Source organism: Rhodococcus sp. 15-649-2-2 (assembly GCF_002258645.1).
Classification (GTDB): domain Bacteria; phylum Actinomycetota; class Actinomycetes; order Mycobacteriales; family Mycobacteriaceae; genus Rhodococcoides.
Genome location: NZ_NPFM01000011.1, coordinates 57,672 through 114,681, shown reverse-complemented (window position 1 = coordinate 114,681; position 57,010 = coordinate 57,672). Strand labels below are relative to the sequence as shown.

Annotated in this window: 56 protein-coding genes and 1 pseudogene (2 of these 57 only partly in view); 25 read left to right on the top strand and 32 right to left on the bottom strand. The window is 61.8% G+C overall.

Annotated features, from left to right (window positions below; all coding sequences use genetic code 11):
- The 4 genes from CH305_RS05600 to CH305_RS05585 form a co-directional block, all read right to left on the bottom strand.
- Positions 1-646, bottom strand: partial view of a TetR family transcriptional regulator gene (locus CH305_RS05600; RefSeq protein ID WP_094703073.1) — the 5' portion only. Its footprint begins 71 nt before the window's first position; 646 of the gene's 717 nt are visible here — the first part of the coding sequence; its start codon is at positions 644-646; its stop codon lies off the left edge, out of view.
- 57 nt (positions 647-703) lie between these two features.
- Positions 704-1,489: an SDR family oxidoreductase gene (locus tag CH305_RS05595; RefSeq protein ID WP_094703072.1), complete on the bottom strand. Its 786-nt coding sequence runs from the start codon at positions 1,487-1,489 to the stop codon at positions 704-706.
- The gene (locus CH305_RS05590; RefSeq protein ID WP_094703071.1) at positions 1,486-2,466 is read right to left on the bottom strand and encodes an NmrA family NAD(P)-binding protein; all 981 of its coding nucleotides are present in this window, start codon (positions 2,464-2,466) and stop codon (positions 1,486-1,488) included. The genes CH305_RS05595 and CH305_RS05590 overlap by 4 nt, the downstream gene beginning before the upstream one ends.
- A gap of 206 nt (positions 2,467-2,672) precedes the next feature.
- Complete coding sequence (locus tag CH305_RS05585; RefSeq protein ID WP_094703070.1) at positions 2,673-3,650, bottom strand: bile acid:sodium symporter family protein; 978 nt, start codon at positions 3,648-3,650, stop codon at positions 2,673-2,675.
- Between the two features lie 147 nt (positions 3,651-3,797).
- Between CH305_RS05585 and CH305_RS05580 the strand changes: the two genes are divergently transcribed.
- Entirely contained in the window at positions 3,798-4,178 is a 381-nt protein-coding gene (locus tag CH305_RS05580) for a VOC family protein (protein ID WP_094703069.1), read from the top strand.
- Positions 4,179-4,394: 216 nt separating this feature from the next.
- Entirely contained in the window at positions 4,395-4,712 is a 318-nt protein-coding gene (locus CH305_RS05575; RefSeq protein WP_094703068.1) for an alpha-isopropylmalate synthase regulatory domain-containing protein, read from the top strand.
- On the opposite strand, the gene CH305_RS05570 is transcribed toward CH305_RS05575, so the two are convergent.
- Entirely contained in the window at positions 4,709-5,152 is a 444-nt protein-coding gene (locus tag CH305_RS05570; RefSeq protein WP_094703067.1) for a VOC family protein, read from the bottom strand. The genes CH305_RS05575 and CH305_RS05570 overlap by 4 nt on opposite strands.
- Positions 5,153-5,276: 124 nt before the next feature.
- Here CH305_RS05570 and CH305_RS05565 point away from each other — a divergent pair, with 124 nt between their 5' ends.
- Complete coding sequence (locus CH305_RS05565; RefSeq protein WP_094703066.1) at positions 5,277-5,684, top strand: hypothetical protein; 408 nt, start codon at positions 5,277-5,279, stop codon at positions 5,682-5,684.
- 2 nt (positions 5,685-5,686) lie between these two features.
- Here CH305_RS05565 and CH305_RS05560 read toward each other — a convergent pair whose 3' ends face one another.
- A complete protein-coding gene (locus CH305_RS05560; RefSeq protein WP_094703065.1) occupies positions 5,687-6,472 on the bottom strand; it encodes a hypothetical protein in 786 nt (261 codons plus the stop codon).
- 89 nt (positions 6,473-6,561) lie between these two features.
- The gene (locus tag CH305_RS05555; RefSeq protein WP_094703064.1) at positions 6,562-6,846 is read right to left on the bottom strand and encodes a hypothetical protein; all 285 of its coding nucleotides are present in this window, start codon (positions 6,844-6,846) and stop codon (positions 6,562-6,564) included.
- A 79-nt stretch (positions 6,847-6,925) separates the two neighbouring features.
- Here CH305_RS05555 and CH305_RS05550 point away from each other — a divergent pair, with 79 nt between their 5' ends.
- On the top strand, positions 6,926-7,294 hold the full coding sequence (locus CH305_RS05550) for a hypothetical protein (RefSeq protein ID WP_094703191.1): 369 nt from the start codon (positions 6,926-6,928) through the stop codon (positions 7,292-7,294).
- A gap of 48 nt (positions 7,295-7,342) precedes the next feature.
- On the opposite strand, the gene CH305_RS05545 is transcribed toward CH305_RS05550, so the two are convergent.
- Entirely contained in the window at positions 7,343-8,176 is an 834-nt protein-coding gene (locus CH305_RS05545) for a hydrolase (protein WP_170944617.1), read from the bottom strand.
- A gap of 138 nt (positions 8,177-8,314) precedes the next feature.
- A complete protein-coding gene (locus tag CH305_RS05540) occupies positions 8,315-9,058 on the bottom strand; it encodes an SDR family NAD(P)-dependent oxidoreductase (protein WP_094703063.1) in 744 nt (247 codons plus the stop codon).
- 137 nt (positions 9,059-9,195) lie between these two features.
- Here CH305_RS05540 and CH305_RS05535 point away from each other — a divergent pair, with 137 nt between their 5' ends.
- The 4 genes from CH305_RS05535 to CH305_RS05520 all read left to right on the top strand — a co-directional run bounded on the left by CH305_RS05535 (position 9,196) and on the right by CH305_RS05520 (position 12,145).
- Entirely contained in the window at positions 9,196-9,570 is a 375-nt protein-coding gene (locus CH305_RS05535) for a nuclear transport factor 2 family protein (protein WP_218828571.1), read from the top strand.
- Between the two features lie 43 nt (positions 9,571-9,613).
- Complete coding sequence (locus CH305_RS05530) at positions 9,614-10,435, top strand: helix-turn-helix transcriptional regulator (RefSeq protein ID WP_094703062.1); 822 nt, start codon at positions 9,614-9,616, stop codon at positions 10,433-10,435.
- Positions 10,436-10,529: 94 nt separating this feature from the next.
- Positions 10,530-11,546: a redoxin family protein gene (locus CH305_RS05525; RefSeq protein ID WP_094703061.1), complete on the top strand. Its 1,017-nt coding sequence runs from the start codon at positions 10,530-10,532 to the stop codon at positions 11,544-11,546.
- A complete protein-coding gene (locus tag CH305_RS05520) occupies positions 11,543-12,145 on the top strand; it encodes a LysE family translocator (RefSeq protein WP_094703060.1) in 603 nt (200 codons plus the stop codon). The genes CH305_RS05525 and CH305_RS05520 overlap by 4 nt, the downstream gene beginning before the upstream one ends.
- On the opposite strand, the gene CH305_RS28965 is transcribed toward CH305_RS05520, so the two are convergent.
- Positions 12,129-12,602 carry a hypothetical protein gene (locus CH305_RS28965; protein WP_179278203.1) on the bottom strand — a complete coding sequence of 158 codons (474 nt, stop codon included), beginning with the start codon at positions 12,600-12,602 and terminating at the stop codon, positions 12,129-12,131. The two genes, CH305_RS05520 and CH305_RS28965, sit on opposite strands and share 17 nt — an antisense overlap.
- 66 nt (positions 12,603-12,668) lie before the next feature.
- On the opposite strand from CH305_RS28965, the gene CH305_RS05510 reads away from it, so the two are divergent.
- A complete protein-coding gene (locus CH305_RS05510) occupies positions 12,669-13,238 on the top strand; it encodes a CGNR zinc finger domain-containing protein (protein WP_094703059.1) in 570 nt (189 codons plus the stop codon).
- Here the strand turns inward: CH305_RS05510 and CH305_RS05505 are convergent, their stop codons facing one another.
- From CH305_RS05505 to CH305_RS05495, 3 genes are all read right to left on the bottom strand, one after another.
- Complete coding sequence (locus CH305_RS05505) at positions 13,239-14,372, bottom strand: NAD(P)/FAD-dependent oxidoreductase (protein WP_094703058.1); 1,134 nt, start codon at positions 14,370-14,372, stop codon at positions 13,239-13,241.
- A 100-nt stretch (positions 14,373-14,472) separates the two neighbouring features.
- Positions 14,473-15,135 carry a TetR/AcrR family transcriptional regulator gene (locus CH305_RS05500; protein WP_094703057.1) on the bottom strand — a complete coding sequence of 221 codons (663 nt, stop codon included), beginning with the start codon at positions 15,133-15,135 and terminating at the stop codon, positions 14,473-14,475.
- Between the two features lie 37 nt (positions 15,136-15,172).
- Positions 15,173-15,793, bottom strand: a complete 621-nt coding sequence (locus CH305_RS05495) for a TetR/AcrR family transcriptional regulator (RefSeq protein WP_094703056.1) — start codon at positions 15,791-15,793, stop codon at positions 15,173-15,175.
- 72 nt (positions 15,794-15,865) lie between these two features.
- On the opposite strand from CH305_RS05495, the gene CH305_RS05490 reads away from it, so the two are divergent.
- Positions 15,866-16,810 (top strand): zinc-binding dehydrogenase, encoded by a 945-nt coding sequence (locus tag CH305_RS05490; RefSeq protein ID WP_094703055.1) that lies wholly within the window; start codon positions 15,866-15,868, stop codon positions 16,808-16,810.
- A gap of 22 nt (positions 16,811-16,832) precedes the next feature.
- Here CH305_RS05490 and CH305_RS05485 read toward each other — a convergent pair whose 3' ends face one another.
- The 13 genes and pseudogenes from CH305_RS05485 to CH305_RS05425 form a co-directional block, all read right to left on the bottom strand.
- Complete coding sequence (locus tag CH305_RS05485; RefSeq protein WP_094703054.1) at positions 16,833-19,925, bottom strand: MMPL family transporter; 3,093 nt, start codon at positions 19,923-19,925, stop codon at positions 16,833-16,835.
- Positions 19,926-20,047: 122 nt separating this feature from the next.
- On the bottom strand, positions 20,048-20,710 hold the full coding sequence (locus tag CH305_RS05480; RefSeq protein WP_143545254.1) for a TetR/AcrR family transcriptional regulator: 663 nt from the start codon (positions 20,708-20,710) through the stop codon (positions 20,048-20,050).
- Between the two features lie 109 nt (positions 20,711-20,819).
- A pseudogene (locus CH305_RS29735) lies at positions 20,820-20,921 on the bottom strand (hypothetical protein); the annotation flags it as partial.
- Positions 20,922-21,267: 346 nt separating this feature from the next.
- Complete coding sequence (locus tag CH305_RS05470; RefSeq protein WP_094703188.1) at positions 21,268-22,296, bottom strand: hypothetical protein; 1,029 nt, start codon at positions 22,294-22,296, stop codon at positions 21,268-21,270.
- A 5-nt stretch (positions 22,297-22,301) separates the two neighbouring features.
- Positions 22,302-23,417, bottom strand: coding sequence for a glycosyltransferase (locus CH305_RS05465; RefSeq protein ID WP_094703052.1), 1,116 nt, complete (start codon positions 23,415-23,417; stop codon positions 22,302-22,304).
- Entirely contained in the window at positions 23,414-24,559 is a 1,146-nt protein-coding gene (locus CH305_RS05460) for a lipopolysaccharide biosynthesis protein (protein WP_094703051.1), read from the bottom strand. Before CH305_RS05460 ends, CH305_RS05465 begins: the two co-directional genes overlap by 4 nt.
- Positions 24,556-25,623 (bottom strand): glycosyltransferase, encoded by a 1,068-nt coding sequence (locus CH305_RS05455; protein WP_230592657.1) that lies wholly within the window; start codon positions 25,621-25,623, stop codon positions 24,556-24,558. The genes CH305_RS05460 and CH305_RS05455 overlap by 4 nt, the downstream gene beginning before the upstream one ends.
- Complete coding sequence (locus tag CH305_RS05450; RefSeq protein ID WP_094703050.1) at positions 25,623-26,240, bottom strand: DapH/DapD/GlmU-related protein; 618 nt, start codon at positions 26,238-26,240, stop codon at positions 25,623-25,625. The genes CH305_RS05455 and CH305_RS05450 overlap by 1 nt, the downstream gene beginning before the upstream one ends.
- The gene (locus CH305_RS05445) at positions 26,237-27,211 is read right to left on the bottom strand and encodes a GDP-mannose 4,6-dehydratase (protein ID WP_094703049.1); all 975 of its coding nucleotides are present in this window, start codon (positions 27,209-27,211) and stop codon (positions 26,237-26,239) included. Before CH305_RS05445 ends, CH305_RS05450 begins: the two co-directional genes overlap by 4 nt.
- Positions 27,208-28,203, bottom strand: a complete 996-nt coding sequence (locus CH305_RS05440) for a GDP-mannose 4,6-dehydratase (RefSeq protein WP_094608628.1) — start codon at positions 28,201-28,203, stop codon at positions 27,208-27,210. Before CH305_RS05440 ends, CH305_RS05445 begins: the two co-directional genes overlap by 4 nt.
- Complete coding sequence (locus tag CH305_RS05435) at positions 28,203-29,339, bottom strand: glycosyltransferase (protein WP_037147148.1); 1,137 nt, start codon at positions 29,337-29,339, stop codon at positions 28,203-28,205. Before CH305_RS05435 ends, CH305_RS05440 begins: the two co-directional genes overlap by 1 nt.
- A 426-nt stretch (positions 29,340-29,765) precedes the next feature.
- Positions 29,766-31,202 (bottom strand): cellulase family glycosylhydrolase, encoded by a 1,437-nt coding sequence (locus CH305_RS05430; protein ID WP_256983555.1) that lies wholly within the window; start codon positions 31,200-31,202, stop codon positions 29,766-29,768.
- A gap of 160 nt (positions 31,203-31,362) precedes the next feature.
- On the bottom strand, positions 31,363-32,784 hold the full coding sequence (locus tag CH305_RS05425; protein ID WP_037147145.1) for a hypothetical protein: 1,422 nt from the start codon (positions 32,782-32,784) through the stop codon (positions 31,363-31,365).
- Between the two features lie 110 nt (positions 32,785-32,894).
- Here CH305_RS05425 and CH305_RS05420 point away from each other — a divergent pair, with 110 nt between their 5' ends.
- The 15 genes from CH305_RS05420 (at position 32,895) to CH305_RS05350 (ending at position 50,869) form a co-directional block, all read left to right on the top strand.
- Positions 32,895-34,355 (top strand): polysaccharide biosynthesis tyrosine autokinase, encoded by a 1,461-nt coding sequence (locus CH305_RS05420; protein WP_094703048.1) that lies wholly within the window; start codon positions 32,895-32,897, stop codon positions 34,353-34,355.
- Between the two features lie 5 nt (positions 34,356-34,360).
- A complete protein-coding gene (locus CH305_RS05415; RefSeq protein ID WP_094703047.1) occupies positions 34,361-35,605 on the top strand; it encodes a S9 family peptidase in 1,245 nt (414 codons plus the stop codon).
- The gene (locus CH305_RS05410; RefSeq protein ID WP_094703046.1) at positions 35,602-36,279 is read left to right on the top strand and encodes a YveK family protein; all 678 of its coding nucleotides are present in this window, start codon (positions 35,602-35,604) and stop codon (positions 36,277-36,279) included. The genes CH305_RS05415 and CH305_RS05410 overlap by 4 nt, the downstream gene beginning before the upstream one ends.
- Positions 36,276-37,514, top strand: a complete 1,239-nt coding sequence (locus CH305_RS05405; RefSeq protein ID WP_256983554.1) for a lipase family protein — start codon at positions 36,276-36,278, stop codon at positions 37,512-37,514. The genes CH305_RS05410 and CH305_RS05405 overlap by 4 nt, the downstream gene beginning before the upstream one ends.
- 17 nt (positions 37,515-37,531) lie before the next feature.
- A complete protein-coding gene (locus CH305_RS05400) occupies positions 37,532-38,803 on the top strand; it encodes an acyltransferase (protein ID WP_094703045.1) in 1,272 nt (423 codons plus the stop codon).
- Positions 38,804-38,807: 4 nt separating this feature from the next.
- Positions 38,808-40,028: a lipase family protein gene (locus CH305_RS05395; RefSeq protein WP_094703044.1), complete on the top strand. Its 1,221-nt coding sequence runs from the start codon at positions 38,808-38,810 to the stop codon at positions 40,026-40,028.
- Positions 40,025-40,891 carry a sialate O-acetylesterase gene (locus CH305_RS05390; protein WP_256983553.1) on the top strand — a complete coding sequence of 289 codons (867 nt, stop codon included), beginning with the start codon at positions 40,025-40,027 and terminating at the stop codon, positions 40,889-40,891. The genes CH305_RS05395 and CH305_RS05390 overlap by 4 nt, the downstream gene beginning before the upstream one ends.
- Positions 40,892-41,205: 314 nt before the next feature.
- Positions 41,206-42,651, top strand: a complete 1,446-nt coding sequence (locus CH305_RS05385; protein ID WP_094703186.1) for a sugar transferase — start codon at positions 41,206-41,208, stop codon at positions 42,649-42,651.
- A gap of 63 nt (positions 42,652-42,714) precedes the next feature.
- Positions 42,715-43,014 (top strand): hypothetical protein, encoded by a 300-nt coding sequence (locus tag CH305_RS05380; protein ID WP_143545253.1) that lies wholly within the window; start codon positions 42,715-42,717, stop codon positions 43,012-43,014.
- 199 nt (positions 43,015-43,213) lie between these two features.
- Entirely contained in the window at positions 43,214-44,533 is a 1,320-nt protein-coding gene (locus CH305_RS05375) for a UDP-glucose/GDP-mannose dehydrogenase family protein (RefSeq protein ID WP_094703185.1), read from the top strand.
- A 570-nt stretch (positions 44,534-45,103) separates the two neighbouring features.
- On the top strand, positions 45,104-46,546 hold the full coding sequence (locus tag CH305_RS05370; RefSeq protein ID WP_373454539.1) for a sugar transferase: 1,443 nt from the start codon (positions 45,104-45,106) through the stop codon (positions 46,544-46,546).
- Positions 46,547-46,605: 59 nt separating this feature from the next.
- Complete coding sequence (locus CH305_RS28715; RefSeq protein WP_143545252.1) at positions 46,606-47,715, top strand: polysaccharide pyruvyl transferase family protein; 1,110 nt, start codon at positions 46,606-46,608, stop codon at positions 47,713-47,715.
- Between the two features lie 193 nt (positions 47,716-47,908).
- A complete protein-coding gene (locus CH305_RS05360; protein WP_179278201.1) occupies positions 47,909-48,577 on the top strand; it encodes a WecB/TagA/CpsF family glycosyltransferase in 669 nt (222 codons plus the stop codon).
- Between the two features lie 20 nt (positions 48,578-48,597).
- Positions 48,598-49,494, top strand: coding sequence for a glycosyltransferase family A protein (locus CH305_RS05355; RefSeq protein ID WP_179278200.1), 897 nt, complete (start codon positions 48,598-48,600; stop codon positions 49,492-49,494).
- 112 nt (positions 49,495-49,606) lie between these two features.
- The gene (locus CH305_RS05350) at positions 49,607-50,869 is read left to right on the top strand and encodes a lipopolysaccharide biosynthesis protein (protein ID WP_094703039.1); all 1,263 of its coding nucleotides are present in this window, start codon (positions 49,607-49,609) and stop codon (positions 50,867-50,869) included.
- A gap of 285 nt (positions 50,870-51,154) precedes the next feature.
- On the opposite strand, the gene CH305_RS05345 is transcribed toward CH305_RS05350, so the two are convergent.
- From CH305_RS05345 to CH305_RS05330, 6 genes are all read right to left on the bottom strand, one after another.
- Positions 51,155-52,480, bottom strand: coding sequence for an O-antigen ligase (locus CH305_RS05345; protein ID WP_094703038.1), 1,326 nt, complete (start codon positions 52,478-52,480; stop codon positions 51,155-51,157).
- 636 nt (positions 52,481-53,116) lie between these two features.
- Positions 53,117-53,812 carry an SGNH/GDSL hydrolase family protein gene (locus CH305_RS28960; protein ID WP_179278199.1) on the bottom strand — a complete coding sequence of 232 codons (696 nt, stop codon included), beginning with the start codon at positions 53,810-53,812 and terminating at the stop codon, positions 53,117-53,119.
- A complete protein-coding gene (locus CH305_RS28955; protein WP_179278198.1) occupies positions 53,809-54,450 on the bottom strand; it encodes a hypothetical protein in 642 nt (213 codons plus the stop codon). Before CH305_RS28955 ends, CH305_RS28960 begins: the two co-directional genes overlap by 4 nt.
- A gap of 137 nt (positions 54,451-54,587) precedes the next feature.
- Positions 54,588-55,682, bottom strand: coding sequence for a glycosyltransferase family 1 protein (locus CH305_RS28950; RefSeq protein ID WP_179278197.1), 1,095 nt, complete (start codon positions 55,680-55,682; stop codon positions 54,588-54,590).
- The gene (locus tag CH305_RS28945) at positions 55,679-56,911 is read right to left on the bottom strand and encodes a hypothetical protein (RefSeq protein ID WP_179278196.1); all 1,233 of its coding nucleotides are present in this window, start codon (positions 56,909-56,911) and stop codon (positions 55,679-55,681) included. Before CH305_RS28945 ends, CH305_RS28950 begins: the two co-directional genes overlap by 4 nt.
- On the bottom strand, positions 56,911-57,010 hold the end of the coding sequence (locus CH305_RS05330; RefSeq protein ID WP_143545251.1) for a glycosyltransferase family 4 protein. 1,148 nt of this gene lie beyond the right edge of the window; only the last 100 of its 1,248 coding nucleotides appear in the window; its start codon lies beyond the right edge, outside the window — the gene reads right to left on this strand; its stop codon occupies positions 56,911-56,913. The genes CH305_RS28945 and CH305_RS05330 overlap by 1 nt, the downstream gene beginning before the upstream one ends.

Below are 57,010 nucleotides of genomic sequence, written 5' to 3'. Positions count from 1 at the left end.
ATACTGCTCTGTGTATCCCTCGCATCGCACCGGTGATCAGGTGGGCGGCAGCGACGATGTCTGTGTCGCGATCGATTTGACCGGCCTCTGCGGCGGCACTCAGTAGCTGGGCGATCGCGTCGACGAAACTGTCGTGCCAGCGTTCTGCCGAGCCCTCGGATCTCGGTACTCCGAGATTGCGGAACAGCACATGGGTACGCGGGGTGTCGTAGATGCTCGCGGCCGCGATGCGAAGAAATGTCTGCAATTGCTCGAGTGGGGTGTCCGGCCACGTGGTCGCAACCGACCTGTCGTGAATACGGTCTATCAGCACGCTAGCGGCGTCGTCGACTGCGGCTTGGAAGAGCTCTCGTTTGGTGGGGAAGTGGTGATATGCGGTTCTCGGTGCGAGACCGCAGCGAGCAGCGACTGTTTCGATCGTGATGTCTGCGTAGTCGTCGTGACGCAGCAGTTCCTGGGTGGCCTCGACCAGTCTGGCCGGTGCGGGCCCTGGATCGTCGGTGGGCGACGACCCGGCCCAGCGATAGAGCGTGGTGGTGTGGATGCCCAGCGACGTCGCTACGGCCGCTGGGGTTTCGGCACCACCGAAGGCGCGCGCTACCGCTGCCTGCCGATCGGCGAGTGTGAATCTGGAGACCCTGGCCATGTTCGTGACACTACATTTCGGTGGGAAAGTCGGGAAAATGTCGCGTTCGGAGTCGAACTAGCGAAGCATGCGATCGAGGGCGGGCAAGAGAATCCGCGCGGGGACGAGACCCGCCGCGATGGCTTGAACGGTGTTTCGCCGGCCCGAGATCACCTGCGGTCGAGATCTTTTCGCATCGAGTGCGCGCATTGCAGTGGCCACGACCTCGTTCGGTGTTTGGTAGGTACCGGTCGCTGCGGCGGAGTCTCCGATGACATCGAAGAATTCGGTGCGGGTCGGGCCAGGGTTGAGTGCGAACACTCTGACTCCATTCGGTGCCGATTCGTACCACAGGGACTGACTGAAGCTCAGGACGAAGGCTTTGGCGGCCGCGTACACAGCGAGCGACGGGACGGGCTGGAAAGCAGTCGTGCTGGCCACGTTGACGATGGTCCCGTCCCTGCGGTCGATCATGTCCGGGAGGAACGCCGAGCAGATGTCCACGACAGCGCGGATGCCGACGGCGACAAGACGTTCGAAGTCATCGGCATTGCCGTCTGCGAAGGGTCCCTGTACGGCGAACCCCGCATTGTTGACGACGAGATCGATCTGCTCGGGCACCAATTCACGCAAGAGGCGGCCACTCGATTTTTCCGACAGGTCCCAGGCCACTGTGCGGCAACGGATTCCGTATGCCTGCTCGAGCTCCTTTGCCAGAGCGGTCAGTCGGTCTTCTCGCCGTGCGACGAGTACGAGATCGGACCCTCGTGCGGCCAGCGACCGGGCGAACTCGGCACCGATTCCGGAACTCGCGCCGGTGACCAACGACCGGCCGGGACGGTAGTGAGGGCCTCGGCGGATCATCGATCCGACCGCCCGAGCTCAGCGGCCGAGCGTCGTGCGAACCGTTCGTACGACGTGGGCGCGTGGCCGAGCAGCGTCGGGAGAACTTTCAGGTCTCCTGCCGGTAGGCCGTGGCCGTCGTAGTGGGTCATCATCGTGCGGTATGCCGTGCGTGCGTCGGCGGGCCAGTTCTTCATGTCACGCGGATTGGACGCAGCCTGGGTACCACGAACGAGGTGGCCGACAGACTTCAGTTTCGTCGAGAGCAACGCGTGTCCGACGACCGAGGCGAGCGCAGGCAGCACCGTCAGTGAGTTCGTCAGCGACGACGGCGGGATCCGAATGGCAGTTACCTTGTGGCCGAGCACATCGGACCAGATCTCTGCCATTTCGTGACGCGTGAGCTCGACGGTGGACAGGTCGTAGACGCGACCCGTGTGCGGCGATGGGTCGATCAGGATGTTCGCTGCCGCTTCGGCGACGTCGGCTACATCGACAACGCCCATGACGCTGTCCGGTGACACCGGGTAGGGCATCACTCCGGCCTGCAGAAATTCCCATACTTCCAAGTAGTTCTGCATGTAGTGCGACGGCCTGAGCACCGTAGTGGGAATTCCACTGTCTCGCAGCATCCCTTCGGCGATGTCCTTCTGGTGATGGTGCGTCAGTTGATGCAGGTTCGGGTGGATTACGGAATGGAAAACTATGTGCTTCAACCCGCTTGCCGGTCCCACTGCAATCAGGTGATCGACGATCGGCTTTTCGTCGATGATCTGCGTCGGTGCAGCGTGGTAAAGGACGTCGGTCCCCGCCAGGGCGGTATGGAGCGTGTCCTGAGACCGGAGGTCACCGACGACGACCTCGGTCGCTCCGTCCTTGCGGGTGGTCTCCGCTTGCGCTGTGTTCTTGACTACCGCCCGAACCGGCACTTTCTGCGTGGCGAGCTGTCGAACGAGCAAGCGGCCGACACCACCCGCGGCACTGGTCACTGTGATCATGGGGCCTCCTCGACGTTGAGCTCGGCGGACGCTGAGCGTGACGCAAATATTGCATAGCGAGTGCATATAACGCAAGGAATCTACGCCGAGGGCACTGAACCTGCGTAAGGGAATTCCGCGGAGCAGAACTGAAAAATCCGGTGCAGCTCACCGCGCTCAGCGCGGTCAGCTACACCGGATTCTGTGTGTAATCCAGCGTGCAGGCCCTACTCGGTCGTCGTGTGTGTCGACTCCGGTGCGCGCTCGGCCGGCCGCGGTTCGATCGATCGCCGGGACCAGTAGCTGGCGAGAAGTGATCCGGACACGTTGTGCCACACCGAGAAGATGGCTGCAGGCAGAGCTGCTGCGGGACTGAAATGCACCGATGCCAATGCCGCCGCCAACCCTGAATTCTGCATTCCCACTTCGATACTGATGGCACGCCGGCTGGCGACATCGAGTCCGCACGCCTTGCCGATGCCGTAGCCGACGGCGAGTCCGAGCGAATTGTGCAGCACGACGGCCACGACGATGAGGGCACCGATCGAGAGCAGCGTCGGCGCGCTGGCTGCCACGACGAGGACGACGACGGCCGTGATTCCGGCGACCGAGATCAGGGGCAAGGCATCGAGCATACGGTCGATGATCTTCGGAAACAGCAGGCGCAGAACAACTCCGAGTACGACGGGTATCAGCACTATCTGTAGGATCGATACGAACAGTCCACCTGCGTCGACCGGCAGATACTCACCGGCGAGCCACAGCACCAGCAGAGGCGTGAGTATCGGTGCGAGCAGGGTCGACACCGAGGTCATCGCCACCGAGAGCGCGGTGTCACCTTTGGCCAGGTAGACCATCACATTGGACGCGGTACCGCCCGGGGCAGATCCGACCAACACCATTCCGGCAGTGAGCGCAGCGGAGAGCCCGAGCACGTTGGCAATGCCCAGTCCGAGTAGGGGCATCGCGATGAACTGCGCGGCAACGCCGAGTAGCAGTGCCCATGGTCGACGGGCCACTACGGCAAAGTCGGAGAGCCGCAGCGTCATTCCCATGCCGAGCATGATGATCGACAACAACCACGGAACTGCCGGTGTGCCGCCACTGAACGTGTCGGGGGTGATCAGGGCCAGAGCGCCCGCCGCAACAACGATCAGGGCAAACCATTTGCCGGTGAATTCGCTGACGGTCTTCAGCTTGGGCATGTGGAGACTCCAAAGGTGGTCGGGCACGGCGTCGCGAAGTCTAGCCCGACGCAAACGTGGCATCAGTAGATCGGCCGGGCTCGAGGTGTGTGCCGGTGACGAGCTAGTGCGCGGCCGCGCGCTGTTCGCCCGTGTACATTCGCGCGTATGGCATGTCGAATCAGTGAACTCGTGCTCGATTGTCGCGATCCCGAGGCCTTGGCCACGTTCTGGTGTGAGGTGTTGGACTTCGTTGTATTGGACCGGGAGGACGACGGTTCCGTGGAGATCGGTGCGCGCGACGGGTTCGGAGGGTCGCAGCCGACCATCATCCTCAGTCGCAACGAGAATCCCGAAAAGGCGAAGCCTCGCTTGCACATCGACGTGAGCGCAACCGATCGGGAACAGGACGCCGAACTCGAGCGACTTCTTACCCTCGGCGCACGACGAGTGGAGATCGGTCAGACCGGCCAGGAGTCGTGGCACGTGCTCGCCGATCCTGAAGGGAACGAATTCTGTTTGCTGCGAACACGACTCAGCCCGGTCTGAAATCTCAGGAAGAACGGAGGTCGGCTTCGTCCGCGAGGTGCGGATGTGGTGAACGACCTCCAGCAACAATGCGAGTGCTGTACCCGGCAGACCTGAGCTCAGCGTTCACCGCGACAGAAAACATGCGCGTCGGGATCTGCCATCGGGTCGGGCGTGATGTCGGCACAGTTCTGCATGACGGGCAGGCCCTGATAGTCAGCTAGTTGCGGACATACGATCGGCTTCGACTCTCACGAAAACAACGGTTCCGCCGACACCTGCGTCACACTGAAGATCGATGGCACGTCCTTCAGTACGTCACACGGGGGAGTGGGCCCGGTCGAGGCACTCGTCGAAGCATTGGCCGCCCACGGCCGTCACGTGGAGATTCTCGGCCTGACCCAGACCAGTGTGCGGGCCGGCAACGACAGTGATGCTGTCACGCTGCTCGAATATCGCACTGCCGCAGGCTCCGGATGGGCGGCCGGGATCGATCGCTCCGTCCTGTCTGCCACTCTCGATGCGGTTGTTCGAGCCGCCAATGTGGTGACCTAGCTTTCAGGTGCGGCCACCGATTGGGCGAACATCAGAAGAATGTCGCTCGGCCCGCGGAGGTAGGTGAGCTTGTAGACGCCCTCGTAATTGGCCACGCCTCGCAGGGGAAAGTAACCGTGGCGGGCTGCAATCGCCAGAGCGGCGTCGATGTCGTCGACCGAGAAGGCGATGCGGTGCATGCCGATCTCGTTGGGCAGCGTCGGCGTCGTCTCGATGGCGTCGGGGTGGATGTACTCGAACAGCTCGATACGCCCGAGGCCGTCCGGGGTTTGCAACACTGCGATCTTGGCGTGGTTGCCGTCGAGACCGACGGCGGTGTCTGCCCACTCACCTTTGACCGTGTCGCGGCCGAGGACCGTGAGGCCGAGCTCGGTGAAGAAGTCGATCGTGGCTTCGATTTCGCGGACGGCGATGCCGACGTTTTCGAGCTTGATGCTCATACGGTGAGTGTCGCATAGTGCTTTCTCGGATAGAACAAGACCGAGCGGCCTCGTTCTGGCAGGATCACATCTACGCCGGGGTGCGGCGGCCACGACCGAAGGACGACCAACACATGACGTCACCGTGAACAAGCTCTCGACGGTGGCGCTGCTGATCCTGTTGGGTGCAGCCGGGACGTTCAACGGAGTGTCGTTGACCTCGGATCCCACCGGGCGGTCGTTGGGCTTGAACGTCGGGATGCTCCCGTCGTGGCATACCTGGGATTACCGCATATCCGGGTTGTTCGTGTTGTTCTTTCTCGGCCTCGGACCGTTGATCTGCGTGGCCGCCGTGCTCGTCGACGCCTCCGAAGCTGCGGTGTTTGTCGCGTGCGAAGGGTTAGTGACCATCGGCTGGGTGGTGTGGCAGATCGTCGTACTCGACATCGATGCTCCCCGAGCTCAAGTTCCCCTCACCCTGTTGGGAGTCGCGTTGATCGTCCTCGCGCTCGGCCAATTTCGTGCGCGTGCCCGCGAACGCAGCCGGCAATAGAGTCAGAGACCGACAGCGCCGAGCAGGGCTTCTCCTGGATCGACGACGGCAACGACGGCCGCGACGAACAGCAGCGCCATCGCTATCGTCATCACTGCACCCAGTGATCCGAGGATGACGAACATCCGACGGTGAGCACCGTCCGCCGATCTGTAGCGTCGGAAGGCGATCGCGGTTCCGGTGCCGACTACAGCGATCACCACAGCGGTAGCGACGATCACCGCCCAGTTGTAGTGCTCGACCTGTGTGAGCAGCTCGAGCAGAGGCGGCCTGGTGTCTCCGCTCTGCACACCGTTCTCGATCAGAGACTGTGCCGCCTGCCTGTCCGCGTTGTCAGCGGAGAGCATCGGAAGCAACGCGACTACGGGTGCGACCGTCGACTGGATGTTGAGTACAGCCACGAACACCGAAAACAACGACAGCACAGTCGTAGTGGCCGCAGCGACCACGTAACCTACGCCGGCCGTCAGAGATCGCCGCCACAGAGTCGCCGCGAGCAGACCCAGAACCACGGTCAGCAGCACCGAGATGACGATCTTGATCGCGTGCCACTCGAACCAGTGGTCCACCATCTCCGCCAAGCCGGGAGGGTATGTGCGGACGCCGCTGCCCCAGTATTCGACCAGGCCGCGGCCGAGCAGCTCACTCATGACTGATTGATCCTGAAACTGCGGATAGCGTCCGCGCAGCAACGCGGCTGGGCCGAGCACGAACGCGGCCACCAACGCCGCCCCGCCGCATGCCAATGCAACGATCGGCCAGTGGTTTCGGGTGACGGACACACTCATCGGACGACTCACGGGAGAGAGTCAATCACCGGGTACTCGAGAGCGCATCCATCTGAAGTACTACATCGTGGACGAGCCGCGCCAGTTGCTCAGGAGTCGACGTCCAGTCGCTGGATGCGCCGGACCCTTGCAACAGTCACCCCAGCCAGGATCACCCCAGCAACAGTGAGGAAATCGGATTCGGTCAACCCCCTGTGTGCGTCGACCACGTACAACACTGCGCCTTCGATGGGCCCGTTGAAGAAGAGCCACAGAATGGAGGCAACAACCAGTGATGTCGCTGCGGGCCACGAAGGCTTGGCTAGACACCATGCGGCCGACGCGAACACTGCGTTCATCAGAACGAGGGCGTGGAAGGGATCGGTAGTCGGCACCGGTACATCATGACCGAAGGTCGAGGAGGGTGCGTTACACCCTTCTTCCGGAGAGATGATCGGCTATAGCGTCGCCGGCATGGCATCTACTGCAGACTCGACAAGTCCGGTAAATCTCGACTCCGCGCAAGACCGCGCCCTCGAAGTCCGGGCACTCTACGAAATTCTCGAACAGCGCTTCAACGGCAAGGTGTGGTCGTTGCACGAACTGATGCTCGGATTCACCAACGACGTCGGCATCATCGGTCGGCTGATACTCGCACACGACGGCACCTGGGATATCGACGGTGACGTCGACGACCAACTGAAACACAAACTCGCCGAGTGCCTGTGGTGGATCTTCGTCCTGTCCGATCGACTCGATATCGACATGACGCAAGCCTTCGCGTCGACCATGGACAGCATCGATGCTGGGCTGCAGACAACAATCGCGGCTACTGCCGTCTGAATTCTCGAGATCTGTTCGTTCCCGCCCGCCGGGATGGGGCTATTCCCGTCAGGTCAGGTGGTCGAATTCGCCACTGACCCATCGGATGTGGCGTCGCGCCGAATTCCTGAAAACGGTGTGGGCGTCACGTTCGATGGCGTCGCCGCCGAGTGTGTACAGCCGATCGAAGTCGAGGGCTTCGAGGTCGTCGACGAGCCGCTGTACGGTGCCGGCAGACAGTGGCACGTGCCGCGGATAGTTGCGTTGGAAGGAGAGCCACTCGGGGTCGAGACTACCGGCCACGGTATCTCCGACCAGCAGACTACCTCCGGTAGTGAGAGCGACTGCGCTCGAGGGCATGTGGCCGCCGAGCCGAATGATGCGGACACCGGGTAAGGGTTGTACCTCACCGTCCCAGGTTTCGATGACATCGTCGGTGCGAGGCAGCCACTGTTTGCCCTGCTCGTTGACCAACACCTGTGCCCGCCCGAACGCGTGACTCCAACTCACTTGAGCCGCAAACATATGCGGATGGCTGGTAGCGATGACGGCCACGCCGCCGAGCCCCGACACCAGGGTCTCGATTTCGTCATCGATATACGCAGGCGGATCCCACAACAGGTTGCCCTGCGGAGTCGTCACCAGGAACGACCACTGCCCGATGCCGAGGCGGGGCGCGCGCCGAAAGCTGTGCACACCCTGCCCATGATCGCGATAGTCGAGGGTGTGTGGTTGCTCCGCTAGGTCGTCGAATGTCAGCCATCGGCGGGTGTGCGGACCCAGATCGCCGAGTTCCTCATCGGACACCGGCCCGAGATTCAGGACGCAGCCGTCCAAGGGTGGCGCATCCGGTGATGCGGGGTGTTCGAGTCCGCAGCCGCTGCAGATCCATGTCTTCGCCATGCGGTCGAGGCTAGACCCCGCAGCGTCTGTGTCAATTACTTTGCTGTTGAACATAATTCGGGTGTACTCTCTTAACGTTGCTTGTCCGAATGGTCGTCGAAGAACCGTGGGGTTGCGGCTTCGGCGGGGGCCCGAGGGTCAGATGATGTAGCCGCCCGCGAGTTCGATCGATTGCGCGTTGATCCACCGACTGTCGTCCGAGAGCAGGCCGGCGATCGCTACGGCCACGTCCTCGGGTTCGCCGACGCGCCCCAGAGCGGTCTGCGACGCCAGTAAGGTCTCGAACTCGTCGTTCAAGCCGCCGCCGAGTTCTGTTCGGATCGGTCCCGGTGCAACGGAATTCGCCCGGATACGCCGGGGCCCGAGCTCCTTGGCGAGATACCGCGTCAATACTTCCAGGCCGCCTTTGAAACTGGCGTACGGCGCGACCCCGGCGGTGGCCACCCTCGACGTGGCACTGACCAGATTGACGATGTGACCGCCGTCGGCAATGAGAGGCAGGAGTGTCTGAGTGAGGAAGAACGGGCCGCGGAGATGAACCTTGAACAGGTCGTCGAATTGCTGCTCGGTCACGGTTCCGATCGGATGGTAGAGACCGTAGCCGGCGTTGTTGAACAGGTAGTCGAACGTCGTGCGGTCCCAGGTGATCTGCAATGCGGTGTGCAGGGAGTCGTGGAAGGCGGAGAAGGACGCGCTGTCGGAAACGTCGAGCTTCATTGCCACCGCAGTTCCCCCGGTTTCGGTGATGCCGGCGACGACGGCCTCCGCGGCGGCCGGATTGTTGTTGTAGGTCAGAACCACACCGAGCCCTCGGCGTGCGCATTCGACTGCGGTTGCCGCTCCGATTCCGCGGCTACCTCCAGTGATCAAGACGATGTTCATGGCGCTCCTTCGATCGGGTCGGCGTTCGTCCGCCGTCAGCACGAAGTCAACGTGGCACCTGCCATGGCAGGAAGGGTGTGCCGAGCAGGGAGTACTGCACCCTTCCTGATCCCGTGCATTCGACCCACACTGAGCGCATGACAACTGCAACGACCATGCCCCAGGCGCAGATAGACGAATGGGTGCAGGCCTACCTGCACGCATGGACGACCAACGATCCGAACGACATTGCGGCACTGTTCACCGAGACGGCCGAGTATCACGAAAAGCCCTACGAGACAGCTTGGATCGGGCGCGACGCCATCGTCACCGGATGGCGCAGTCGGTGGCAGTGGCAGAGCGGTGGTTGGACCTTCGCGTGGGCCACTTCCTCGATTGCCGGCAATTGCGCGACCATCACCGGCGTCGGCCACTACGCCGAACTCGGCGATTTCGACAACACATGGACGGTGACCTTCGACGGCGGCCTGTGCAGCCGATTCGACATGATCAACACCGAACGCGTCCAATGACTCCGGCCCGACGGCGCGGTCGCGTAGGCAGTAGCGTCGAGTGATGACAGAGGACAACCGCTTGGGCGATTACCTTCGTGCGCAGCGTGCCCGGGTCACCCCGGCCGAGGTCGGGCTCCCCGACGTCGGCGCACGGCGGGTTGCGGGGCTTCGACGCGAAGAAGTCGCCGTCCTGGCGGGGGTCAGCGTCGACTACTACGCCCGCCTCGAACAAGGCCGCGAACGGACCCCGTCGGCCCAGGTGATGAACACGATCTGCGCGGCGCTGATGCTCGGCGCAGACGGTCGCGCCCATGCCTACCGCCTCGCCAGGTTGACGTCCTCGGCGGCATTCGTCGTCGACGAGGCGGTGAGTACCGACCTGCAACAGATGATGGACAATGTTTCCAATGCTGCTGCATACGTTGTCAATTCGGGCTTCCGGGTGTTGTCGTCGAACAGGATTGCCACCGCGCTCATCGGTGCCGATCAGTACGACCGACCTGTCGAATATCTCTTCCTCGACCCAGCAGCACGGCTCTACTACCTCGACTGGATTGTGATCGCACGAGCGACGATCAGCGGCCTACGATTCTCGGCGGGTTTCACCCCCACGCACCCCGAGGTCGCACCGCTGGTCGAATTTCTTCGACGCCGAAGTCCGGAATTCTCGACACTGTGGGACGCCCACGAGGTCGCCGGTCTGGGCATCACGAAGAAAAGAATCGAACACCCCGAGGTCGGCCGACTGGATCTGACGTACCAAACGTTCGAGGTTCGAGACGCTCCTGGACAACAACTGATCGTCGCCACCGCGCCGGTCGGGTCACCGAGCGCGGATGCGCTCTCCCTCCTCGGCAGTCTCGACGCCACCCGTCACCGCTGACCTCACGTGAGGTGCACGAGCGGCTGAGGTGAGTCTGCCGATCCCTGGGATCGCATTTGACCTGTCCCCTGGGGGCCGGGTTTACGGTACGGGGATGGAAGAGCTGCTACGAGCGGGAGAAGTGACCGCCGTGACGGGTGCCTCATCGAAGGCGTTGCGTGGTTACGAGGCATTGGAACTCGTCGTCCCAACACGCGCCGCGAACGGCTACCGCATGTACGACCGCCACCAGGTCCAGGTCGTCGCGCAGATCCACCGACTCAACGCACTCGGAATTCCACTGGCAGAGATGGCACCGTTCGTCGACTGCCTCAACGCCGGCGGCCCGCACGCAGACGCCTGCCCCGCTTCACTGTCCGGGTATCGCCGGGCGATCGAACGACTCGACCAGGCGATCGGCCACCTCGACCGCCAACGCGCTGCGCTGGTCGCAAACCTCGCAGAGGCCAGTACGCGGATGGCAGACGAGTGGGCCTCCGTCGACGCGCACAACCCCGATCTCGCGCCGCTGCCAGCCGACCTCACCGCCCCGCGCGACGATGGAGCGACCGATCACCTGCCCGGGATGGCTATGCCCATCACTCGGTTGCCGTCCACCGACGGCAACCTCGTCGATCTCGCCACGGTCGGTACCGGGCGTGTCCTGGTCTACGTGTTCCCGATGACCGGCGCACCAGGACAGGACATGCCCGACGGCTGGGACGCCATCCCCGGTGCGCGCGGTTGCAGCCCGCACAACTGCGACATGCGCGACCATTACGCAGAGCTGGTGCAGGTCGGTATCGACGCGGTCTTCGGTCTGTCGAGCCAACCGGTCGAATATCAGACGCAGTTGGCTCAGGCACTGCGATTGCCCTACCCACTGCTCACAGACACTCAGCTGATCTTGCACGCCGCGATCGGCCTACCGACGTTCGGCACCGAAGATCTCACGGTCTACCGCCGGCTTGCTCTCGTCATTACCGGGGGGATCATCGAGCACGTGTTCTACCCCGTGTTCCCGCCGGACCGCCATGCCCACACGGTGCTCGAATGGCTCGGCGATCACCCTCTGCCGATGACGTCGACACCACGGCGCACACCCACCTCGGTGAGCAGTGACAAGCGGTGATCGGCGTCGTCGATGTCGCTCTGTTCGCCGCGGCGTTCGCGGCATCTGCTGCCACCCCGGGTCCAGAGGTCGTCGCGGTCATGGCTCGGTCTCTCGACGCCGGGCTCCGGGGCGTGTCCGGTCTGGCCATCGGCATCATCGTCGGAAAGTTGGCTCTCCTCGGTGTGGCAATGGCCGGCCTCGCCGCCGCTACTACGGCCTACGAGCCGGTGCTCCGCGTCATCACCTGGGCCGGTGCGATCTACCTCTGCTATCTCGCCGTGAAAAAGTGGAGAACGGCCGGGGCAGCGACGCACCCGGGGGCCGCCCGCCGAGCACACAGTTTCGGCCTCGGAATTGTGCTCACCATGTCCAATCCTGTAGCCATCGGATTCTACGTGGCACTTCTGCCCGGCGTCGTGGACCTCACGCACGTACACGTGAAGGACTACCTGGTTCTCAGTCTTGCTCTCGTCGTTGTCATGGCAGCAATCATCACGCTCTATGGTGTTGCTGCACTGCGCCTTCGGCGCTTTCTCGACCGCGGTGGTAGACGCATAGTCGACCGCATCACGGCCGCGGTGTTTCTTCTGTGCGCTGTCTTCATCGCACTTCGGTAGGTGCGATGAAGTGGATCTCATCCTTCGGTTCTGCCGACATTCCTCGGCCTCTACCCTCATGACGTCGAGGAATTGAACCGAGGTCGGTGACGGCAATCTGCGCATCGGTGACCGCAGCTGTAACCGGCTGGCAGCGGGTCGACGCGGTAGCGAGGGCGAGGATCGCGGAGACCAGTGCGGTATCGCGTGTCGTCGTGGTCGCACCGGATTTGTCCGCAGCGGAACCACCGGACAGCTGATCGGCAGCGTCGATGCCGATCTTTTCGATGACGTCGTTGGCTGCTGACGTGCATTGGCCGAGTACTCCGAGAGCCCAGTACAGGTCGGCACCCACCATAGGAGTTCTGGATGCGGCCGTCGTAGCTCGGCGTAGGTGATCGCGTGCGTCGGCAAGTGCGTCGGTGAGGGGATGCCCATAGCCGTCGGCGGTGGAGCTGCAGTGCTGTCGCATCGTCATGCCGAGATCCGTCCGTAAGGGAGTAAAGTGAGCTTATTCGGTTACGGTAGCGACAGGAGGTAAGGGGTGCAAGCCCTTTTGGACGATTACACCCAGGGTGCCGCGGTCGCGACCGAACTGGTGAACACGTCACCGACGGTGTGGGTGATCGCCGGTGACCAGTTGAGCGACCCTGATGCCCTGCACTCGTTCCTCGTCGAGAACGGCGTCGACACGGCAGCGCTCGACGAACGCGATCTGGAGCAGGTCCGGGCTCTCCGCGAGCGACTCCGAGCGATCCTCGACGCCTCCTCGCCGAGCGAGATTGTCGCCCTCACGCATGAGCTGCTGTCGACGGTTCCTCATCGCGTCGAACTGGTCGAAGTAGACGCCAACGGATGGCGCTGGCAAGCAACAACCGACGGCGTCGGGACGGCGGCGCAGGAGCTGACGGTGGTCACGGGCTACGCCCTGCTGAGCGCGCTGCGCATGCTCGGGTTCGAGCGATTCCGTGCGTGCGCGTCACCGACGTGCAACGGCGTGTTCGTCGACGTCAGTCGCGGCGGGAGACGGCGCTATTGCATGCCGGGTCTGTGCGGCAACCGCATCAACGTCGCCAACCACAGGCAGCGTAGAAACATGCTCGGCGACAAGTGATTACACCCCGTTGGTAACGCCGGTGACCAGGTCGATCAGCCCGAACGGGGATCGTTCCCCGAGGCACAGGTCGAGCGTTTCGTGTGCCTGCACGGCCACCGCTTCACTTCGTGTGAACATGGACTTCTCGAACACCGACAGGGCTGCGTCGATGTCGCCGCGGTGATCGGAGATCGCGCGAGCGAGTTCGGCCCCGTCGAACATTGCCAGATTCGCGCCGTCTCCGGATGGCGGCATCAGGTGTGCGGCGTCGCCCACGAGTGTCACTCCCGAAGTGTGGTCCCAGTGGTGGTCGTTGGGCAGCGTGAAGATCCTGCGGGGAACCAGTGCGGTTTCCCCGCCGGTGATCAATTCCGTCAATTCCGGTGCCCACCCGTCGAACTCGGCTGCGACCGTTGCTTTGGCGGAGGCCGTGTCGGAGAAATCGATCGAGTCGATCCAGTCGGCGCTGCGGTTGAGCTGAACGTACGTGTGCAGGATGTTGCCTGCCTCGCGATGCACGGTGATCCCCTTACCCGGTGTGAGGGCGAACATTGCACCACCACCGACAGCGCGGGCGGTGGCGGGGTGGCGTACGTCGACGTCGTGGAGGTAGGTCTCGACGAAGACGGTGCCCACGTACTCGGGCTCGGCGGCGGAGAGCAGGGATCGGACTCGTGACCACGCGCCGTCGGCACCGACGAGCAGATCACTGACCGTGGTGGTTCCGTTCTCGAACTCGATTTCGTGTTGCCCATTGCCCAGTGGGCGGACGGAGGTGAGCTTGTGGCCCCACTGAACGGTGTTGGCCGGCAGTGAGTCGAGCAGAATGCGTCGCAGGTCGCCGCGCAGCACCTCCGGGCGACCTCCGGTGCCGTCGTCGGGTTCGTCGAGCAGGGCCTCACCGTTCGGGCGTAGGACGCGAGTCGCTTCGCCTCCCTCGTGAATGATGGCGCGGAACTGCTCTGTCAGCCCGGCTGCGGCGAGGGCGACTTGTCCGTCGTTATCGTGGATGTCGAGCTGTCCGCCTTGGGTGCGAGCTTCGGCCGCGGAGTCGGCCTCGTACACCGTGGCCGCGATTCCATGCACGTGCAGTACCCGTGCCAGCACCAGGCCGCCGAGCCCTGCACCGATGATCGAGATGGATGTATTCATGGCTGTCTCCGCTCGTTGTTGGAACACTGTTCCAACACAGGATGGAACAGTGTTCCAATACTGTCAAGTGCAGGAGCGGGTGTGGTGAGTGTCGTTCGGTTCAACCTCGGTCGATGCCGGCCAGAATGATGTCGACTCCGGCCTGGAACTGCTCTCGGTCGTCGTGGCCCGCGAACTGCGACGCGATGCGGGTCAGGAACGGATAGTCGCCGGAGTCCGTCACCGCTGTGCGCGTGGAGTCGAGAAATGCCGCGCGGTCCGTCACCGTTGCGGGCAGTTGCATCCCGGCATCGCGTTGACTCGCAACCCCGAGAACGTGGTATAGAAGGACGGATGCGGCGTCGAATTGAGCACTTTCGGGAACTCCGTGTGTGTCGAGTTCGGTTCCGATCCGGTCGAAGAGATGCATGACGGCCGGCTGCCACGGCGCGGCGGCGAGTTGTGTTGCCACCCATGGTCTCGTGGTGATCACGTCGAACACTCTCATTGTCAGGCCGCGAACACCCCGTTCTGCCGCGTCGTTCTCGGGCATTGGCTCGAACGCCGATGACATGACGGCTTCGGCCGTTGCCGCGAGCAGATCGTCCCTGTTGCCGACGTGGTGATACAGCGCTCCGGGACCTGTGGACAGGTGTGCGGCAAGGGTCCGAAACGTCAGAGCATCTGTGCCACCCTCATCGAGCATCTCGATCGCTGCCTGCACGATGCGCTCTTTCGACAGAGCATCGGAACGTCGAGCTGATGTCGGCTTCGTGTTCGTCATGGGCAGATCCTGTCACAACTGGAACGGCGTTCCATGCCTAGATGCGACTCAGCCCGAGTCGGGGCGAGGTCGGCAACGTCTGATTGGTCGGCGACGCGTGCAGTCCGTCGATCATCAGGGCCGCGAATCGTCGGGCGGCGTGGACGCGGTCCTCGGTCGAGAGAGTCGAGAGTCCCCGGTTGGCGCTGAGGAAAAGAACGAGATCGTCGACGACGAAGTCGGATCGCAGTTTCCCCTGCCGCTGGGCGCGGGCCGCGAGTCCGGTGAACCCGCGTAGAGCGTCGGTGCGATGCGTCGAGAGATCGACGGTGCCGGGGTACTCGGTCATGAACGCCTCGGTGAATCCCTGATTCCTGGCGTTGAGTTCACTGAGTTGTTCGATCACGCTGCACAACCCGCGCCACGCGTCAGGATCGGCACACCCGCTCGCAACGATGTTGCGGCACAAGTGGAACTCAGCGAGGAACGCTTCGAGGATCAAGTCCTTCTTGGTCGGGAAGCGGCGATACAGCGTGGCGGGGCCGACGTCCGCCCGGCGCGCAACCTCGCGCATGGACACCGCGAGCCCGTCCGAGGCGAACACCTCGCGTGCAACCTCGAGTATGCGGTCCCGGTTGTTCTCGGCATCGGAGCGTAGGCGAGTCAATTCTTGGACCATGGCTCTCACTTTACGTAAACGGACGGGGGTGTCCACTAACGTCGGCGGAACTCGAATCGACCGGAGGCAGATGTGAAGGCAATAGCAATACAGACGTTCGGAAGTTCCGATGGCATGCAGGTCGTGGACGTGCCGACGCCCGTTCCGTCGGCTGGGCAGGTCCAGATTCGCACGGAGGCAATCGGAGTGGGCGGCGTCGACGCCATCGTTCGCCGTGGCACCCTCGGCACCCTCGGGCTGAGTGCCGGGCATGTTCCGGGCAGCGAGATAGCAGGTGTGATCACCGATATCGGCGACGGCGTGGACACGAGCTGGATGGGGCGACGGGTGTGGGCGTTCACCGGCATGGGCGGTGGCTACGCCGAGCAGGCGGTCGCCGATCTGGCCGACGTGGTGACACTACCCGAGCGCCTATCCAGTATCGATGCCGTCACGCTCGGATCTGCCGGTCCAGTAGCGCATTTCGCGCTCGATCGCGCCAGGCTGGCGGCGGGTGAGTCGGTGCTGGTGCGCGGGGCAGGCGGGAGCATCGGTATTGCTGCTGTGGAGTTGGCATTGAAAGCGGGGGCGTCGTCGGTATCGGTCACGACGTCCTCGGCCGAGCGCGGTGCGAAGCTCCGATCCTTCGGAGCTACGCACGTGTTGGATCGCGATGGGCACGGCGGCGGGCCGGACACGTTCGATGTGATAGTCGATATCGTTGCCGGGCAGCATTTTCCGGACTTCGTGGAACGGCTCGACGATAATGGTCGAATTGTTGTCGTCGGTGTCGTCGGAGGTCCACCGGCCGAGAGCGGCCCGACATTGATGCGCAATTTCCGGCGATCGTTGACGGTCAGCACGTTGAGCCTCGACACCATCCCCACAGCCGAACGAGACCGAGTGCGAGCAGATCTCTTCACACCCGGCCGTCTTCACGCCGTCGTCGACGAGGTGCTACCGCTCGATCGCGCAGCCGAGGCTCATCAACGAATGGACGATGGGCAGGTGTTCGGCCGAATAGTGCTCGTTCCGTAACGAAGTCAGGTCGACTGCGGCATCAGGCGTCAAATGCCGTGTCGGGCCGGATTTGTGCGGGTCTGTGCAAGCTGGTTCGGGGCACCGAGGGCCACCAGATTCGATCACCGAGTAGGTGCAGCGCTGCGGGGACGATGATGGTGCGCACTACGGCGATGTCGATCAGCAGTCCGACACCGATGGTGAAGCCGGTCTGCAACAGCAGGACCACTGATCCTGACATCAGGGCAAACATCGTGACTGCGAAAACGACTCCTGCAGTAGTGATCACACTGCCGGTTGTTCCGAACGTTCGCAGAATCCCACTGGTGGTGCCGCCGGCGCTGGCCTCGCGGACTCGGGACGCGAACAGCATGCTGTAGTCGGCCCCGACGGCGACCAGACACATGAACGAGACCGGAAGCACCGACCAGTGCAGGCCGATACCGATCAGGTGCTGCCACAGGAGGACGCTGATACCGGCGGCCGAAGCGAAGGACAGCAACACGGTTGTCACGAGCAGAGCGGGTGCGACGAGGCTGCGGAGCAAACCGGCGAGGATGGCGAAGACGGCAACGGCTGCGACGATCGCGATCAGCAGGAAGTCGCGTTCTGCTTGATCGATGATGTCGGCCGTGATCGAGGTGAGGCCGGTGGAGCTGACTTCGGAGTCCGCAAGAGTGCTGCCCTGCAACGAGTTTCGTGCAGCCTGGGCAATTCCACCAACAGCGGCGATGTTGTCGGAACTGTATGGGTTGCCCTTCTGCATCACCAACATACGCGCGACGTTGCCGTCCGGCGACATCAGCAGCTTCGCTCCGGTGACGAACCGTTGGTCCTGCAATGCGCTCGGGGGGAGGTAGAAGCCGGAGCCGGGCCCGGTAGTGGTGTCGTGACTCATGGACGCCAGATAGTTCGCAGCCTCGCCGAGACCGTCGGAGAGTTGCCCGGTCAGCGCTACGGTGGTGTCGGTCCCGTCTTTGGCCTGGGAGAGCCCGCCGGCAATCTGGTCTATTCCTGTTGCCAGTGAGGACATCCCGTCTTGGAGTCGCTCGAGATCGGATCGGATCGATTGCGGTGTGCGGCCGTCGAGAGATGCTACGAGTGAATCGATCTCGCCGAGTCCACGACGAAGGGTCGGGAGTACTCCCTCGATGGTGTCGACAGTGTCGGGTGGGAGCGCGGAGACAGCGTCGGCTGCGGACAGGGCTGCGGTCAGTGCGCCCGAGGTTGCGGCGTCGAGCTGACCGAACAGTGCGCGCCCGGCCGAACAGCCCGGATCAACAGCGCACTGCGGAGACGGGTCCGGAGTTGCGAACGGTGCCAACGCAGTCTGGAAATCGTTCACTGCTTGTTGGTTCGCCTGTACGGCAGAGACCAGCGTTCCGAGTGTGCCGGTCAGCGACTGTACTTGGCCGAGTACTTGATCGAGGGTCCGGCCGTCGGCAGTGGTGGCGGTGGTCAGGGCCGTGGCAGTCGGCAGTAGGTCGATCACCGAATTCGACAGCGCAACAACCTGGTTGGTCCCGTCGAGTAGTTGGGGAAGCTGCTTCTGTGCGTCGAGCGCGCCGTCTCGTAGTTCGGTGATGCCGGACGCCAACCGCTCGAGGTCGGGTTGGGCATTGGCGATCTGACCCTGTGCTGCTCCCAGGTTGCTTCCGATCAGACCGGTTTGGTAACCGATCGCCGACTCGGGGAGCGGTTCACCGTTCGGTCGCGTCAACGACCGCACGTACGCAACGTTCGTCAGGTCAGCCACTGCGGCGGCGGCGCGGTCCAACGCTGCGAGATCGGTAGTGTTTCTCAGATCGTGATCAGCGCGAATGACCAAGTATTCCGGCACGATCTCGTTGGCCGGAAAGTGTTCGTGGACCGCGTCGTATCCAGCTGTGGAGTCGGCGTCGCCCATGATCATCGCGCTGTCGTCACCGTTGGGGACCATGCCGAGCGCTGGCGCGGCCAACGCTACGAGCGCAAGAACGGACACTGCGGTGAGCGCTCCTGCGCGGCGGAGGATTCGGGTGCCGCGCTGGCGCCATTGCCGCTCGCGAGAGACCCGGGGCTCGATCCATCCACGGCGTCCGAAGATGGACAGCAGCGCAGGGGTGAACGTAAGCGACACTGCGAGGGTGACCATCAACCCGATGGCGATCGCAGGGCCGGAGGTGGTGAACATGCCGTTCTTGGCAAAGATCATCGACGTCGCCGCGGCGGCGACGGTCAATGCCGATGCTGTCAGAACAGCTCCTACGTTCGAGCCCGCAGCGACGACCGACCGCAGCGGACTGTCACCGCGTCGCCGCGCGTCGTGGAAGGCCGCCGTCTGGAAGATGGCGTAGTCCGTACCGGATGCGAGGACGAGCGCTGTCATCAAGGTGACCGTCAGGGTGGAGACCGGGAGCACCGCATTCCACCCCAAGGCGGACACAACCGCGCGTGACGCTGCCAGCGCGATACCGATGGTCAGCAACGGGATCAGCGCAGCGACCACTGATCGGAACGCAATGACGAGCATCAACGTGATGAGCAGGACAGACACCACGGTGATCAGGACCATCGACGTGTCCACGGCAGTGAACTCGTCGACCAACGTCGGTGCGGGACCCGAGAAGTGCACGTCCAATCCCTCGGGCATCGCAACGTCTTCGATTGTCGAACGGATGGCCTGGGTGGATCGGTGCGCGTTGGAGGTGCCGATTTCGCCCTGCTCACCGACCGTGACGGTGACGGCGTTGCCGTCGGGGCTCAGCGCGAAGTCCCGGGTAGCTGGGTTGCCGTACATGTCGAGAACGAAAGCCACGTGGTCGCGGTCGGCCAACAGGCGGGCAATGAGTTCGGAGTAGTACTTCTGCTCTTGCTCACCGAACCCACCATCGCTGGCAAGGACGACGGCACCCACAGCGGTCGACGCCGGCGTTCCGAAGTCGTTGGACATATCGACCAGTGCTTGCGTGGATGGCATGTCCGACGGGACAATTGCCGCGGACTTTTCGGTCGCTGTCTGTTCCAGCTGCGGCGCAACAACATTGAGTGCGGCAACCGCGATCAGCCAGATGCCGACGACCCACCAGGACCGGCGTGCGGCGAGTGCGGTGACCGCACGAAAAGGACTTCTACCCACTGACCGACGGGCCATTTGACGCCTCCCATAACGAGACAGTTGGATTCAAACTGTCTCAGTGATGGCCGAGGCTATCAGCCACTTCGGACTGGCACAAGATGAATGGCGACGTGAAGAAGGGGTGGCACGTACGAGAACTACCCCTGGTGAGGGTCAGAGGGTGGGCCGAGAAGGGGCAAGATGTACCGCCGAACGTAGGCACGAGACGCATCGGGGGTAGCGAAGTCGGCTGTGGTTCGTGGGTTGGCGATCAAAGACAACGACAGCCGAACGGTGATCTCACTGACGGTCCGAAGATGTGTCATCACGGATTCGTCCACTGGAGCCTCGCCGTGAAGCTGGGTCTTCCACAGCTGAGCTGAGAACTCACGTGTCGTCGCGATCAGATCGTCGTCGAACAATGTCTCGAGAAGCATTTCGCGATCGGTTTCGCGCAGTCTCTCCAGCATTCGGTTGTCGCGGACGAATTCCAGCGTGATCGCAAGAGAGGAGGTCAGCGCGTCTTCGACGGACGCCGCGCTGGTCCTGGCCGCGCTGGCTTCTTCCATGTATCGGTTCACTTCACGCAGAAAGATGGCGTCACGCAGTTCGTCTTTGGAGGCGAAGTAGCGGTACAGCGTCGCTCGGCCGATGCGACCACGTTTGGCCACATCGCTCATCGTCATACGACGCCAACCGAGAATCGTGACGGCCTCGATTGCCTCGTCGACGATTCGCGCGGCAACAGGGTCGTTCAGTGAGCGCTGAACCGGCGTATCTGCCCCCAGCAGCGACCGAAACACGCACTGCGTCTGCCTCACGTATGTTCCTGCCCTGTCGATTCTCGGCGGCCCAGGACACGAAGATTACCGCAGCGCGACGTACCGAATGCCCGATGATCACAGCTGGCCAACCAAGGCTGGACTCGCCGCAACCACGAATGTCTGGGTTCGCTACCCGATATCCGGCCTCGACCAGGGTCGGGGCAAGAAACTGGAACGCGTGTCGACTGTCTCCGATGCAGTGGGCCAGAACAACGAGGTGCCCGTCGCCGATGGTGAGTAGTTCGGTCCTGGTGGGCTCCGAAATCGATGGGGCAGATTGATATAGCTAACCGCAAATCCGATTGGCCAACGGTGTCAACCGTCCTGACGATGCACGTGACGACACCGGACCTGAGGGTTCAGTATCGAGTGGAATGAGCGGGATGCCGCGTATGAAGGGCGATCGTGAACCGTGAGGTGCGCTCACCGGACCGCCCCTGCGGCTGAGTAACCTCACACCCCTGCTGCAAGGTGCGCGACCATTCTATGAGTTGAACTCGGGCGCGCGGTCGGGAAAAAGGGTGTGAGGTCCCGAACCCGAACCCTTCAGCGATTCACGAACCCCGCACCACATCGAATGCCGGCTTGTGGCTGAAGTCCGAGCGCAGCAGTCCATAGTTCTGTTCCGAATCGGCGGGGTCGGTTCCCGAGTCACGCAGCGAGTGCACGAACACCGGTCCCACGTACGGCAGTGACGACGCCTTGGCCAGGCTCGAGCCGATGATCGCGGCCTGTGCATCCTCGGTGACGGCCATCGGGCCGTTGCCGGTGGGTGCGCCCAGCTCGGTGATCCAGATCTTCTTGCCGCCGTCGCCGTTGGCCGCCATGGTGCCGTAGGCCTGATCCACCTGGGCCCATTGGCCGTTGGGATCGTTCTCGACGGTGAAGGGGAACGTGTACGGATGCAGCGCAACGGCATCCATGAACCCACCTGCTCCTGCCGCGTACATCTGCTGGAGGAAGGTCACCGGCGCAACGGTCCAGGTTCCGAAGTTCACGGTGGTAGCCAACCCGGCGCTGAGCACGGTGGCTCCGGCGTCGGCGTTGTGGATCGCGGGGTAGGCGGCGCGCAGCAGGCCGGTGTAGCGGGCGGCGTCGACGGGCGCGAAGAAGGTGGGGATGTTGGGCTCGTTCCACACCTCGTAGCTGTCGACGCGATCACCGAGGTGCGCCGCTGCCGCACCGGCGAATGCACCGAAGGTGTTGGGATCCAGAGGAACTGCGCCCGGTAGCGGGGAGGCGACGCCACCCTGCGCCCAACCGGGGGTTCCGCCCAGTACGGCCAGTACCGAATAGCCCTGCGCCGTCGCGGCATCGATCACGCGATCGGTGTTGCCCCAGTCGAACACTCCCGGCGCTGTCTCGATTGCCGCCCAGTTCACGACCACCCGCACCCACGAGGCACCGATCTCGCGTCCGGCCCCGAGTTCGTTGTTCAGCGTGGCGTCGTCGAGCGTCAGGAACGGCGCACCGCCGGTGAATCCGAGCCCCGCAGCCGGTGCTGCATGCGCCACGGGTGACGAGAGACCGACGGCGATCGCGGCGGCTGCCGCAACGGTGAGCAGACGTGAGCGGAGGGTCATGGCGATCATCCTAGGGTGCGTGTCAGCGGAGCACCGATCAGTGACTCCACGGTGGAGTGGGGGATGCGATCGTGCCACCGTGCGGTGTTCAGCTCGTAGATGCGCTCGCCCGCCTTGACGGCTGCGGTGCGATCGAGCAGGTAGCGGCGGCATTCGGCGACGAACTGCTCCTTGTCGTCGAAGGTGGGCAGCTCGAAGATCGAGTCGAGGGATCCGACGGCCGCGGAGGTTCCGACGACGGGTAGGCCTTTGCTCGCGGCGTCGAGAATCTTGACGCGTACGCCGCCGCCCGTGGCGACGGGTGCGATCAGAGCGCGGCAGGTGCCGAGGAATTCCTGCAGGTCGTCGACGAAACCGAGGTCGCGAACTCCGGCCGGATAGACCGGATCCTTGGCACCCGGGGCTTTCGCGCCGATGATGCACAGCTCGGCACCCTCGATGCCTGCAGAGATGGCAGGCCAGTACTCCAGAGCGATCTTGAAGGCCTCCTGGTTCGGCGGCCAGTCGCGAGTACCCATGAACACCAGACGTTGTGCAGTCTCGGCCAGGTTCAGCTGCGGCGCGGGTTCGAGGGTGAGGTCGATCCAGCGGGCGTCACGCACACCTTTGTCTCGGTACATCTGCGCCTCGTCGGCGTCGTACGTCCCGACGGCGTCCGCTGCGCGGGCGACGCGAATCTCGTCGCGCAGGATGCGCGGTGCCTCGATGCGGCCGATCAACCCTCGCGTCACCTTCCACACCTGCGATTCGGTGTTGACGGTGTTGATCGCGAACGGTGACCCCAGTTTGGCCGAGCGGAGGAACGACTCGGCCATGTAACTGTGTTCGGCCACATACACATCCGAGCTCGATGCGTCGATCGCATCACGGAAGGCGTCGACGTCGTAGCGCCCGTGTACCACCGATCGGGTCGGCCTCAGAGACTTCGCCAGTAAACCGACATCGACCTTCGGCTTGGGAACGCGAACGACGTCGGGAGCTACATCGGTTTCCTTGGACAGGCAGATCGAGCGCACCTCGAATGCCTCGCGGGCCAGCTGCATCATCAAGCGAGACAATGCGATGTCGCCACCGTGTTCGGTGACGGGGTCCTTGGACAGCAGGAAGGTTGCGCGTCTCATTGCGTCACTTCTTCTTTCACCGGATTGCGATACAGGGCGCGCATGAACCAGACGAGGAGCACGGCATCGGTGATCACCGACGCCACGGCTGCGCCGACTGCACCGAAGGGGAACAGGCACAACACGAGCACCATCTTCAGCGGCGCGAGTGTTGCGGCAGCCAGCACCCGCGTGCGGTCGCGATGCTGGAGGTACAGCACGGTGGTGAACACGTGGTTCATCACCCGCATCACCACGAACAGGGACATCACCACCAGAGCGCCGGCAATCTGTGGGGATGCCGGAGTGAAGAACAGGACGATTCCGGCCGCCAACAGCAGAGATCCAGCGGCACCGCCGAGAATCGCCGTGTGCTTCAACGCCGGACCGGCACTGACCAATCCGTCTGCTGCGCGCAGCTTCTCATGGAAGGTGTTGCCGAAGGCCTGGCCGATGAAGGCCACGGCCCAGGCCGTCACCGCAGCGACGGAGTAGTAGCCGGCGATCGTGGAGTCGGTGAGGAAGCCGAGCAGTAGCACGTCGCCCTGAATGTAGACCGCGTTGGCGAGGTTCTCCGAGAACAGCATCGACATCTCGCGCCACGATCCGGGGATGCGCGGTGCCGCGACCCGGGTCTGCAGCGCGGCCAGCAGCGCGATGACGAAATACGGCGCAGCGTAGAGCAGGCTGGCCTCCGTCAGCGACGGGTCTGGAACGGCGAACAGGTACGCCGTTGCGAGCGCGATGGAGGTCGCTTGGCGAGTGGTGTCCAGGCGCTGTGTCAGATCAGGACGGCCGTCGCGCAATGCCCTGCTCTTGTAGGCATTGAAGACCAACTCACCGCCGCCGATGACGAGAGCGAACCAGGCGATGTAGCTCACCTGCACCAGGCACAGTCCGCCGACGATCAGTACGGCACCGGCCAGCACACGAGTGGTGCGCTCGCCCAGGAACTCTCGTTCGCTCACGCGGATGGAGCGCACGGTGAACGGATGATCCAGGGGTGCGGCGAGGATCGCGGCCAGTGCGAACGCCATGGCGTACTGGCCGTAGTCGCTGATCCCCAGCTTGGCGATCAGCGCGACGGTCCACAGCAGGCCGATTCCGCGCCCGCCGTAGGTCCACAGGGCGGCGACCCCGGCCTTGATCAGATTGCCGTTCACTTCGACCACACAGCCACGAAGTTCTCGGCCACCAGGTGGGGAGCGTTGGCGCTGCGCAGTGTCTCCACTTCGTGGCGGAGTCGGGTCAGCGCTTCTCGATCGGTGACGAGGCGAGCGGTGGCGTCGGCGATCTCGACGGTTCCGCCGGCGACAACCAGTGCACCGCCATCGGTTTCGGAGAGCGCGCCTTCCTCGAGGCAGACAACCGGGGTTTGGTAGGCGATGGCACGGCTCACCGAGCCGGAGGCAGGGAACGCGTCGCCGTAGATGGATCGTTTGCCGTAGGGCACCACGAGTGCACGGATGGATTCGAAGAAGGCGTCCTCGTCGGGTCCGTTCACCTCTCCGAGAATCTCGACGCCGTCCACGGGGTCGAGCAGTTCGGTCCCACGTCCGGCGATGCGAATGGCAATCTCGCTCGGCAGACGATCGCGCAGCTGCTGGAGTTGATCGAATCCTTTACCGCGGTAGACGAATCCGAACAGGCCGACGGCAAGGGGGCGATCTTCGGCCGGGGTGATGTCGGGACGTTCGGGGACGAAGTGCATCACAGCTTCTGCCGTCACGGCGGGGTAGCTGCGTTCCAGGGAGTCGGCACCGGAGCGGGTGAGTGCGAACAGCGTTCGACGTCCGACGACGGCGCGCTCCAGCCTTCTCCACGCTGCCCGAAGTGGGTAGTGCAGGCCGTGGTTGAGCACCTTCTTGCCGGCCAGGAATTTGGTACGGGCAGGCCACCAGACGATGCCGGGTGGATCGTGCACGGTCGCGGTCACCAGCGGGTTGCCGGTGAGACGAGCGGTAGCCCAGAACGGCATCACCGAGCCGCCGCTGAGTTCGCAGTGCACGATGACGCGCTCCGGATCGGCGTCGACGAGCTCCTGTATTGCCTTGCGGTGCCGCAGAATGTCTCGTACCGAGTGCGACCCGGGCCCGTCGTGGCGATACTCGATCACTTCACCGAAGTGGTGACGCACGGCGTCGGCGAAATCGTCGGCATAGTCGCCTACCCCGCCCACTCCGGATCGAGGGGCGAGGTAGACGAGTCGGCAGTCGCGCAGAATCATCAGTAGAACAGCGGCCGATACTTCGGGCGGTAGGCGAGAGCCTTGGGATCGCGCATCGCGCGCACCTTGGCAGGCACTCCGGCAACCACTTCGAGTTCGCCCACGTCTCCGCGCACCATGGAGCAACCGCCGACGACCGCACCGCGGCCCAGGGTCACACCGCTGAGAAGCGTGCTGCGACTGGCAATCCACACGTAATCGCCGATGACGCAGGGCTCGAGGATCGGGGTGAACTCCGGCGAGTTGTGATCGTGGTAGCCGGCGATGATGTGGGTGTCACTGGCGATGACGACGTTGCTGCCGATCGTGATGCCGCCGCGGGCGTCGAGCATGCAGCGGAATCCGATGGAGCATGCGTCGCCGATGGTGAGGCCCTCGGGATCGAGGATGGTGGTGCCGCGGAAGATCGAGACGTCCTTGCCGATCGTCGCTCCGAACGCGCGCAGGAAGTTCTGCCGAATCCAGTGTGACGGAATGAAGGTCACGAACATGTTGAAGCCGAGCGTACCGATGCGATTGCGCAGCTTCCGCTTGAACGTGATGTCCTGCATCTTGTAGTTCGACACGTCGTAGATCTCGGGTTCCGCGTCGCCCACAGGCCGTTCCACCGCTGTCATGCTGCCATCTCCTCGGTCATGTCGAACTCGACCATCGCCTTGACGATCTGATCGAAGTCCTTGGTCGGTGCCCAGCCCAACAGGTCCCGGGCTTTGGTGGCGTCGCCCACCATTCTTGCCGAGTCGGCAGGTCTGAGCATCTCGGAGTCACTGCGGACGTAATCGCGCCAGTTGTCGATCCCCACTGCCTCGAACGCGGCGGTGACGAAGTCCGCCACGCTGTGCGCCTCGCCGGTGGCGACAACAAAATCGTCACCCTTGCCGTAGTCGGCCATCGCTGCCATCGCGTCGACGTAGTCCGGTGCCCAGCCCCAATCTCGCTCCGAGGTGAGGTTGCCGAGCTCGAGCGTGTCACGAGTGCCGCGGGAGATGGCGGCGGCCGCCTTGGTGATCTTGCGGGTCACGAAGGTTTCCGGTCGCCGCGGCGATTCGTGGTTGAACAGGATGGCATTGGTTGCTTCGAGACCGCGGGATCGGTAGACCTGAACCATGTTGTGGCTCAGAGCCTTCGACGCGCCGTACGGAGAAGTCGGGGCAATGGGGGTCCCCTCGTTCTGCAGGGATACTCCGGATCCGGCGAAGATCTCTGCACTGGACGCGTTGATCACCATGATGCGCTTGCCCGACGCCTCCTGTTGCGTGAAGCAGGCATCGAGCAGGGCAGCCGCCGATACTCCGTTCACCCGAGTCGTGAGAACCGGGTCGTTCCACGAGCGCCACACCGACGAGATGCCGGCGAGGTGGAACACGTAGTCGGGTTCGATGTCGCGAATCAGAACCTGGGCAACCCCGGGCTTGCTGATGTCGACGTGGTGTTGCGCGACGTGCGGGTTGACTGTGCCGTCGTTACCACCTGGCTTGGCTACACCGTGGAGGGCCCAACCGCGTTCGAGCAGAAGCTCGGCGAGGTAGCTGCCGTCCTGGCCTGCCACTCCGGTGATCAGCGCGGTCGGGCGGTGCCCGGCGTTCACGCGATTGCGGCCGTGTCGGGCGACTGCTCGGCGAGGTCGTTGTGCACCATCATCGTAACCAGTTCGGGGAAGGCAACCTTCGGCTTCCAGCCCAGTGCTGCGTGTGCTTTGGCGGAGTCACCGACGAGTAGATCGACCTCAGCGGGACGGAAGAACTGTGGGTCGATCTTGACGTAGCGCTCCCAGTCCGTGATGTCTACTGCGGCGAACGCGTGGTCCAGAAGTTCTCGGATGGAATGCGTCTCGCCGGTGGAGATCACGTAGTCGTCGGCCTCGTCCTGCTGCAGCATCAGATACATCGCCTCGACGTAGTCGCCGGCAAATCCCCAGTCGCGTTTGGCGTCGAGGTTTCCCAGCGAGATCTCGGTCTGCAATCCGAGGGCGATGCGGGCGACGGCCTGGGAGACCTTACGAGTGACGAATTCCGGCCCGCGACGGGGTGATTCGTGGTTGAACAGAATGCCGGAGCTGGCGTGCATGCCGTAGGACTCGCGGTAGTTGATGGTCATGTAGTGCCCGTAGACCTTGGCCACGCCGTACGGGGATCGGGGCCACAGGAGCGTTTCCTCGCGCTGCGGTACCTGCTGGACCTTGCCGAACATCTCCGAACTGGACGCCTGGTAGAACCGAACCTGCTTGCCCGATACCTGCTCGTAGAGCCGGGTGGACTCGAGCATGTTCAGCACGCCACCGCCGGTGACATCGGTGGTGAGGCGCGCGTTCTCCCACGAGTACGCCACGAACGAGACGGCTCCGAGGTTGTAGACCTCGTCGGGGTCGGCGACGGCAAATGCGCGCATCAAGGCCGAGAGATCCAGAAGATCACCGTGGAGGATCTGGACCTGAGGTAGCTCCCGTTCGACCATGGCGGCCTTCGGGTTGTTCTGTCCGCGAATCAAACCGAAGACCTTGTATCCCTTGCTCAACAGCAGTTCGGCGAGGTAGAGGCCGTCCTGGCCGGTGATGCCGGTGATCAGTGCGCGCTTGGTCATCACGATGCCGCCCTCTCCATATTTTCTGTGTACATCTCGGACACTGCCGCGTGCAGTTCGGCGGCGAAGCGTTCTTCGTTGAATTGCTCGACGTGCGCTTTGATCTTCAAGGGTTCCCACGTGGTTCGTTCGAGGATTGTCACCGCGTCGCGGATCGAATCCGGTTGGGGTTGATCGAAGTACACACCGGATACGCCTTCCTCGACGGTGTCGAGGAACCCGCCCCAGTGCAGCACCGCGCTGGGTTTGCCGTGGAAGCCCGCTTCGATGGGGGTCAATCCGTAGTCTTCATAGCTGGCGGCGATCAAACCGTTACAACCCTGGTAGAGCCAGGTCATCTGTCCCGAGGTCAGATCGCTGAGCATCAGTACGTTGTCGGACTTGAGCTTTCGCAACCGGTCTGCCTCGGGGCCGCGGCCGACGACGATCAGCTTGCGGTCGGTGCCGGCGAACGCGGCCATGACCTTGTCGACGTTCTTGTACGGCAGCAGTCGTGAGATGCACAGGTAGTAGCCCGAGCCGCTCAGAAACGCGTCCGCCTCGGGGATCGACTCCGGCGTCGCCGTCTCGACGGTGAACGGCGCGGGTAGCACCGTCGACTCGATGCCGTATGCGTCGGTGATGCGTTGCTTCACCACGGTGGAGATGGCGAGATATCGGTCGGCCGAGAGGGCCGCTCGTTGGTCCCAGGTGCGCAGCGGCGCTGAAAGTGTCTTGAGCGCAGCACGTTTGAGCGGACTCCGCGCCTCACCCAGGTACATCTGTGATTCGTACAGCCAGCGTGCCGGGGAGTAGCAGTAGACGAGCTTGCGACCGGAGGTGTGGAAGCCGTGGGCCCAACCGCTGGTGCTGGTGAGAACCACGTCGGCGTCGATCTCGATCGACGAGGACGCGAACGGGAGCAGTGGCAGGGCGGCGCGGTGGTTCTTGCGAAGGAACCCGATTCGGTTCAACCTGGAAGGCCGCACGTCGAGGTCGGAAAATTCGGGGAACGTCGTCGACGGCTCGAAGAGGGTGGTGTAGATGGGCGCGTCCGGGAACGCGCGAGCCATCGCCAGCACGACCTTCTCGGCACCGCCGCGTTGGGTCAGGTAGTCATGGGCAATCGCAACGCGGAGCCCAGTGCCGTCGGTCATGGTTCCACCTGGTAGTGCTTACGCGAACTAACATGCGACACAACAATATTCGTATCCATCAGTTACCCATCGTGTCGAACCGTACTCGAATGGAGCGAGAACATCTCGAGCACCGACCGGGTTCGAGCGTGCGGCACTGCACGACTGAACCGTGGACAAATCGGCGTCCCCCGACGAGACATACGAACAATGGACGTAATCCTGCCACGAAGAGTCATTCGTTCGCTGTATATGAATATCCGTTTCCACGACAAATAGATAGCTCTGAGTGAGGTTCTTCACAACGCAAATTAATCCAGCGAGCCGCCGAAACCCTGCCTTCGCCCAGAGTTAACTTGACCGCAATGAAGACGCCGAGAAAGTCCGCTGAGAATGCGAATAAAAAGGCCTAGCGGTATGTGAATACCCGATCAGATGGTGCCGAATTCAACGGGTGACGGTCGTCCCCACGAAGGGAGCCCACGTGATGGCGCCGTACTGGAACGTCACGCGCACGCCGCCGCCGTACTGAGGGATCTCGTCGCTCGTGGCCGGGCCCAGGGTTGGATCCCAGGCGCTGAAGATGCCACCACCGATGTTGTGGGTACCGCCGACGGCGGTGGAGAACACACGGAGGCCGTAGGGGCTGTCGAAGTCCTGGTAGGTGCCGTTGAACGGGGTGGTGGGTAGAAAACCGGTGTACCGGATGGCCTCGGCCACAGCGCGAGGTACGCCGACGAATCCGTTGGGCATCTCGTACACCACGGCGTCCTGCCGATACTGGGCCCACGTGTCGCGAACGGGGAACACCGGGCCGAGGACGGCTCCGAAGTTGTTGGGAGCGGCAGCGAAGCGGTTGTACTCCGGGGTCCGCGGAATGTTGTTCTGCAGCAGACTCATCAGTGCCCACAGTGCGGGTTTGGCCGACCAATCGGTGTGCAACAGCCCGAACGTCATCTCCGGATCGTTGCTGCCGGTCTGCTGGTCACGCAGCTGATAGAGGAAGATCGGGCCGGTGTACGGCAGCTCTCGCCACTTGGTGACGAAGTCGGTGATCATTGCGCTCTGCTGATCTTCCGAGGCCACCGAGGTCGGCACGCCGTACTCGGTTCCCCAGATCTTCTTGGCGCTGTCGCCGTTCGCCACCATCGTCGCGCGCATGTCCATGACCTGCCGGGCCGGGGAGTGGTCGACGTACGGGCCCTCGGAGAACTTCAGCGAGTACTGATACGGGTGGTAGGAGAGCGCGTCGAAGTAGTTCTTCGCGCCTGCCGTGTACATCTGATTGGTGAAGTCGACGGGGTTGACCACTCCGTATGCCTGCTCGGCTGCACCCAGCACGCCGCCGACGACTGTCGCGGCCGAATCGGCTGCTTTGATCTTGGGATATGCGGCCTTGAGCAGGGCGGTGTATCCCGACGCGTCGGGTTGCGGTGCGTAGAACATCGCCCCGTTGGGTTCGTTCCAGATCTCGTAGTCGGCCACTTTGCCCTTGTACCGGGCGGCGACTTTGCCGGCGAAATCACCGAATGCGGCCGGCGAGGCAGGACGGGTGTTGATGGGTTGGTTCGCCGGCGAGGTGGCCCACGATGGGGTGTAGGCGATGATGCCCAGCATCGAGATATTGGCTGCTCGCAGCTTGTTCACAATGCGGTCGACGGGTGCCCAGTTGAGCTGCCCCTGGACTGGTTCGACGGTCGACCACGGGATGGCGATGCGCATCGACTTCACACCCATGGCGGTGACGAATTGGACGGTGGTGTCCAATTCGGCGTCCGTGGACCAGAGCAGGCCGCCGCCGTCCGAGATGCCGACACCGGGAGGTGTCGGGGCTGCTTGGACTGGTGCTTGCGCTCCGAATGCAAGACCGGCAGCGACGATCATCGCTGTTGTCGCTGAAATCAATGTGCGAAAGCCACCGCGAAAGTGAACCATCTTCAATTCTCTCCACCAGGGGGCCTGTGCCAACGTTCGACGGGCCGGTGCGGAGAATCATTGCACTACAAACTGGGTTTTGTGCAATTCCCAAATACCGTCTCGATCGTTATGAAACTGCTGGTCGAGCTTCTCTCGGTGAAACCAAGCTTTTCGTTTCGAGAGCGTGGGCATTGTCGGCAAGTGGATCGGTTTCCGACGACTTTTCCCATGCGTAGACGAGAAATGCGTACATCACCGAAAACGCCATCGTGGTCGCTGGGATCGTGACAACGGGGAAGTCGAGTTGCAGCGCGACGACGGCAAAGCCGATCATTCCGCCGCCGTAGAACCCGTACTCCCACTGCCGGGCGCGCAGCAGTTTGTATCCGACCACGGCGATGACGACGAGTATCGCGACGAAGGCAATGCCGGCCACCAACCCTCCGCGGTAGATGGTCAGCAGCGGGGTGTTGGCTACGTAGTTCACTTCGAAAGCGACCGTGGGGTCTTTGAATTCGGCACGGCCCCAGCCCAGTCCGAACATCCAGTGGCCCTGCATGTGACCGGGGAACTCCACCAGAGCGTCGCCGCGTGCACTCGAGCCGGCGTCCCCGCTACCGAACGACGAGAAGACGCGATTGCGCACACTCGGTACGGCGAGAGCGCCGACGAATGCTGCCGCGAAGGAGCCGACGATGGCGAGCCGCTCGCGGGTGCGCAGTTGCTGGAACGCCAACATCAGCAGTACGCCGAACACCACGGAGAACAGCGCTGCGCGAGAGAGCGTCATGACGATCGACAGGAACAGCAGTGCGGCAAGCATTGTGCGCAGGTAGCCGCGCAGAAGCAGCACGCACAGCATCAGGGCCAGGACGAATCCGATGCCGGCCGCGTTGGGGTCGATGTACGTCCCGGCCAGGCGAACAGTGGTGGCTCCGGTGGGGCTGTAGACGAAACGAGTGCTTTCTTCTTCGCTGCCGTAGCCGAAGATCGACAGGTAGCGAATGAGTTTCCCGGCCGGATCTGCGACGAAGATCAGCACGGCGAAAGCGGCTGCGGCCGAGGCGGCGTAGACATAGATTCTGCCGAATAGAGCCAGCTCGTCCCGCTGCATGCGCAACAGGCAGACGACGACCAATGTGGAAACGACCCATTGGCCGAATTCCACGTAGTCGACGAGTGCGCCACTGGTTGCGAACAACGACAATGCGGAGAGAACGAGCAGTGCGATCATCGGCATTTCCGGCCATGTGATGCGGCTCACCGCTGTGCGGTGGATCACAGTGGCGAGGATGACCGCGATTCCCAAAGCGAAAATTAACGGGGCGTGAACACCGGGAACATATCCGAACGGCAATGCGCCGAGTGAAAAAGCAAGAGCGCGAGTCAGATACAGCGGATGACGTAGGCCGATGTACGCTCCCACAGTCAGCACGACGAGGGCGAACGCGCCCAGTTTCGCTGGAGTTCCGCCGAGAATCATTGCGAATGTAACGAAAACGGGGACGACCACGATGGCCGCCGCACCGACTCGTTGCGTGATGCTCATAAGCACTGATGTTGTCACGCTTTCACCCGCTCGCAACATGTACGCCGTGCCGAATCGTTCGCTGCGCTTTATTCTTTCCCCTTGACCGACGTCATTCGATTGGAGCACTCGTGGAGATTCGAGAGTACGGGCGCATTCTTCGCGCGGGATGGTGGATCGTCGCGCTCGCGATGGTCGTCGGCATCGTCGGAGGTTGGGCCTACACGCTCTTCACGACGCCGCAGTACCAGGCGTGCGCCCGACTGTTCGTCACCACCGAAGGTGGCAGCTCGGTCGGCGAGGCCTACCAGAACAACCTGTTCTCGCAGGAACGCGTCACCTCCTATGCCGGATTGGCAACCAGCACACAGGTTGCCCAGCGGGCGATCGATCAGTTGCAGTTGGACATGTCTCCGGACGAGCTGCGTTCACGCGTCACCGCCACTCCGATCGACAAGACGGTGTTGCTCGATCTCTGTGCCACCGACGCCGACCCTGCGGTCGCTCAGGTCTTGACCAACGCGGTCGCCGGTCAGCTGACCCAGTTGGTGCAGGAACTCGAAACCTCCCAGCGGGGTGGTAGCCCGGCCGCCGGTGCCACCATCGTCGATCAGGGCGATGTTCCGGCCGCACCGATCGGCATGGGTTTGACCACCGTCCTCGGACTCGGTGCTGCCATCGGCCTCGTCGTCGGTCTTGCACTCGCATTGCTTCGCGGACTGCTGGACCGTTCTGTTCGGGATCGGTCGCGCGCGGAGGAGATCTCGGGCCGCACCGTTCTCGGCGGACTCCCGGTCGATGCAACTCGCCCGAAGGCAGCGGTGGCGTCGATGATCAAGATGGGCGAGCCACTGCGCGCGCTGCGCACCAACATTCGCTTCCTCGGCGGTGGCTCGCCGCCGCGCATCATCACCGTCACGAGCCCGTCCGCGGCCGAAGGTCGCACCAGCACCGCCATCGATCTGGCGGCAATTCTTGCCGAAGCAGGGCACCGGGTGCTGCTCGTCGGCGGCGATCTTCGCAGCGCAGCCCTAGGGACTCGCTTGGGCATCGATCAGCACAGCGGACTGTCGACGGTGCTCTCCGGTGAGCACGGCATCGAGGACGCCGTTGTGCACGATGTGTTCGACGGTGTATCGGTACTGCCCTCGGGCCCGGTGCCGCCCAATCCGAGCGAGCTGCTCGGATCGGACCGTGCCCACGAGGTACTCGAGGAACTGCGCGGCGACTACCGCTACGTCATTGTCGACACCCCGCCTCTGCTCGAGGTCACCGACGGTGCGATTCTCACTGCATTGGCAGACGGCACACTGGTTCTCGCGCGCACCGGCCGAACGACACGGGAGAAGCTGCGACGTGCGATCAAGGTGCTCGACGGTGTCAGCGGCACCGTACTGGGAGTGGTCACCACATTCGAGCCCTCCGGCCGACGCCTTCTCGGTGGAAACTCCTCGTCGTCCGGCGAGTCCTCGGTAAAGCCCTCTGCTGCAGAACCTTCCACGTCGGCTCCGTCGGCACCGGCCCAGTCCGCAGCACCCCGGCCCACGCCGGCGACGAGCGACACTGCGAGCTCCTCGGCGAGCAGAGGATAGCTTCGATGGCAGGTAGGTGCGCGGCCAAGGTCGGCGTGGTGCTGACCGTCGCGGCGGTGCTGGTCTCCTGTTCGAAGGAAGCGCCCGTGGTCATCCCTCCCGGCGTGCCGACGGCTCCGGTCACGGCGTCCGCGACGGCGTCGGAGCCGCCTCCTCCGTCGAATTTCGGTGGGAATGAACCGGGTTCGCTGATTTCGGCCGAACCGATCGACGACATTGCCGTCGACATCACCGAGCTCGGTGCTTCCGCTACCCGGGTGGTGTATCGGTCGACCTCGGGCGTCACCGGTCAACCGACGGAGGTCTCGGGAACCGTCATCGTGCCGGCCGGCACGGCGCCCGAGGGTGGCTGGCCGATCGTGTCGTTCGGACACGGAACCACGGGAGTGCTGAACGCCTGCGGCCCCTCGCTGTACGCGAACCTGCTCGGTAACGCTCCTATCGTGGCCGCACTCGCTCTGAACGGATTCGCGGTGGCGATGACCGACTATCAGGGCCTGGGGCTCGAGGGGTCCTATCATCCCTACCTCGACTCGAAGACGTTCGGCTACAACATGATCGATGCCGTGCGCGCGGCCAGGAACTTCATGCCCACGCTGAGCTCTCGGTGGTCGGCATACGGTGTCTCGCTCGGCGGGATGGCGGCGTGGGCGGCAAGCGACCGCAACGCCGAATACGGCGGCGGACTGGAGCTGGTCGGTACGGCCGCGATGGTGCCGGTGTCGGATATGGCCGGTTTGGCCGACGCGGCTGCGAACGAGACGCTCACCCGCGCGCAGTACCCCTTGCTCATGTACGCGCTGTCTTCGCTGGCGATCTCGCATCCCGAGATGAATCTCGACGACTACCGGTCCGGCTTCGCGCGGGAGCGATGGAACGATCTGCTCGAGTGCGTCCCGCCGGGATCGTTGGACGTTCCCGAGTTGCAGACACAGCTCGAGCCCTCGGATCTGAAGCCGGTGAGCCAGGAGGCCACGGATCGTCTGCGCGGCTATCTCTCGGCCATGGCTCTGCCGCAACAACGTTCGACCACACCATTGCTGGTCATGTACGGCAGCGAGGACGATCTGATACTCGAACCGTGGACCGAGAAGGCGTTGCAGCGCGCGTGCGACTCCGGGGACGTCGTCGAATACGAGCTGCATCAGGGCGAAGGTCACGGCAACCTGGACAGCAGTCGGTCGTTGCCGTGGGTCAAGGGCATGTTCGCCGGCCAGCGACCCGTCAACACGTGTGAGCAGAAGCGATGATCGCGCCGGCCGGTGTGCCGACCCTCAAGGACTACAGCCGTATTCTGTTGTCCGGCTGGGTCTTGATCGTGGCTGCGGCCGTACTGTCTGCGGGCGTCGCATGGTTGGCGACATCGGTCGTGGAACCGTCCTACACAGCGGCCTCACGAGTGTTCGTCACTGCGCCCGGTCCACCGTCGCCCAAGAATTCGTTGGACGGCAACCGTGGATCTCTGGTTCGCGTCGAGTCGTATGTTCAGCTTGCCACCGGCGAGCAGGTCCTCCGACGCGTTATCGCGTCCGAGGATCTACCGATCGAACCTGCCGAGCTGAAGAAGGACATCACGGCGGCGCCGAGTCCAGGCTCTGCGCTGATCGAGATCTCGGTGGTGAACGCCGACGCCGACCGCGCCCGTGATATCGCCAATTCCGTTGCGGTCCAACTGGTCAAGCTGGCCGCGGAGATCGATCTGGGGGCCGACGGGCCGGTGTCTCAACTTACTCTGGTGGACGCGGCCACCACTCCGAGCTCGGCAACCAGCCCGAAACGCACGAGCAACGCGACGCTGGGCGGCGTCATGGGCATCGTTCTCGCCAGTGTGCTTGTGCTCGCGAGGGGGATTTCGCGAGATTCGATCGACCATCGCGACCAGGTCGAACAATTGCTGGGGCAAGTCATGGGGGAGAAGCGATGAACTACACAGGAACAACGATGCTGCGCAGAGCGGCAACGGCCGGCGCCTTGGCGCTGGTCTTGATATCGGCGGGGTGTTCTTCGGACGACGCGGTGGTGGATCCGCAATCCGTGGCGGTCGGGGCCACGCTGCCCGCCGATTACGGCAACGACGGCCCTGGCTCTCTGGAAAGTGCGGAGGAGTTGCTCACCGTCGATCGCCGGCTGAGCGGAATCTCTTCCATCGCCGCGCGAGTGGTGTACACCTCCACGTCCGGAGTGGACGGATCCGAGCAGCGGGTATCGGGCACCGTCTTCGCTCCGGAAGGCACAGCGCCGGAGGGTGGTTGGCCGATCATCGCCTACGGCCACGGCACCACGGGGGTGCTCGAGGATTGCGGCCCGTCGACCGACCCGGAGCTGCTCGGCAGTTCCCAGATCGTTGCGGCGCTGGTGCGCTCCGGACACGTGGTTGCGGTCTCGGACTACCAGGGGCTCGGTCTCGACGGCACCTACCACCCGTATCTCGATGCACGTACCGTCGGGAACAACCTGATCGATTCGGTACGTGCCGCCCGCAAGTTGGTGCCGAACACCTCGACCCGATGGGCGTCGTTCGGTGGTTCTCAGGGTGGTCAAGCATCCTGGGCTGCAAACGAATTGGCGAAGAGTTACGGCGAAGGTCTCGACATGGTCGGATCGGTCAGCCTTGTTCCTGCAGCAGACATCACCGGGTTGGCCGCGGCGGCAGCGAGCGGCACGCTCACCGAGGATCAGAAGCCGCTGCTGCAGTGGGTTCTGGTGGGCTTGGCTCAGGCTCATCCCGAGCTGAATCTCGACGACTACCGCAGGGGCATCGTGGCCGAGAAGTGGGACGAGCTGTCGGCCTGTGGCGGCGTCCTCGCTGCCGACCGTACATCCTTGGCGGCCCAGATCAGCGACGACGATCTGCGCCCGGCAACTCCGGAGGCGACCGCCACGCTCGAGGGCTATCTGAGGGAGATGAGCCTGCCCAAGTCGCCTGCGTCGGCTCCGATGTTGGTGATCTACGGCGGCAAGGACACGTTGATCTCACAACCGTGGACGGATGCGGCGATCGCCGCCGGCTGCGGCAACGGCGACAGTATTCAGTATGTGCTCCAACCGAATTCCGGTCACGCAGACATCGACGGTGCTGCTGCGTTCGGATGGCTGGCGGACCGGTTCGCCGGCACCGAGGCCGTCAGCTTCTGCCCGGCTCCACCTCCGGCTCCGTGACCTTGTAGAAGGCAGTCATGACAGCAACTCCAGACAGCACCGCGGCCGCAGCAACTGAGCCTGTGTCTCCGGTGAGCAGCGAATCCAAGCGGCCCGCTCGTATTCTCGGCCTCGACGGGCCGCGTGGTTTCGCGTGTCTGTGTGTGCTCGCCGTGCACGTCGGTGGTCACTACTCGCCGCAGACCGTGCTCACGTACAAGCTCGGGCTGCTCGGCCAGGGTCTGATCTTCTTCTTCGCCCTGTCGGGCTTCCTCATCTTCCTGCCGATGGTGCGAAAGTTGTTCGCGGGCAAACCGATGCCGAACAACGTCAGCTACGCGATGCACCGCCTGCTGCGCGTGTTCCCCGCGTACCTGTTCATCTTCCTGTTCGCGAACTTCGTCATGCGCGCGGTGTTCGTGGAGAACGCGGCCGTCGCCGAGCGGCATTTCACCGACAACGGACTGGGAGTGCTCACCGATCCGCTGACGCTGCTGGCCAATCTGACTCTGGTGCACTCCTACATTCCGAGCATGCTCCAAACCGGGATCAACCCGTCGTGGTCGCTGTCGTTGGAGTTCGCGTTCTATCTCGCGCTTCCGCTGCTGACGGGCATCGCGTTCTATCTGCGTAAGCGAACGTCCATCTCGGCCCCGCTGCTGGCGATGATTCCGGTGGTGATCATGTTCGTCATCGGTGTGACCGGGAAGTTGTACACCGCCTCGCTCGTGGGGCCGTCGGGCATCACCGATCCGAAATTGTTGGATTGGGGACCCAACGAGGTCGCGGTACTCAGCCGTAGCTTCTGGTCGTTGGCCGACAATTTCACGTACGGGATGCTCGCAGCCGTGGTGTTCGTCGCGATAGACAACGGAATCATGAAGGGTGCCATCGCAACCAAGATGCGGTGGTGGACGGGAATCGCGATGATTCCCACAGCCGCGATCTCATTGAAGCTGATCGACGACAACTCTCGCTGGCAGAGTTCCACCGTCGCCTTCGGCTCGGCCCTGCTCATCTTGTTCATCATCGTGCCACTTGCCCGAGGGGAGAAGTCCTCGCTCGCCGAACGCGCAGATTGGGCACCGCTGAGCTATGTGGGCATGATCTCGCTCAGCGTGTACCTCTGGCACTTTCCCGTCCTGATCATGGTGGGTCGCTTCGGCTGGATGGCCGGCGACAGCCCGCTGGGCATGCTCCGCAATTTCGTTCTGGTCAGCGTGGTCAGCATCGGATTCGGAACGTTGACCTACCGCTTCATCGAGAAGCCGGCGTTGACCTACGCCCGTAGGTTCAAGGCCAGCAAATAGTTTCATGCGTCGAACACATCGAGCGCTCACAGCATTGGTGCTGCTGCCTGTCCTTGCAGGATGCACCGCCGTCGTGCCGATCGGTGCGGAGGTGCAGCGCGGCGTCGCGGCGGCGGTGCGAGGTGCGGATACCGAGCCGATGGTGATCGCGGACCCTGGGACAGGCAGCGGGTCGATAGTCAGTGCCGAGACCATGCCCAATCTGCCGATCCAGGTGCGGCTTTCGGGAGTGAACGCAGCGAAGGTGGTGTATCGCTCGGTACAGCCGGGAGCGGGGGAACGAGAAGTATCGGGCACGGTGTTCACCCCGTCCGGTGATGCCCCCGAGGGCGGTTGGCCGATCATCTCCTACGCCCATGGCACAACGGGCATCGAGCAGGACTGTGCGCCGTCGGAATCCAGCTCGCTGCTCGGTGCTTCGGCGCTCGTACAGGGCTACACCGCAGCGGGATTCGCCGTGGCCATCACCGACTACGAGGGCCTGGGACACCCCGGCAGTCACGCTTACCTGGACAACATCGCGGCCGGCTACGACGTCATCGATGCCGTTCGGGCTTTGCGCACAGTCTTTCCCGACGCTGGTACTCGGTGGGCTGCGTTCGGTGGCTCGCAGGGTGGTGGCGCTGCGTGGGCCGCGAACGAACTCGCCGGTTCCTACGCCCCCGAGTTGGATCTGGTCGGCTCGGTGGCGCTGGCACCGGGTGCGAACATGGTCGGGTTGGTGGACAAGGCCATCGCGGGGACATTGACCGTCGATCAGAGTCCGCTGCTGCAATGGGTACTCGAGTCGTTGTCGCGACGTGATCCTGCCCTGAATCTCGACGACTATCGCAGCGGCAACGCCGCGCAGGACTGGGCTGCGCTCACCGGGTGTACTCCGGACAAGGCCGGTGCCCGCGACGAAGCGGTGAAACGGCTCGGCGACAAAGACTTTGCACCCAAGTCAGACGACGCGGCGGCGGCACTGCGTGAGGCGCTGACGGCGATGGCCGTGCCCACGGGGCCGGCGTCGGCACCGATGCTGGTGGCCTACGGCGACGCCGACACCTTCATCGACGCGGCGTGGACCGATGCGGCACTCGAGCAGGCGTGTGCGTTCGGAGACGTCATCACCATCGATCGACAGGCCGGGCGGGGGCACGGGGACGTGAACGGCGACGCCGTCAATCAGTGGATAGGTGATCGATTCGCCGGGGTACCGGCGCAGAACGATTGCAGTCGATGAGGGGGATTGAAATGGGATTTCGTGAAGACCTGAAGGTGCGTGCGAAGGACGTCGTCAAGAGGCGTCTGGGACGAGGCATTCCAGTGGAGGAGTTCGACGAGCCGTACCTGGTGGTCGCTGTGTTGGGGCAGTCGAACGCTCATGGCGGGGGCCGTGGGTTGGATCGATCCGGTCTCGACGCTCCGCATCCCCGGGTGCATCAGTGGGCAGCGTCGGGGCGGTCGAAGAACACCATCGTGGCGGGCAGCAATCCGCTGTTTCACGAGGTCCCCTCCAAGGCAGTCGGATTCGCTCCCACGTTTGCAGCGCACCTCGCCGATTCGACGGGTAAGCCGGTGTTGCTCGTTCCCTACGCGCGGGGAGACTCGGGCTTTGCGCGCATCCACGGCATCTCGTGGGATCCGGCCGACAACGGGGCCCGCGTCAATCTGTTCTGGGATGCTGTGCAGCGCATCCGAACCGGTCTGGCCACCAAGCCCGGCAACGAGCTCGCCGCGGTGCTGTGGCATCAGGGCGAGAGCGACGTACCGTTGCTGACCGGGCCGGCATACGCCGAGAAACTCGACAGTCTCATCGATGCCGTGCGTGAAGAATTCGGTGATGCCCCGTTCGTTCTGGGTCAGATGGTGCCGGACGAAATCGAAGCGGGGGAGCCCAACTACGCCGTCATCGACGCGGTACATGCCGATACTCCGCGTCGAAGGACAAACGTTGCGTACGTGCCGGGCCCGAAGGGTCTCTACAACAGCGAGACCGAGAAGATCCACTACAGCGGTGCGGGGCAACGGGAACTGGGGCACCGAATGTGGACGGCCTTCTCGGGCATGGCACCACGCGTCGTGCAATCGACCGACAATGCTTGACATCGAGCGAGAATCTGTTGCTCACTGGTCCCCGGGAGGGGGCGGATCAGCGAATTCGCGGCTGCCAGAAACACAGTGGACGCCTCTGGTTAATGCACTCGAAACATGTAACGACCTGCGGCTTCGCGTCGATCAACATATCGTTATCACAAGTCACGTTCAGCACGATGAAGGCAGATAATAGGACTGGGAGGCACGGTGCTGTGTCGATCACGGAAGTTCGACAAGGCACACGTACCGAGGGGGAATAGTCAGTGTCGGTCAGCGATCTGAATACGCAGAATCCGGTAGTTTCGCGGCGCGACGCGAGGAGGATGCGGAAGGTGACGTCACGTCGCGAGTGGGAAGCGCACTACACCGAGGGTCTGCGGGTGACCGACACTCTTGTTGTTCTCGGTGCCGTGACGGTTGCTCAGATCATCCGTTTCGGCGATATCGACTTCGGTCAGCCGTGGGCCATCGTGAGCTATTTCGGCGTCTCGTCTGTACTCGCGGTGTTGTGGTTGGCGTTCCTCGCCATTTTCCGCACTCGTTCCCCGCGGGTGATAGGCAACGGGTCGGAGGAGTACGGGCGCATCGTCTCTGCCACGTTCCGATTGTTCGGCACGATTGCCATTCTGTCGCTGCTCTTCCAGTTCGACATTGCTCGTCTGTATCTCGCCATCGCGCTACCCGTCGGCATGATCGGCCTGTTGCTGAGTCGGTGGATTTGGCGCAAGGTGGTCGCCCGCAAGCGCGCCGGCGGCGGTTATCAGACGTCGGTGCTCATTGTCGGCAGCCGTAGTTCGGCGCTGTCGATGGCCAAGTCGTTCGAGCGTTCCCCCCAAGCGGGCTACAGCGTGGTCGGAATCTGCCTCCCCAACTACGAGCCCGGCAACGACACGTCCTTCACCATCGACGGCGTCGAGATCCCTGTATTGGGAGACGAGCACAGTGTTGTCGAGGCCATCGAGACCTCCGGAGCCGACACCGTCGCGGTGACGGCCACCGAGCACATCGGCCATCGCGGCCTACGAAAGATGGTGTGGGACTTGGAAAAGAAGAAGGTGGACCTCGTCGTTTCGCCGGGCGTGGTGGACGTGGCCGGTCCGCGGCTGGTGATGCGGCCGGTGGCGAACTTCCCGCTGATCCACGTGGAGAAGCCTCAGTACAACGGCGCGAAGCGGTTCAGCAAGACGGCCTTCGACTTCGTGTTCGCCGCATCGGTGCTGCTGCTGATCTCGCCAATTCTCATTGCGCTCGCGGTGATCATCAAGGTCACCAGCAAGGGTTCGATTTTCTACAAGTCCGAGCGAATGGGCATCGACGGCAAGCCTTTCCAGATGATCAAGTTCCGCAGCATGGTGCAGGATGCAGACAGGCGTGTGCAGGAGTTGGCCGCTCTCAACGAGGGCGCGGGCGGCGTGTTGTTCAAGATGCGTGACGATCCACGGGTGACCCGCGTCGGCAAGGTGATGCGTAAGTTCAGCCTCGACGAGCTACCGCAGTTCGTCAACGTGCTCAAGCGCGAGATGAGTGTGGTCGGTCCGCGGCCACCACTGCGCAGTGAAGTGGAAACCTACGACGGCGAGGTGCGCCGCCGACTGCTCGTCAAGCCGGGCATCACCGGATTGTGGCAGGTCAGTGGCCGATCCGATCTGTCGTGGGAGGAGAGCGTGCGCCTCGATCTCTCGTACGTCGAGAACTGGTCGATGACGGGGGATCTGCTCATCATCGCCAAGACGGCGGTGGCCGTGTTCAAGAGCGAAGGCGCGTACTGACGTCGGTCTCTTTCTCACCCCGCTCACCGTGCAGGCGGTCGGTTTTGTTCGTATGATGTTGTGATGTCGACTATTTCGGAGAACGGATCCGGTATTACCATGGCGCAGAGTTCTTTTCATGATTTCTTGTCCGATCGAGTAGACCAGATCGCACGGGTGCATCTGAATCGGTCGACCTCGCTGCACGCGGTGATCTCCGACAGCGTGGATGCCTACACATCGGCGTTTGCCGAGTATCACGGCACCGAGGCCCCGTTGGATCTGCTTGCCCCCGAGGTTCGCACCGAGCTGAGCGATTTCATCCACCGTTGCGCCGAGGCCGTCGAGGAGCCCGAGAACCCGCAGTTCCCCGTTCGCCGCTGAGAAACCTTCACGTTGCCGGTTGTTCAGCGGGTTCAGTGACCGCAGTCTCCTGGGTGACGAGCCTGATCGCCTGTGTTTACTATTCCCCTGTGTGTGCATGACCTGAAGGCGGTGTCCTCCAGGCACTTACTGTGACGCCTCGTCACAGGCTCTTGTCGAGTACGCCATTGTTCAGAACGACCGACGGGGAATGGAACAAATGCGAATCACAGTCTTCGGTACCGGCTATCTCGGTGCCACTCACGCCGCGTGCATGGCCGAACTCGGCCACGAGGTGCTCGGTGTCGATGTGGACCCGGCCAAGCTCGCCAAGCTCGAAGCCGGTGAGGTCCCGTTCTGGGAGCCCGGTCTCGAAGAGGTACTGCAGCGCAACATCGCTGCCGGCCGTCTGCGCTTCACCGCGTCGTACCAGGAAGCCGCAGACTTCGCGGAGGTGCACTTCCTCGGAGTCGGTACTCCTCAGAAGAAGGGGGAGTTCGCGGCCGACATGAAGTTCGTCGACTCGGTCATCGAGACGCTGGCACCACTGCTGACGAAGCCTGCGGTCATATTCGGTAAGTCGACCGTGCCGGTAGGCACAGCCGAGCGGCTCGGCCGCATCGCCCGCGAACTCGCACCTGCTGGGGACGGCGTCGAGGTCGCCTGGAACCCGGAGTTCCTCCGCGAGGGTTACGCCGTGAAAGACACCCTTCACCCCGATCGCCTGGTGTTGGGTGTCGACCGTGCCCGCCCGGGCCGCGCCGAGGAACTGGCCCGCGAGGTCTACGCGCAGCTGCTCGACGAGAAGATTCCGTTCCTGGTCACCGATCTGGCGACCGCCGAGCTGGTCAAGGCATCGGCCAACGCGTTCCTGGCCACCAAGATCTCGTTCATCAACGCCATTGCCGAGGTGTGTGAGGCAGCTGGTGCAGATGTCACCGTGCTCGCCGACGCCATCGGCCACGACGAGCGCATCGGCCGCAAGTTCCTCAATGCCGGCATCGGCTTCGGCGGTGGCTGCCTGCCCAAGGACATCCGGGCGTTCATGGCCAGGGCGGGCGAACTCGGTGCCGACCAGGCTCTGACGTTCCTCCGCGAGGTCGACAACATCAACATGCGACGCCGTACCCGCATGGTGGAGCTGGCGCGCGAAGCATGCGGATCTCTCCTCGGCGCTCGGGTCGCCGTGCTCGGTGCGGCCTTCAAACCCGACTCCGACGACGTGCGTGATTCACCAGCTTTGAACGTGGCCGGGCAGATCCAGCTACAAGGTGCCGCGGTCAACGTGTACGACCCCAAGGCGATGGAGAACTCGCGGGCACTGTTCCCCACCCTGACCTACAGCAACTCGGCGCTCGAAGCCTGCGAGGGCGCTGACGTAGTGCTGGTGCTGACGGAATGGAAAGAGTTCAAGGCACTCACTCCGAAGGACCTGGAGGACGCAGTGCGCAGCAAGACCCTGATCGACGGACGCAACTGCCTGGACCCGGAGCTGTGGCGGGCGGCGGGGTGGAACTACCGCGGGCTCGGCCGTCCCTGATCACTGCAGACAATCCACGAGATGATTCATTCGTTGGAATGAATTATCGCGCACATTCCTTTGGGTGCAGCTTCTCGTCTATTCGACTTCTTGCGAGCGCCGATGTCGGCACAATCCTTGTTTCACCCCTGGTGGGGCGGTTCAATGGTTTGTTCGCCGTGATATTGGCAGGACTGCGGCTTTCGATCTCACGATAAACGGTGCTGGAACCTGTGAAGCCTCACGTTGCCATGTCGATTGTGTTCATAAGTAACACTTTCCGGCTCTGGCGCGGTTACTCCCAGTCAGTTCATGCCACCCGTATCGCCTAGTCGGCGATGGTGTGGTAAACCGATTACCTGCTGTTATTTCATTGTGATCTCTGCCGCTCGCGTGGTGCATCGGATAGCGGCATGGGACTATTTCAATTCGATACCGGTTGCTTTTCGGATTGGTTCGAACCGATCTCGCGCGCTTACCTCCGGTGGGCGCCGTAGTGCAGAGGAGGGGAGCACGTTGGCATCTGTCGGGGCTGCACAACGCTCTCTGTGGGGATATTCGCGCCGGCAGGGCGCAGTGGCAACACGCACCCTGACTTCGCGTCACGTGTGGGAACAGCAATACATCAGGCGGCTGCGGACAACCGACGTCGTTGCCGTGGTCCTGTCGGTCGCACTGGCTCAGGTCGTGCGCTTCGGCGACCGCGATGTGGCGACCGCGGGTTTGCTCCCGACGGTGACGTACACCGGGGTATCCATCGCACTTGCTGCGCTCTGGATCGCCTTCCTCGCTATCTTCCGCACCAGATCTCCTCGCGTCATCGGAAACGGCGCGGAGGAGTACCGACGTATCGTCTCGGCAACCTTCCGTCTGTTCGGCGTTATCGCGATCGTGTCGCTGCTGTTCCGCATCGACTTCGCTCGCCTGTATCTAGCCATCGCGTTGCCCGTCGGACTGCTCGCGCTGCTGCTGAGTCGCTGGGTGTGGCGCAAGGTGGCCACACGAATGCGCAGCAAGGGCGAGTACAAGACCTCGGTATTGATCGTGGGTAGCCGATCGGCCGCGGTATCGATGGCACAGTCATTCGAGAAATCTCCATCGTCGGGTTACGCGGTGGTGGGAATCTGCATGCCCGGCTACGAGGCTCCGCGGGACGGGTTGGTTCATGTGGAAGGCACCGAGATTCCGGTGCTGGGGGATGAGCACGACGTTCTCGATGCAATCGGTGAGTGCGGTGCCGATACGGTTGCCGTCACCGCAACCGAGCACCTCGGGAACAAGGGCATTCGCAAGATGATCTGGGATCTCGAGAAGAAGGACGTCGACTTGGTGGTTGCGCCGGGTGTGGTCGATGTTGCAGGTCCGCGTCTGGTGATGCGTCCCGTGGCCGGCTTTCCTCTCATCCACGTCGAGAAGCCTCAGTACAACGGCGCGACGCGTTTCAGCAAGACAGCCTTCGACCTCACGTTTGCGGCTCTGGTGCTGGTGCTCATATCGCCGATCCTGCTCGCAGTCGCCATCGCAGTGAAGGCAACCAGTCGCGGACCGGTGTTCTACAAGTCCGAGCGAATGGGCATCGACGGCACACCGTTCTCGATGATCAAATTTCGCAGCATGACCGCCGACGCGGACAAGCAAGTTGCGCATCTCTTGGATCAGAACGAGGGTGCCGGCGGGGTCTTGTTCAAGATGCGTGACGATCCGCGGGTGACACCCGTGGGCAAAGTGCTGCGACGCTTCAGTCTCGACGAGCTACCGCAGTTCCTCAACGTTCTCAAGCGCGAGATGAGTGTGGTGGGCCCGAGGCCACCTCTGCGCCGCGAGGTCGAGACATACAACGGTGAAGTTCGTCGGCGACTGTTGGTCAAGCCTGGAGTCACCGGCCTGTGGCAGGTCAGCGGGAGATCCGATCTGTCGTGGGAAGAGACTGTCCGGCTTGACCTTTCGTATGTCGAGAACTGGTCGATGGTGGGGGATCTACTCATCATTGCCAAGACCATGAAAGCAGTCGCTGGAAGCGACGGGGCCTACTGAACAAAGAATTGCTGTGCGCGAGATACCTGCTCGGGGTAAAGCTTCCAAAGGACTGACTCTTGAAACCTATTTCTGAAACTGACACCGACGCGACGAAAGTGTATTACTGGTGCACCGGCCAAGACGATAACATCGGCGATGTTGTGCTCCGCCGCCGATTGTTACAGGAGTTAGTGGGCTCTAGTTCTGCTACAGGCAGCGGCTTTTGCATATACGTCGGGTCTGCTTCCCAGTCCTTCATCGAAGGCCTCGCAATACCACGTGAAGCAACGATATATACAGCAAAATATAGATGGTACCTCTCTCTGTTGAAGCAGGCAATTCTTCGCCGTCCTCCAGTACTCATATTTAATCCGGGAGAAGTTCAAAGAAATAGAAACACAATACTGGCTTACGCGCTTCTGATGCTTCCCGCCGTTGCAGTTCGCCTACGTGGAGGCGCTGTATTGAGGACTGGTATAGCCGTCGACCACCGCGGTGCAGGATTCATCGCAAAAGTTGCAACAGCTGTTGTTCGGTTTACTTCGTTACTTGTATCCGAGGCGACCTGGCGTGACAGCGCATCGAGTAGTGAATTCAAGACAGGCAGTCTCGTCCCAGATTGGGCGATCGACGTACCGTCTCTACTACCGATTGGTGGTAAACGCGACGTAATCGCAGTGACTTTTAGGTCCGACCGACCCGAAGCATTCGATGCGAACGCGGTGAGTCAAATTCGTCGACTCGCCGAACTACGGAAAGCAAACGTGACCGTTTTCTGTCAGGTCAGGCGTGATAGAACCGCCATGGAGAGGTTGTCGAAAAAAGAAGGATGGAACTTTATCGATTGGCCACCTAACCTGTCTCACAACCGCCAGGAACAAATCGTGCGTGAGCTTTTTTCCAAGTCCGTGTTTGTTTGCAGCAATCGTATTCACGCTTTAATAATAGGCTTGACCGAGGGAGCGCAAGCGATTTGTATCAGTTCCGAAACGGAGCTCAAGGTTCGGACGCATCTCGAGCACTTTGGGTTGGCAATCGTATTGGATGCCAACGCTTTTACCGATTACAACGAGTTGGAGTCTCGGGTGCGTGAGTTCGCAGCACAGAGTGGACAGTTGGTCCGGGCATCCGCTGAAGTTTCCAATCTAGCGGTGCGAGTCAGAGCATCAATCGGAACGGGCGGCTAAATGACGACTTCTAAAGCCAGCAGAGTTGCGCCGAGCCTAGTGGAATTTAAGGAAGAAATATGATACCGCATACTTGGGTGAGGGCGGCGTCATGCAGTTTGTGAAAGTGCCACTTCTTGAGGTCTCTGTAACACCCGCTACTTCTTCGGAGGTAATCAACTGGATACGGTCGACTAGCGGGAAAAGAAGATTGATGAACCACAACCTGCACAGTGTTCTTCTTGCACATACTAACAGTGACTTCTCGAACAGCTACCAGACTGCCGATGCAGTGCTAATCGACGGATTCCCGTTAAGGCTAATGCTTCAACTTGGAACGAAAAAAGCAGATAATTACGCAGAAACCAGGGTGGGCTCGTGTGACTGGATTCTGGAAATGGAAAAGTGCGGCCCAATCGGAGTTAGGCGCATTGCCGTGATCGGCGCCTCTCCTGAGTCCAACAATGCCGTAGTAGATCGTTTTTCGAAAACTATGCCGCATGTACGTGTTCATGGATGGAACGGGTACGGGGAGTTGTCCAGCCTAATCATAAATGACTTCGACGAACTTAACGAATTCGCACCGGATTTAGTGCTGCTTGGTTTAGGAATGCCGAAGCAGGAGATTGTTCTAGACTTCTATTATGATCGGCTTCCTGACGCGATCTATGCGACCGTCGGTGGCGCAATCGATCAATTGAGTGGTTTTCAAAGAATGCCGCCACGAAAATTGGGAAACCTAGGTCTAGAGTGGCTCTTCCGACTAGTTCGCGACCCCAGGCGGTTAGCATTCCGATATCTCATCGAACCGATCATCCTCGCATATTTTCTTCTTAAACGAAAAGGTAAGAACGCGAACGAGGGTAAAGGGACAAGCATCTAATGAACCCTACAGTTTCAGTTGTGATACCAACAATCGGCCGACCGGAGCTTTCCAGGGCCGTGCTGAGCGCTCATCGACAGACAGGCGTGGAGACCCAGATTGTAGTGGTAGTCGACCGCCCTGAAATGATAACGAAGGTGAAGTCAGCTGTTGGAGATCTAGCACAAGTTGTAGGAAACGCAGGTCAGGGCGGTGCCGCTGCAAGAAACGAAGGTGCACGGCTCGGTTCGGGCCACTACATCGCATTCTTGGACGATGATGACTGGTGGGAACCGAATAAGCTGACAGTGCAGATCGCCGCGATGAGGAAGGCCGACGCGAACTTCTGTTTCGGCTCCGCTTGGTTCCACTCGGGATCGGACATGCGCCGTTTGCCGATCACTCCGTTTGTCTCTGAAGAGCAGACCTTAGCCTCATATATGGTGAGAAGACCAAACGTCCGTTTTGGGTACAGCCTGGTGCAATCGAGCAGCTTCGTTGTGTCATCACGGATAGCACGCGAATGTCTTTGGGACGCGACGCTGCGTAAGCATCAGGATTGGGACTTTGCTCTTCGCCTTCAGGAACGCGAAGATGTGAGATTGATATTTGTCGAACAACCGCTTGTACACGTCGCGCAGGCGTCAACGGGGTCGGTATCGAAGCAAAACAATCTTGAGTCGTCACTTCGGTTCGTGCAGAGGCACTCGCGTGGGATGGACGACGAGGCATACGCAGACTTTATCGTCAGTATCTACTTACGTGCCGCGCTCGCTACACGCGATTTGAAAGAGATTTCGCGCGGTGTCTCGATGCTACATGCACGTTCCGCTCTGCCGAGATGGCCGGTGTTGATTGTGGCTCTTTCAGGCTTGGTAAGCGGTCTTTGGCTACCTTTGCGCAACTTTGCATCTCGTCTGCTGCATCGGCGTGTCTAGCTCGCCTCCGGTCAACGCGCACTGCTTGTCTCGGCGGTATTTGTTTGGAGAGACAGAGCCCGTCGAAGTGCAGGTGGCAGCGTTTCCTCGCCGAAAGAACTGGTGAATTCTAATGAAGAAGATACTGCTTCAAGCAGTGACCGTTCTAAGTGGGCGTAGTCTGATTCGAGCGGTACAGTTCGTTACCCTGATCATCCTGGTTCGAGCCCTGTCTCCCTCTGAGTTCGGTTGGTTCGGAATATTAACATCAGCCTTTGCGCTAGTCGGAATCCTCGGTAGCTTAGGTCTGCGTCAATCTTTTGCTTATGACATCGCGCATGAAAATATATCAGTTGCCGAAGTTTTGGGAACTACGTTGTGTATTCTGCCAATACTGGCCTTGCCGTCCACTATCGTAGTTTGTCTTCTATACGCGGGTGAATTGCCGGGTGTTTCGGTTTTTGCGAGCATCGGCATAATAGCTGCTGGGGTGTTTTCTGCACTGAGTATGACTCTCCTGCAAGGGGTTTTCTTGGGAAGTGGTGATATTCGGTCCTTTACTATCAGTGAAGCCTTCCCGCATATCGTAGTTTCGATCTCAATTGTCTTGTTATTCTTGTTCGCCGCTGTCACATTTGATTTAAGCATATGGGTGCAATCGGCGGCTGGCGTAATCTCGTTCCCAGTTCTATTCGTTCTAGCGTTGCGCAAAGCAGGTCGGTTGAGTGTTCAATTCGGCCGCCTATTCCGAATGTTCAAATACGGTGCGATCTTCGCGTTCAATCTTTTTGCCATCATGCTCTCCTATAGAATTTCGATGTTCGTCATACAATATTTTGATGGTTCGGAGGCTGCCGGGCAATATTTCGCTGCTATACGCGTTAACGAGATTTTCCTCGAAATTGCATCAGCTCTTGGCATGGTGCTATTCTCGCACTCTGCTAGAAATGGGGAAGACGCAAAAAGTACGATATTGGAGACCGCCAAAGTGGCGGCGGGTCTGTTTTGGCTATTTATCTTTATAGCGATCTTGATGGTTCTCGGTGCGCCAGTTCTATTGCAGCTGATAGTAGGTGAAGAATACGACGAGGCAGTGCTCTTGCTGCAAGTACTGGCAATCTCGATGCCGGCTACAGCCGCCTGCAAGGTGATCTATCCGAGCTTAGCTGGATTGGGCAGAGCTTCATTCGGCACCGTGCTTGTTGTCGTCGGGCTCCTCGTCAACGCCGCTGTTGCCGCCTCGCTGGTCCCGACTTTCGGGCCAATCGGTGGGTGCGTAGGCTTGGTCGTGGGTCAATACTTGCTACTGGCTCTCTACATCACCAAGTGTCGCAGGGTGTATCAGACACCAGTAGGGCGGTTTCTCTGGCCATTCCCGACGCTGGGAAGTCAATGAATACAATCGGCCAACTCTTCTGTCAAATACTAAACTCTCGATTGGACGGCGATCTTGTATGACTGTACGGCAATGGTTTACCGAACTAGTAATTGTAATGGCCGAGTCTGCGATATCGATGCATTCTCTAAATTTTCGGGTGACATGTGTGCAGATCGAGTATTCTGTAGTTAATGTCAGCGGGGAGTCGCCGGGCCAATCCCGCGCTCATTTTGCTTCGGTAAGGTGATAATGGTGGGCTTTTTGTGCAAAGGTTATGCACCGCAGTGCGTGTAAATTGTTACCCTATGGGTGCGGTACTATACGGGTGGTTTGTGCATGGTTTATATCGGTAACCCCGTACTTGGAGTCCGAACCCCGGAGCTGAACTGATCGCAGGCCAAGAAATATGGTAAATAACGTGAATGTGGCGAAATGATTGTATTCAAACATGACATATATAGCAAGACCTCCGATGGCTATCAGCAAGATAAGTGTGAAAGCTGCGACACCCGTTTTAGAAGCTTCCTGAACTGATGATCGGTAACTCCAGTAAAGCGAGTAAAGAATCATTCCTATCATGATTAAGAGCCCGACGAGTCCAAGGTCGACCAGGGTCTGAATGTATGACTGGTGAAAGTGGGGTACATTATAATTTCGAAAGACCCCTATGTTCTGAATGTACTGTGCAATATCGGAAGTAAAGTACCCATTGAATCCCCATCCGAATATTGGTCTTTCGCGCCATTCGTTAAGTCCATATTGCCACAGGTATGTTCTTCCTGTCAGTGTGCTGTCGCGTCCCAGTAGTTCCAAGATCGTAGCCTGTTTGATGAGTACCGTGATCGAAGCAGCGCCGGATGCGCCTAGAAAAAGAATCGCGAACGCTCCGGGTCGAATTTTACTTCGTACCGCACTGTTTGTGAGCACAAAAATTAATGTCGCTGTCAGACCGAGAATGATAGCAGAAGCGGACCCAGTTAGAACTATGAAAATGGTGTACACCGCAAGAGACGAAACGCGAAAAATACCCCGTTGGAGGCTTAATGCGAGCACGGCCCCCATCACGGCGTACAACCCTCCGGTGATCTTGTGAGGAAAGAGTCCGCGAAGTGGTTGCAGTCCCAGTAGATTCGCCCGAGATTGGTGGTCGAAATAGAAGCTAAAAGAGAGCCTTGCGGCGTATGCAGCCAAACCTGCAATCGTCAGAATAAGAATTACGGTCGAGAACATTTTCAGGATTTGCCGAAGATCGTAGTCGCAGGTCAGCATGTATGCGACCAGGATGTTTCCGCATAGCATTGCCCCGTAAGTTAGTGTAGATGTTGGGTTGACCGACCAAATTGCTGACGAGATGATGTAAGCGCTCACCATGAGAACAAAAAAGAGGTTCGGGCCGTGGTGTTTACGGATGGAAAGCAATGCAATTATTGTTAAACCGAGGAGTAATATCCAGCTGCCTTGGAAGAGGGCTCCGCCTCCGGTTGTGACGCTACCCTGTGACCTCGGAATGAGCAGCACGGTGTTTGTGCCCAGGGTGCACGCAATATATACGTAGTAAAAAGCCCTGCGCGCAGACTTCAGGCTGTCTGGCCGTTCAAGGTCAAGACTTGCCGAGGATGTTACGGCCATCGTTTTCTCGACTTTCGATCGAAGTGTCGGGTAAGTGCTGCTGCCTAGGCGTACAGTCAACCCTTCCTCAGTATGACGGGTTAAGCCTTTCACTGCACATCATCACGCGTGAGACTCGCTGTGATATGTAGGTCCTCGGTCATTCCGGTTCTCGTGCCGGGCGGATGCCCGTATCAGTAGACGTGTGCAGGCGGCTAACACCGGCACCCGATGGATGGCCCGATCTGGGGCCGTTTGTTCTGCAAGGAGCGTGTTTTTGTCGACTGAGTGGATCGCATTGCGACGTGCAGGTCGAGGGAGGCTATGCGCCTCGCGGCGCGAGGGTTGGTGAACCTTGGAAGGGATTGAGACGGGGGTGAGGTTGTTCTGCGGTGTGAGTGTCACTACATAACCTCAGCATATGTTTTGAGTGGATTGAGTAAGAGGCCGGACCAGTGAGCACTGGCTCTGTCACCTGCGTCTCACGTAGGAGGGTATCGGCCTAGACTGAGACGGTCGTGGTGGTCGGGGGTGAACACTGCGAGCGTGGTACACCTCCGTTTGTCCGGATGGATCTAGGGGTGGCCTGGCTCTGACTACGACGCTCCCCGATCTGACGCAGGCAGGCGGGGTTCATCCGAACCGCAAGGTATGCCGTCATGCCGTCATGCTCACCACCGCCTCGGCAATCGCCCGGTGGCCAGCTTCGTTCGGATGCAGGCCGTCGGGATCGATCATCTCTGGATGACCGGCCAGTGGCTCCCCGATGTCGAGGTACCGGGCATCTGCCTGTGCGGCCGCTAGCTTCACTCCGGCGAGGAGCGTCGCGAATTCCGCCGGTGGTTCGGTCGAGTCCCAGATCGGGCTGGTGACTATCAGCTCAGCGTTCGGGGCTGCCGCCTCAATGGCCTCGAAGAGGGATAACGCGACCGCGCCAGTGATGCTTGCGGTACCGGCTTCATAGTCATTGCGCCCACCAGACACGATGACGATATCCGGCTGGGCCGCGGCAACCACATCCAGTTTAATTGCGTAGTCGGTCTTCTGGCCGAGATAGCTCGTGGTGTAGCCGGAGCCCCCTTCGGCGAGGTTGAGCTCCGACCATCCCATCGCCGCCGAGACGAGCGTGGTCCATCGCTTCCCGTTCGTGGAGGCACCGATGCCCTTGCTGTACGAGTCGCCCAAGAATGCAACCACCGGCACCGAATCGGGAATGAAACGTGCGGGTGGGGGTGCCGGTTCTGCCTGCTGGGGCTGGGACCGTGTGCCGACCTGCCAACCGACGATTCCACTGAACGCCACGAACAGCACCGAGACCGCGAGATAGACAAGTACCGTCCGCCGCGCCCTCATGGTGCAGGGACACTGATGTTTGCGATGAGGGCATCGGTGACGGAGACGGACCAAAGGCGGTATCCCTCGGGGGTCGGGTACCGACTCTCGCCGTCGTAAGTTCCCTCGGCTCCATCTACTGTCGTCGCCGCGTCGATGACCTGGAAGTTGTTCTTCCGGGCGGAGACCTCCAGATCGTGAACGTTGGCCTTCACCTGCATGCCGAGCTCCTCGGGCTGCCGAGGTGCCGGTTGGAGTACCGCGACCACAGACGCCTGCGGGTACGTCTCGGCAAGTGTGCGCAGCAGGGGAACGGATTCGGCGGCGAGGGTTCGAGGGCCCATGTCGAGACCGTTGCTCACCAACACCACATCGATATCCGGCGGTGGACGATTCTGGGGAAGAGCGTTCGTCAGAAACTCCACGTTGCGTGACACCGACGCGTTCCATAGAGAGATAGGCGTGCCGACGCCATCGGCAACCGATATCGGCGGGTCGACGTACCCCGCGCCCGCGAGAACATCCCACTCGTGGATCACAGCAGGCCGGCCGTACTCCTGCGCCAGGCTCTGCATGGTCAGGAACACCCAGCTACCGAGCGAGATGCCCGTGCCGTCGCCGATGAGCAGAATGTCGACAGGATCGTCCGATGCGGCCAACTTATTGGACAGTGGTTGCTGCCCAACGGAATCGGTCGTTGTGGCCGTGACCGGTCGATAAGTGTCCGATGTACTGCTGCACCCCGTTGCGGCTACCAGCGTCACCACAATCGCAGCGGCAGCCAAGCGCCACCGCGTCACGACGTCAACCGCCGACGGGACTTGCCTTTCGTATCGGTCATCGCGCCACGCATGGTGTGGACCATGTGCTCCCACGACGGAAACTCGAAGTCAGACGCGAGTGGGAGTCGACCATCGGACAGGCTGAGCTTCATGGCCTGCGCCACTGCGTCGATGTCGGTGGGATCGCAGTACCGTACCGACTCACGGAGCAGCTCTCTGAAGATCGGCCGTTCGCTAACCAGCACGGGTGCGCCGAGACGCAGCGCCTCGAGCGGGGGTAGCCCGTAGCCCTCGTTCAGCGAAAGGTACACGAACAGAGCGGTGTTGCGATACAGCCACGCCAGGTGTTCGGTCTCGACGAAGCCGGTGTACCGAATCGAGCCGTCGTCGATAGCCGCGAGTACCCGCTGCTCGAGCTGGTCGGCCTTTCCGTTTGCCGGACCCACCACCACGAACGGACGGCTCGGTGAGATCGCTCCCGAGTGCACAGCAGCGGATAGCGTTGTCGCTAAGTTCTTTCGCGTATTCAACCGCCCGACGGACAGCACGAAGGAGCCGGGCCGAAGGTCGGCGGCAGGAGGTGGTGCTGGATTCGCGTCGAGCAGCGCGTGAGAAATGCCGAAGCCGGTGACGGCTGTCGGTGCCAGGCGTGGGTTGTGCTGAACGATGCGAGCCGCCTCGGTATTACTGCTGACGAACAACACGCTCGCCGCGCGTGCGGCGATCATGATGGGGGAGAGATAGATGCGCTCGATCGTGGTGAACCACTCGGGGTTGGACTGGAAGAGTGCGTCATGCACGAAGACGGCCGATTTGCCCAGCAGCGGAGAATAATTCGAACCCCACGCCATGTCGTACGGGCCGAGACGTACTCGAAGCGAAAGTTCCAGCATGTTCTTCAGCGGCTGCGTCGGCAGGTACGTGCGGATCCACCGCAGCCCCTGTCGTTCCAAGTCCGACGCTTCGTCGGGAGAGGGCCTCCTTCGGAGCGCCACTGTGAGCACATCATCTGGAAACTCGCGTCGCCACGCTGCGATTTTCTCGTGTGTGATGACGATGCCGGCGGGCGGACCGCCGAACCAGTAGTACCCGTCGAACAAGACCCTCATGACGTCTCCGCTCTGTCGCGTCGTGGCAGTACGATGAGCATCGCCACCGATCCTGCGATGCGTAGCGCGCTCAGGACTATCAGCGTCCAGACCAAACCGGTTGCACCACCGACGAATACGCCGATCGTTTGGCTCCCGACATCGATGAGCACCGAGGCCAGGCGCGCTCGGTGCGTGAAGACGGGACCGACAAAGAAACGGGTGGCCATCAGCGCCACCTCGAAAGTCTGTGCAGACAGAATCGCCAAGCCCACTGGAACCACGTACGGCAGCGCGGTGGCGGGACCGATGTCGGAGAACACCGTCGAGAGCGCCGTGTACCCCACCAGCCCGCACGCGCCGAGGCCGAGAGCCATCGCAATGTTCCACCGCACCGAGACCGCGAGAACGGCGCGCGTGCCCTGCGCACTGAGGGTGGCGAATTGCTTGAAGATCAACGGCTGGATGCTCTGGATGATGACGAACGCCGGCGCGAACACGAGCGAGTAGGCGAACCGAATACCGGCAGTGGCGGTGTCGTCCTGGATCAGATACAGCAGCAGAGTGGCGATCTGGCTTCCGAACCCGAGGTAGACGGCCTCCGCGGTGATCCGCCATGCGATGGAGAAGTGGGAAGCGGACTTGGTGGTGGAGGTCGACGTGCCGCAGAAGACGAGCCCGGACGCGAGGACGATCAGCAAGGTGCTGAACCAGATCGGCAGCAGCGCGGTGTTGTCGACACCGAGCGCAAGCGCACCGGCAGCGACCAGCGCACCAAGGGCATAGAGGGCCGCCAACAGTGCCGCGCGGGAGTAGCTGCCTCGGATGATGAGGACCTGACGCGGCAGATCGGAGATCACCATCGTCGCAACCAACGCTGCCACCGCGGCGGCATATCCCCACTCACCGCCGCGGCCGATCCATAGGAACGAGGCAATGGCGACGACGGTCGCGAAGGCAATGGTGCCCCGCCAGCTCGACCACCGGTCGATGGAGTCTTCCGGACGCACCCCGATCTTCGCCGCGTCCACTATCGGTGCATAGATCCCCCACGCCCGGGAGGTGCCCACGGCGATGAAACCCAGTGCTGCACCCACCGACAGAGATGCGAACTCGCTCACCGTCAACGACACACCGGCCGTGACGTTGAAGACGAAGAAGCCGAGGGACCACAGGCCTTGATCCAGAGTGCGGATTAGTACGCTCGCCCGAGTTACGGACGAGTTCTCCACGTCGGCACTGGTGGTCATCACGGCCGACCCGCCCGGTCGGGAAGTGCAGAATCGAACGCAAGGCCTTCGGCGTAGAGCTGCGCAGCGAGGCCGACGAACCGTTGCTTCGTCCACTGC

Excerpts from the sequence above, each read along its gene's own strand:
- CH305_RS05595 (WP_094703072.1), bottom strand. The coding sequence starts at position 1,489 with ATGATCCGCCGAGGCCCTCACTACCGTCCCGGCCGGTCGTTGGTCACC.
- CH305_RS05590 (WP_094703071.1), bottom strand. The coding sequence starts at position 2,466 with ATGATCACAGTGACCAGTGCCGCGGGTGGTGTCGGCCGCTTGCTCGTT.
- CH305_RS05585 (WP_094703070.1), bottom strand. The coding sequence starts at position 3,650 with ATGCCCAAGCTGAAGACCGTCAGCGAATTCACCGGCAAATGGTTTGCC.
- CH305_RS05580 (WP_094703069.1), top strand. The coding sequence starts at position 3,798 with ATGGCATGTCGAATCAGTGAACTCGTGCTCGATTGTCGCGATCCCGAG.
- CH305_RS05570 (WP_094703067.1), bottom strand. The coding sequence starts at position 5,152 with ATGAGCATCAAGCTCGAAAACGTCGGCATCGCCGTCCGCGAAATCGAA.
- CH305_RS05560 (WP_094703065.1), bottom strand. The coding sequence starts at position 6,472 with ATGAGTGTGTCCGTCACCCGAAACCACTGGCCGATCGTTGCATTGGCA.
- CH305_RS05550 (WP_094703191.1), top strand. The coding sequence starts at position 6,926 with ATGGCATCTACTGCAGACTCGACAAGTCCGGTAAATCTCGACTCCGCG.
- CH305_RS05545 (WP_170944617.1), bottom strand. The coding sequence starts at position 8,176 with ATGGCGAAGACATGGATCTGCAGCGGCTGCGGACTCGAACACCCCGCA.
- CH305_RS05540 (WP_094703063.1), bottom strand. The coding sequence starts at position 9,058 with ATGAACATCGTCTTGATCACTGGAGGTAGCCGCGGAATCGGAGCGGCA.
- CH305_RS05535 (WP_218828571.1), top strand. The coding sequence starts at position 9,196 with ATGACAACTGCAACGACCATGCCCCAGGCGCAGATAGACGAATGGGTG.
- CH305_RS05530 (WP_094703062.1), top strand. The coding sequence starts at position 9,614 with ATGACAGAGGACAACCGCTTGGGCGATTACCTTCGTGCGCAGCGTGCC.
- CH305_RS05525 (WP_094703061.1), top strand. The coding sequence starts at position 10,530 with ATGGAAGAGCTGCTACGAGCGGGAGAAGTGACCGCCGTGACGGGTGCC.
- CH305_RS28965 (WP_179278203.1), bottom strand. The coding sequence starts at position 12,602 with ATGACGATGCGACAGCACTGCAGCTCCACCGCCGACGGCTATGGGCAT.
- CH305_RS05505 (WP_094703058.1), bottom strand. The coding sequence starts at position 14,372 with ATGAATACATCCATCTCGATCATCGGTGCAGGGCTCGGCGGCCTGGTG.
- CH305_RS05500 (WP_094703057.1), bottom strand. The coding sequence starts at position 15,135 with ATGACGAACACGAAGCCGACATCAGCTCGACGTTCCGATGCTCTGTCG.
- CH305_RS05495 (WP_094703056.1), bottom strand. The coding sequence starts at position 15,793 with ATGGTCCAAGAATTGACTCGCCTACGCTCCGATGCCGAGAACAACCGG.
- CH305_RS05485 (WP_094703054.1), bottom strand. The coding sequence starts at position 19,925 with ATGGCCCGTCGGTCAGTGGGTAGAAGTCCTTTTCGTGCGGTCACCGCA.
- CH305_RS05470 (WP_094703188.1), bottom strand. The coding sequence starts at position 22,296 with ATGACCCTCCGCTCACGTCTGCTCACCGTTGCGGCAGCCGCCGCGATC.
- CH305_RS05465 (WP_094703052.1), bottom strand. The coding sequence starts at position 23,417 with ATGAGACGCGCAACCTTCCTGCTGTCCAAGGACCCCGTCACCGAACAC.
- CH305_RS05455 (WP_230592657.1), bottom strand. The coding sequence starts at position 25,623 with ATGATTCTGCGCGACTGCCGACTCGTCTACCTCGCCCCTCGATCCGGA.
- CH305_RS05450 (WP_094703050.1), bottom strand. The coding sequence starts at position 26,240 with ATGACAGCGGTGGAACGGCCTGTGGGCGACGCGGAACCCGAGATCTAC.
- CH305_RS05440 (WP_094608628.1), bottom strand. The coding sequence starts at position 28,203 with ATGACCAAGCGCGCACTGATCACCGGCATCACCGGCCAGGACGGCCTC.
- CH305_RS05435 (WP_037147148.1), bottom strand. The coding sequence starts at position 29,339 with ATGACCGACGGCACTGGGCTCCGCGTTGCGATTGCCCATGACTACCTG.
- CH305_RS05430 (WP_256983555.1), bottom strand. The coding sequence starts at position 31,202 with ATGATCGTCGCTGCCGGTCTTGCATTCGGAGCGCAAGCACCAGTCCAA.
- CH305_RS05425 (WP_037147145.1), bottom strand. The coding sequence starts at position 32,784 with ATGAGCATCACGCAACGAGTCGGTGCGGCGGCCATCGTGGTCGTCCCC.
- CH305_RS05415 (WP_094703047.1), top strand. The coding sequence starts at position 34,361 with ATGGCAGGTAGGTGCGCGGCCAAGGTCGGCGTGGTGCTGACCGTCGCG.
- CH305_RS05410 (WP_094703046.1), top strand. The coding sequence starts at position 35,602 with ATGATCGCGCCGGCCGGTGTGCCGACCCTCAAGGACTACAGCCGTATT.
- CH305_RS05405 (WP_256983554.1), top strand. The coding sequence starts at position 36,276 with ATGAACTACACAGGAACAACGATGCTGCGCAGAGCGGCAACGGCCGGC.
- CH305_RS05400 (WP_094703045.1), top strand. The coding sequence starts at position 37,532 with ATGACAGCAACTCCAGACAGCACCGCGGCCGCAGCAACTGAGCCTGTG.
- CH305_RS05395 (WP_094703044.1), top strand. The coding sequence starts at position 38,808 with ATGCGTCGAACACATCGAGCGCTCACAGCATTGGTGCTGCTGCCTGTC.
- CH305_RS05390 (WP_256983553.1), top strand. The coding sequence starts at position 40,025 with ATGAGGGGGATTGAAATGGGATTTCGTGAAGACCTGAAGGTGCGTGCG.
- CH305_RS05385 (WP_094703186.1), top strand. The coding sequence starts at position 41,206 with ATGCGGAAGGTGACGTCACGTCGCGAGTGGGAAGCGCACTACACCGAG.
- CH305_RS05380 (WP_143545253.1), top strand. The coding sequence starts at position 42,715 with ATGTCGACTATTTCGGAGAACGGATCCGGTATTACCATGGCGCAGAGT.
- CH305_RS05375 (WP_094703185.1), top strand. The coding sequence starts at position 43,214 with ATGCGAATCACAGTCTTCGGTACCGGCTATCTCGGTGCCACTCACGCC.
- CH305_RS05360 (WP_179278201.1), top strand. The coding sequence starts at position 47,909 with ATGAACCACAACCTGCACAGTGTTCTTCTTGCACATACTAACAGTGAC.
- CH305_RS05350 (WP_094703039.1), top strand. The coding sequence starts at position 49,607 with ATGAAGAAGATACTGCTTCAAGCAGTGACCGTTCTAAGTGGGCGTAGT.
- CH305_RS05345 (WP_094703038.1), bottom strand. The coding sequence starts at position 52,480 with ATGGCCGTAACATCCTCGGCAAGTCTTGACCTTGAACGGCCAGACAGC.
- CH305_RS28960 (WP_179278199.1), bottom strand. The coding sequence starts at position 53,812 with ATGAGGGCGCGGCGGACGGTACTTGTCTATCTCGCGGTCTCGGTGCTG.
- CH305_RS28950 (WP_179278197.1), bottom strand. The coding sequence starts at position 55,682 with ATGAGGGTCTTGTTCGACGGGTACTACTGGTTCGGCGGTCCGCCCGCC.
- CH305_RS28945 (WP_179278196.1), bottom strand. The coding sequence starts at position 56,911 with ATGACCACCAGTGCCGACGTGGAGAACTCGTCCGTAACTCGGGCGAGC.